Genomic DNA, 57,041 nt, shown 5'->3' with positions numbered 1-57,041 from the left:
ATGAAGGACTTTCACAGTATGAACCTGCGGTACGGGATCGAGTAAGATCTATAAATTGAGCTGATAGGAAATCGGCAGCCAGCGGTAGCCTCCATCCTTTTTCTCGACAAACCCAAGGGAAGGGAACGACGTGTGGTAGCCAGCGACGGGAAGCCGGTCAGTCGCAACCATATCGTAAATGCGCCGTCTGGTTTCCGCACCCTTCGCTTTATCCATATCAAAGAAGGCATGCCACTCGGGGTGCGCTAGCGATGCTACCTCGTGATGTGCGCAATCACCCCACACGAACAGCTGCTTGCCCTGGCTTTCAATGTGGAAGGCTAAGTGTCCTGGGGTGTGTCCGTAGGCTTCAACGGCGTGAATGCCGGGGGCAACCTCGTCACCTGGTTTGATAAAGCTTATACGTTCGGCCAAAGGAGCAACGTTCGTCGCGAAGAGTCTGGCCGACATATGTTCGTTGTCGTCGGGAGCTGCAGCGAGACGATCCTCGGACGACCAAAAATCGAACTCCGCATCTCCAATTACATATCGAGCATTGGGAAACAGCGGTTCTCCCCCCTCCATCAAGCCACCAATATGATCGGGGTGCGCATGGGTCAGGACCACGAGGTCGATCTGCTCGGCGGCAAACCCGGCTGAGTCCAGCAGGTTCGCAAGCCAGCCGCCATGCGGCCGCGGGACGAAGCCATCCGCACCGTTACCGGTATCAAAAAGAATGAGCCGTTTGCCGGTGTTCACGATCGTGGGAGTGAAGCCGGGCTGGAACTTACTTTCGGGAAGCAGGCTCTGGCGCATCAGCTCTTCGATTTCCGCCTGCGGTCGATCTTGCCCTACGATCGGCCAGGGTCCATCGATCACTGCGCCGGCATCGAGAATATTGGTTACTTCGAACTCGCCGAGTTTGAACCGATAGTGGGTGGGCATTGACGGACCAAGCGGCATTGCGGCGCCATGTGCTGCCGACGCGAACAGACCGAATATCGCCGGAGCTGCTGTCAACGTAGCAGCCGAGGCGATAACTTTTCGTCGAGATAAGGTCGAGCGAGGTAGAAGCATGTGCGGTATCCTCCGTAGCCACTGATCCCTGCTAGTGCGGTTCCACTTGCTGGCAAAGTGCCTGACCGTGCTGCCATTCTATTTCTGCACGGTTCGCTTACACTGCGTGCTGCGACCGGGATGAGGGCCCGGCGGTCGCAAGCAAAGGGAGGTTAGCTGTGCCTGCTCCAGATGGCTTGTACGAACGTGCTGCCGTAAGTCCAGCGCTCCGCCCCTTTTGGCATGTGGACGAAATGCGCACCTTTTTCGTAGGGCCGCTTGAATACAATAGGCTTCATCAGCATGGGGCGCCCGTTTACCTGGCCGGAATGTACAGCAAATTCGGGTTGCGAATCCACGGGGGTCGTTGGCATTGGTGCCGCACAGCCGTCATTCCCGCCGGAGTGCTTCACGAACTTGATCTCGCCGGTTATCCATTGGCGGTCTTTTATGTTGAGCCAAGTGTCGGTGGTGTCGACGCGCTCGTGCCACTATCCGGCGATAGTTGGGAAGTGGACGGCGTCCTTGTTGGCCGTAGCGGCGAGTTCTCCATCATGCGTGAGCTGTGGGAGGACAGTGCCAGCGCAAGATGGGCCGGCCAAGCACTAGACGACCTACTCGCCTATTCCAAACTGCGAGCCGCCAAGCGCATGGATCCGCGTGTTTCTGCGGCCGCTGATTACCTGCGAATGCACTCAGACGAGCTGACGCCCGTGATGAAGCTGGCAAGGAACGCGGGTTTATCCGCGTCCCAGTTTCAGCGAATGTTCACTCGGGAGGTGGGCGTGCCTTTCCGTCGCTACCGGGCTTGGAACCGAATGCGCGTAGCCATAAGCGAGATTGCGAACGGAAGCAATTTTACAACAGCCGCCCATGCAGCGGGCTTTGCGGACCAAGCCCATTTCACCAATGATTTCCGTCGGACTTTCGGTGCACCGCCATCAGTCAGTCTTCTCGGCCTCAGGAACACTGCGTACCATGAAGAAGGGGCCAACCTCCCAGTATTGGCATTGTAGCTTCTGCATCCTTGGTTCTATGATCGTGTCGAGTTGAGCACGCTAGAGCGCGGTACGCTTGGCCATCCCACACACCCTTCTCCAAGAGGCTATGTGCGCTCGGAAATCAGCTTAAGGCGCTGCTTAGCATCAAGCAAAGAGAGGCTTAGAACGCAGTAAAATGCTTCTGTCCCCGAGCAGCCGCGCCGAGCAGGACGTCGACGCGCTTCTTGTCGCGGAGCTTCGCGTTCATGGATATGCGCGCCAATTCGCCTATCCAATAGTGCGTGAGCGAGAATACCTATGAGAACAGTTGCGAGAATCCTGGTTGCCGTTGCGGTGTTAGCTATCGCAGGAGCCGGGGCGTTCGGCGGATTTGTCTGGCTCAATCGTTATGTTCCGCCCCAACAACAGCGTGCGCTCCCCCCAATTGAGGTGCAGCTTGCGGCGGATGACTTTTCGTGGGGTTCCTATGGCAGTGATCCCGGCCAAACGCGCCATTCCGGCATCCGACAGATTACGACCGAAAATGTCGGTCATCTGGAAGTCGCCTGGACTTACAGGACGGGCGAGCTCCAGCGCCGCGGTCGATGGGCTCAATACGGCAGGTTTCAGGCAACACCGATTCTCGCGGTCGGCAATCTGGTCTTCTGCACCCCTTTCAGCCGCGTGATCGCTCTCAACCCCGCCACTGGCGCCGAACGTTGGGCTTACGAACCTGATGTGCGGTTCCCCGAGGAAGTGCCCGGCGAAGACTTCAATTGCCGCGGGCTGGCGCAGTGGAGAGATGTCGAGGCCGACGAGGACGCCGCTTGCCGAGATCGGCTTTTTGTGGCGACGACGGACAGGCGCGTTATCGCGCTGGACGCCGCAAGCGGAGACCCATGCGCCAGCTTCGGCGAGCAAGGGCAGGTGCGGGTGGGTCTCGATCGACCGGAACTGCGGGAATGGGAGCTTCAATTCACGTCGGCACCCGCGGTCGTGGGAGACGTCGTTGTAGTGGGGTCGGCGAGCGGGGATAACGGGCGGACCTTCGGCCCTGAGGGCACGGTGCGGGCTTTCAATGCGCGCACGGGCGTTGAAGAATGGCAGTTCGACCCCATTCCACGCGGGTTCGATCCGGTCGCCAGCCCGACCTGGGAAGGCGATAGCGCCGCAACAACGGGGCAGGCGAATGTCTGGGGCTCCATCACCGTGGACACCGAGCGCGACCTCGTGTTCTTGCCGACCTCGAGCCCAAGCCCGGATTTCTATGGCGGGAAGCGCAGGGGCGCAAATCTCTATGCGAACAGCATGGTGGCCTTGCGGGGCAGCACCGGCGAAGTCGTGTGGCATTTCCAGACCGTCCACCATGACCTTTGGGACTATGATGTCCCTGCCGGGCCAAGCCTGATCACTTTCCGAAGGGACGGGCGCGCCGTTGCCGCGCTGGTCTTTGCGACTAAGACCGGGTTTCTCTTCGTCCTCGATCGCGAGACAGGTGAGCCGCTCACACCGGTCGAAGAGCGTCCGGTGCCGCGAAGCGATGTCGACGGCGAATGGGCGTCTCCGACACAGCCCTTCTCCATTGGTCAACCGATCCTCGTCCCTCACAGCGTCAATGAGGAAGACGCTTTCGGCCTGATGGTCTGGGACAAGATCGCGTGCCGCCGGGCAATCCGTTCGGCTTCCCGCAACGAGGGCATATTCACTCCGCCCAGCACGGACGGCGGCACGCTGCTGGTTCCGTTCGGCGGCGGTGGCGCAAACTGGGGCGGTGTCGCCGTCGAGCCGGATACAAACCGCATTTTCATAAACACCAGCCGCGCCATAAACCTGGTGACGCTGTTTCCCGCCGAGGAAGTGGAACGCCGTAGGGCCGCTGAGCCTGATATGGAGATTTCGCCCATGCGGGGCGCTCCCTACGGCATGAGGCGGGAACTTTTAACCTCTCCGCTTGACATGCTTTGCAACAGCCCACCTTGGGGAGCCTTGGCGGCCGTCGATTTAGAGGCGGGTGAAATGGCATGGGAAACAACACTCGGTAACACGAAGGAACTCGCGCCCTTCGGCATGGCGTTTCCATTCGGAACGCCGAATTTTGGAGGCCCGCTCGTCACCGCGGGTGGCCTCGTTTTCATCGGCGCGACGATGGACAACCTGTTGCGCGCCTTCGATGCCAGGACCGGCGAGGAATTATGGGCTGGGGATCTGCCCAACGGGGGTCAAGCCACCCCGATGACCTATGCAGTCGGCGGGCGACAGTACGTCGTCATCGCCGCAGGCGGGCATCCCTCCTTGGGTATTGAAATCGGCGAAACACTGGTCGCATTCGCCTTGCCTGAATAACGCGGCACCGCATGGCTGGCTGCACTTCGCCGAGATGGCCATATCCAAGACATCCGAAAACTCGGCTTGGCCGTGGTGCCAACGTCCGCTTCGGCGAAGCGTCAGGAAAGTCGACTCCTGTCCGCGACCCAGCCGTTCCGGCAGCCAGTTCGAATGGCAAAGTCCCACCCACTCGCGACGTTGAGCAGATACGCAAAAGCCCGCCAGCTTGCCGGAACAAGCCTACCTGCCGCTGTTGGACGTATGCGGCAACTGGCTCTTAGTTTGTCGTCACCTGAGATATCTGAACGGCGGTTATCACATCGTCTTCCATCTCGTAGGAGACCGTTCTTGTCAGATCGAGCTCATTCTTGTCCTTGGACGAGTTACAGAACGGCGGGTGTTTGCTGGTCGACTGCGACACCGTAGGCTGTATTTGGCACGTCCCGTGTGCTCGCGAGACCGGGCACGCCGAGGGAGAGGAGCATGTCGCGATGTGGCTCGGAGCAGTCCTTCTGCATCGCGCCTCCGTCAGCGGCCTCCGCGACGGGCAGGACCGTCTGGTCGCCTTCGCCCAGTTCGCCGGAAAGGAACCAGAGCCCGTCACCCTGGAACCTGGACACCCAACGGGAACGGATCGACGCGATCTTTCCGGTCGGAGAGGAGGAGCGATTACACCAGATGCGACAGCAGAGAGGCGAAAGAGGACATCCGCTCGGTGCCGGTGGGGCCAACAACCCTGGAGTGTCGTTGTGGCGCGGGACCAAAGCAGTGAACAAGGGAAAGCCTTGAAATGGAGCTTTTTAACGAGACAGTTCGCGGCTCGCCGGAGGCCGTCAGTATGATTTTGACCACCCTGTCTTTCGCCAGCTTGCGCCGTGGACAAGAGCCCAGCCACGAGTGCGGCAATGTCTTCATGATGGATGTCGATGTCGCGGCGTGCCAGTGGGCCGCTTCGGAGAGGCGGGCTGGACCTAGGCGCCGCATCTCCCCACCGCCACGGTGCTTGATTTCATGCAGGGAGGCCGGCGCGGACAGTCTCGAGCCAACGCATTGCGGTGACGCCGTCCTCAATCAGGGGGACTGCGCTACGTTCTCCACGGAAGGCGGCAACTGTCTTCGTCAGCAATTCATGGTATCCTTTAAAATCCTCGTTCGCCGCGGCCGTGAAATTCGGACGCCAGGTCAAAGTATCTTCCCCATCGAACAGGCTCGCCTCCGGGTTGTCGGACTTGAACGGTGGGTCGCGGTGGTATGAGACCCGGACGATGTTGTCGATCTCGATGCGGCGGTGATCCCCCATCACCTGCACGAATTCCATAGGCGTGCCGCGGGACTGGATCGTTCCCATCACCAGTGTTCCGATCGCCCCGTTATCGAATTCGATAGCGATGTGAAGTAGGATCTTGCCAGGCTCCCTTTCAATGACGCGCGGCTCCATCGCCGCGATGGGGCCGACGAGATGGGCCGGAAGGTCCATGTAGTGCACGCAGTGGTGCAGCAGGAATCCGGTGTAGTCGGCATTGCCCTCGAAATAGGTGGGCGCCGTCATGTACGAGCCGTAGAAACCGAGAGGGGAGCCGAAATCCCGCTCAATGACCCTCTTGGCGATCTTGTTGCCGACTGAAAAGCGTTTCATGAACCCGACCACGAGGGGTTTCCCGGCCTTCTGGGACATGTCCTGCAGGCGCAGCGCATCCTCGTGGGAAGCCCCGGGCGGCTTCTCCATAAAGACCGGCAGACCGCGCCCGAGCGCCGCCATGCCGATCTCGAGATGTGCGGCGGGACCGATGGCGAGACCTATGGCGTCGAGCCCGGGGTGGACGAGCAGGTCGTGCGCATTGGAAAAGATATCGCGCACCCCGTATTGCCGGGCGACTTCGGCAGTGCGGACGGAATTGACGTCGCAGACCGCGGCGATCCTGACATCTTCACGGACGAGTTGAGGCAAAAGCATTTGCGAGGCGTGGCGCCCGCAGCCAATCCAGCCGATATTCAGCGTCATCTACGATAGCGTCCCATTGTTATCGCACTCTTCAAGAAGGCGAGACTTGCGGAAAGTCTTTCGGTTTCGTCCTCGTGTGGCGGCCGCCACTGCGCGATTGGCACGGCAATGCGATCGTCGTTGCGGCGGAACGGCTCCAGCGAAATGGGGCCGTCATAACCGACGGCATGAAGCGCCCTGACGACGGCGATCCAGTCGGTCGCGCCGGTGCCGAGGAAGCCGCGATGGTTCTCGTTTGCCTGGAAATGCGCGATACGGGTGCCTGCTTCCAGGATGGCCTCGGGGATGCTCGCGTCCTCCATGTGCATATGGAACGTGTCGAGCATGAGCCTCACGGACGGTTCATCGACGAGATCGATGAGCGCGATTGCTTGCCGGGTGGTGCAGAGGATGTCGGTCTCGAAACGGTTGAGCGGTTCTACGGCGAGCCTCACACCCGCCTGCGTGGCAAGCGGAGCGATGGTCTTGAGGCCTTCGATGCACCAATTTTCCCGCGCAGAACGCAAATCCTCATCGACCGGCTGCGGCGCGCGTCCCGCAAACACCAGCGGATTGCCGTAGAGCGGACCGCCGACGATGCGCGCGCTGAGCTCATGCGCACATTCGATAGCGTATGTCAGGTAGTCTTTGCCTTGCCGACGACAGTTCGCATCACTGCTGGTCAGGTTGCGCTCCATATTGACGCGCGCGGCGAGTACAACGTCAAGGCCGGCATCGTCCAGCGCCCTGCGCAGATTTCCGAGTTCGACGTCCCCCGGCTCGGGCACGAGCAGTTCGATGAAATCGTAGCCCAGTTCCTTGAGCCGGCTCAGCCATGGAAAATAATCTTCGGTGAAGGGGCGGGCGATCTGCATCGAAATCAGCCCGACGGGATTGGTCATTGATGCCTTCTCCATGGTTTGGTCAACCTTTGACGGCGCCCTGCGTGAGGCCTGAAATCAGGCGTTTCTGAATAAGCAGGAAGAGCAGTGTGGCGGGCAACGCGCCGAGAACCCCGCCAGCCGTCAGCAGGCCCCACTCGATCTGGTATTCGCCGATGAGCGTCTGGATGGCGACGGTGATGGTGCGCACGTTGCGTCCGCCAAGCGTCAGCGCATAGAGGTATTCGTTCCAGGACGTGATGAAGATGTAGATCCCGGTGGCGATGATGCCTGGCAGGATGAGCGGCAGGATGACCTTCCGCAGTGCTCCGAGCCGCGAGCAGCCGTCGATCATGGCCGCCTCATCAAGGCTTCGGGGAATGGAGTTGATATAGCTCGTCATCATCCAGACCGAAAAGGGGATCGCCACGGTCGCGTTGGCGATGACCAGCGCCGCATGGGTGTCGATGAGGCCGAGCCGCCGCATGATCACGAACAAGGGAAGAATAAGAAGGACGACTGGAAACATGTTGATGACTAGAAACTTGATCATCAAAAGTCGTCGCCCGGGAAAACGGAAACGCGAGAACGCATAGGCCGCCGTGACGCTCAGGCTGAGCCCTAGGATCACGGTGCCAATCGCAACGATGAAGCTGTGGATCATGTTGATAGCAAAATCGGTGCGGCTCAGGAGGCGCTCGTAGTTGGCCGCGGTCCAGTTCTGCGGATCGAGGGCAACACCAGCCTGTAGGAGGTGATCCTGCGACGTAAAGGAGGTCAGCGCCATCCAGATATATGGACCGAGCGCGAAGACGACGATCGCCAGGACCGGCAGATGCGTGCCGAAGATCGAACGGAGGGCGGATTGGCGGCGTACCATCAGTCCAGGGTCCTGTTCACGCGGGAGAGATAGACGAGGACGAGCCCGGTCAGCATCATGGTGAAGATCACCGCAAGCGCGGAGCCATAGCCGAAGTTCAGGCTGGAACGGGCTTCGATGAAGGCGTAGAGCGGCAATGTGTGGGTGGCGTATCCTGGTCCTCCGCCAGTCATGACATAGATGACGTCGATCGAGTTCGCGACCCAGATCGTGCGCAGCAGGATCGCCGTGCCGAGGACGCCGGCGATGCCGGGGAGCGTGATGTTCCGGAATTGCTGCCAATTGCTGGCGCCGTCGATGGCCGCTGCCTCGTAATAGCTCGTGGGAATGGATTGCAGGCCCGCCAGGATCATTCCTGCGAAGAAGGGGAAGCCCTGCCAGGTGAGCGTGAGAATGATGGCGTAGAGTGCTGTGTCGGGATCAGCGAGCCACGGAAAGGAGGACTGCATGATCCCAAGCCGGAACAGGATGTCGTTGAGGACGCCGTAGTTGGCGTCATAGATCCAGCGCCACATCAGGGCGATGACGACACTCGGCAGGGCCCAGGGAATGATGATCAGCGCCCGCGCCAGCGGTCGCCAGAAGAAATCGCGATTGAGCAGGATAGCGGTGATGAGCCCAAGCAGAGCCTGTGCGGGAATGGTGATTCCGATCCATAGCAAGGTATTCCAGAAGGAGATCCAGAAGACGTCGTCCTGAAAGGCTGCGATGAAGTTGCCGAACCATATGAATGTGCGGTCCGCCGGGCGCCAGACGACATAGTCGTGCAGGCTCAGGAAAACCGCTTCCGCCATGGGCAGGAAGACAATCAGCAGGGTGACCAGAACCGCTGGCGTCAAGAGAGCGTAAGGAAAGATGGAGAAACCTTCCCGGGATCTCCTACAGCCGTGCGGTACTATGCTGGCAGTTGAGGACATGTCGGAATCAGTTCCGGGGAAATGGGCAGCCGGGCCGCGGCCCGGCTGCCAAATGGCTTTACTCGGATGCGTAGAGCTTCTCGATCTCACGCATCATATGCTCGGAGGTGATTTCGCCCAGAAGGGCCCGCTGCATGGCGCGTGGCCAGACATTGTCCACGAAATCCGACGTGGCGCCCGTGGCTGGAAGCGTCTCGGCGAAGGGCAGGGAGTCCATGGTCGCCTGAACAAAGCGCGCCTCGTGGTTCTGCCAGTTCTCCGAATCCGATTTGGTCACGGGCAACTGGCCGGTGGCTTCGTTGAAGAGCGCGTTGTTCTCGCTGGAGGACAGGAAGGAAATCCACTTCCAGGCCGCCTCCTTGTCTTCCGCCGAGGAGAACACCGCCAGCGACTCGTCGCCGAAGGCGGTCCAGCGCCCGCCGCCGCATTGAGGAACCGGTGCCGCGGAGACCTTTTCGCCGAGCGCCTCAGCCATGGCATTGGAGGAGCCGATATGGTGGATCGTCATCGCCGTACGGCCCTGCTGGAAGGCGGCGATGATTTCCTGGAACCCGTCATTTGGGGCCGAAGGCGGAAATACGCCGTGCTCGCGATGCAAGTCGATCACCCACTGGTTCGCGGCAATGGCCGTCTCGTTCGTCAGGCCCCCGTCTTCATCAAGCGAGACACCATCGTGGGATAGCACCAGGCTTGCCCAATGATCGTGACCGCCCTTGCCGCCGCGGAAGCCGAACCCGTAGACGTCGTTGTTGCCGTCCCCGTCCGTGTCCTGCGTCAGCGTCTGGGCCGCGGTGAGGAAGTCTTCACAGGTGGCGGGCGGTTCAAGACCGGCTTGCTCGAACATGTCCGCCCGGTAATAGAGGTAAAGCACCACATACTGCACCGGCAGGTAGTATTGGCTGCCGTCCGGGCCGGCATTGATGTCCAAAATGTTGTCGAGCAGGTCGTCCTTGCCTTTCCAATTGGCCAGCCAGTCGTCGATCGGCTCCAGCGCGCCCATTTCGACAAGACGCGGTTGGGCAAAGAGCTTAACCATGGCGGCATCCGGCGCGCCGCCGCCGACAATCGCCGTGTACAGGTTGTCGTAGTAGCTGTTCCACGGCACGTTCTCGGCTTCGATGGTGATCTCGGGGTTCTGCTCTTCGAACTTGGCGATGAGCTCGTCCATCGGATTGTCCGGGTTGTCGAAGTGGTACCAGAACCGAACGGTCGAATCGGCGTGGGCGAGACCCGCCATTGCCGATACCGACGCCGCCAGGGCCAGGATTTTTAAGGCTCTTCTCATCGTTACCTCCCTTAGTTGGATGAATATCCGGCTGCTTCGAGCCAGTCTGCCGCCAGAGCAAAGGCCGAGCGCGCCTCCTCAAGCGCTACAGTCATTTGCATAAAGCCGTGTACGACGCCGCGATGCAGGTGGCACGCGTCGTTGCGTCCCAAGTTTGTGAGGCGTTCGTGCAGGCCGAGCGTGTCGTCCCTCAGAGGGTCGAGTTCGGCTGCATTGAGATAGACGGGCGGAAGGGCCGCCAGCGCCTCGTCCGAAGCAGTGAGCGGAGTGGCGAAGGGATCGCCGCGCACTGCATGATCCGGCACATAGCGATCCCAATAGGCCTTCATGCGCTGCGGTGTCAGCCCGTAGGGTGGGTCCGGCATCCGGTAGGATGGTGTCGAAAAGTCCGCGCCATAGACGCCGTAGAACAGCAACGCGAAATCGGGCAAGGGAGCGCCAGTCTGTCGAGCGCGAAGCATGGTCGCCAAGGCGAGGTTGGCGCCGGCCGAGTCTCCTGAAATCCCGGCCGGACCTGGTTCAACGCCGTATTCTGGGCAGGCTGCTCGCGTGGCACGCCAAGCTGCCTCGCAGTCTTCCAGTCCGGCGGGAAACGATGCTTCGGGCGAGCGGCGATAGTGAGGCGCGATCACCGCCATTCGGCAGGACTTCGCGAGATACCGGATGGCCCGTTCATGAGTGTACGGCGAGCCGAACATCCAGCCACCGCCGTGGAGATAAAGGATGAAGCCGGGTCGGGGATGGAAAGGAACTCGCAGGGTGGCTTTTATCTCGCCAACGCCAGAGACGACCGGCAGCACGATCTCCTCGACCGCTGCCATCTCCGGCAGTTCGATGTTCCAGCGCTGGTTATTCCGCTCGAAGAGAGAGCGCGCCTGATCGAGCGGGAGCGTGAAAGGGTCGGGGAGCCCCGCGTCCTGTGCCGTGAGCCTCTTGATGAGTGCACGCATTTCGGGCGATAGCTCGGGAAGCCGCGCGTCCACTGGCTCGGCCGGCCCGGTCATGCGCTTTCCTCGCGGGAAGGCTGCTCGAACAAGGTCGGTCCGAAATCGACGATCGTCGCGACATGATGGCCGATGGCTCGCGCGGCGGCTGCCTCATCACGGGATTCGAGCGCCTCGATAATGGACTCGTGACGCCGTGCGGTGACGCTGAGATCACGCTGCTCGCCGCTGTGCAGGATCTTAAAGCGCTGGTTGTGCAGAATGCAGCGCGAAAGCAGTGGCTCGACCGCCGGCAAGCCGGCGGCCTGGAAAAGACACATATGAAAGCTGCGGTCGAACTTGGCGAGGGCGTATTCGTCCTTGGCGCGGGCAGCCTTGATCATCGCCGCGAGGTAGCAGCGCAGCTCTTCAAGCCCCTTGTCGTTGATCCGCCGGACGGCGCGGCAGATGCCGCGGGTCTCGATCCCGTGGCGCAGGCGGAACATCTCGACCGCTTCGTCCCGCGTGCAGTCGGACACGCGCGTGCCCCGGTGCCCCATGCGTACGACGAGGCCCTCGTCCTGGAGGTTGAGGAGCGCTTCGCGTACCGGGCCCTGGCTGCATCCGAAGTATTCGGCAAGCTCGAGCTCCAGGAGAGCCTCACCGGGCGCGATCTCGCCCAGCATGATCGCCCGCTTGATGCCTTCGAAGACTTCAGCGCTTTTCGACACCCGCGCGGGCGCCTCACGTCCCTTTTTGCCAATCATGGCAATTGTCATTTGGACCGCCTCTTGTCGCTTGCGTCCGTTTCCTTTATCATTATCAATAACGATAACGATAAAGCAAGTGCCAATAAGGGAATGCGGCGCGCATGGCCACGATTGAGCTGAAGGATGTGATCAAGAGTTACGGCGGCGTGGAGGTTATCCATGGCGTATCGCTTGAGATCGCCGACCATGAATTCATGGTGTTCGTAGGTCCCTCAGGCTGCGGCAAAAGCACGTTGCTGCGCATGGTTGCCGGGTTGGAAACGGTCACGGACGGGGATGTTCTGATCGGTGACAAGCAGGTGAACGCGCTCGAGCCGCGCTATCGGGATATCGCCATGGTCTTTCAAGACTATGCGCTCTACCCGCACATGACCGTGCGTGAGAACATGGCGTTCGGACTGAAAATGCGTAAGGCCTCTGACGCGGAGGTCAAAGAGAGGTTAGCCGAAGCGGCAGATATTCTGCAGATCACCCCGCTTCTCGATCGAAAACCGGGTCAGCTTTCCGGTGGGCAACGCCAGCGTGTGGCAATGGGGCGGGCGATCGTCCGACGGCCTTCAGCTTTTCTGTTCGACGAGCCGCTTTCCAATCTGGATGCGAAACTTCGCGTCGACATGCGCACGCAGATCAAACGACTGCATGCGCTTTTGAAGACCACCACGATCTATGTCACGCACGATCAGGTGGAAGCGATGACGCTGGCGGACCGGATCACAGTTTTGCGCAATGGCTATATCGAGCAGGTGGGAACGCCATTCGACCTTTACGAGCGTCCGGCCAATCTCTTCGTGGCCGAGTTCATTGGCTCGCCGGCCATGAACATGGTCAAGGCCCGTTATGTGGTCGAGGACGGCAAAGCCGAGGCCGTCATCCGTGATGACTTACGCATTACGCTGCCGCAATATCGGTTACAGAACGGCGTCGAAGTGGTCCTCGGCATTCGCCCCGAGCATCTCGAGCCATCCCAGTTTCGCGCGCATGGAGACGCGATCACGCTTCCCGCGATGACAAAAATCCTGGAACCATTGGGATCAGACGTGATTGCGCTTTGTGAACTTGGGGGTCTGGAGTTGACTGCGCGGCTTACACCCGGGCGCGTCTCCCGGGCGGGAGAAAGCATCGATCTCGTCTTCGACACCGCGCATATCCACCTTTTCGAAGCGCAGGGCGGCCGGCGGGTTCAAGCTCTTACGCACAATTCTGTGCAATAGGGATTGCGCTTGTCGCTCATGGTCGGAACTGAAAAGCTGGATGAGGTTCCAACTACGCTCGGCTGGGTGAGGGGCCATCCGACAGCGTTGGGAACGAACGAGCCGACGAGTTGGCGCTGACTGTGGGCGCCATGCGGCCCTCGGCAGTGTACGGTGTTCCGACCGTGAGCGACGAGCGCAACGTCCGCAGCCAGGGCGACCGCGAAGCCGGGGCACCGACTTCGCGCGCCAGCCGCTACCTTCTTAACGCAACGAGCCTCAGGCGGAACCGCCGACCATGCGGCTCATCAGGGGCGACTTGCTGAACGAGCGATGCCCGCAGCTGCAAATGACATGTCGCGGATTGCGCATCCTTGAGGGTGGATTTCTCGAGTTTGCTTTCCGGTTGGGTCGTTTCGCTCACTCTGCCGCCAGCGTGGCGCCGAAGGTGCGGGCCAGTTCGTCTGCCAGGTCTGTCTTTTCCCAGGAAAAGCCGCCGTCGCCGTCCGGCTGGCGCCCGAAATGACCGTAGGCCGCGGTGCGGGCATAGATGGGTTTGATAAGGTCCAGATGCTCGCGGATGCCGCGCGGGGTCAGGCGCACCATCTCGCGCAGGATCGACGACAGCTTGTCGTTGTCCACCCGTCCCGTGCCAAGCGTCTCGACATACAGCGCCACCAGCTCCGGCATGCCGATGGCGTAGGCAAGCTGGATCTGGCATTTGTCGGCGAGGCCCGCGGCCACGACGTTCTTGGCAAGATAGCGGGCGGCATAGGCCGCCGAACGGTCCACCTTGGTCGGATCCTTGCCCGAGAAGGCGCCGCCGCCATGGGGTGCGGCACCGCCATAGGTGTCGACGATGATCTTGCGGCCGGTCAGCCCGGCGTCGCCATCCGGCCCGCCGATGACGAAATTGCCGGTCGGGTTCACGATCAACCGGTCCTCGGGCACTGTCCAACCTTCGGGGAATACCGCCGCGACGTAGGGCCTGACGAGCTCGCGCACCTCATCCTGGCTGAGGCCCTCGGCATGCTGGGTCGAGACGACGACTGTGTCGAGCCCGACGGGCTTGCCATTGCGGTATTTGAGCGTCACCTGGCTCTTGGCGTCGGGGCCGAACTTGGGCTGACTACCCGTTTTCCGATCCTCAGCCATCAGCCGCAGGATGCGGTGTGAGAACTGGATAGGGGCCGGCATCAATTCGTCGGTTTCGTTGCAAGCATAGCCGAACATGATGCCCTGATCGCCGGCGCCTTCCTCGCCCTTGTCGCCTTCGTCGACGCCCATTGCGATGTCTGACGACTGCTCGTGCAGCAGGTTGTTGACGGCGCAGGTCTTCCAGGAGAAGCCCTTCTGCTCATAGCCGATGTCCTTGATCGCCCGGCGCGCGATCTCTTCGACGTGCTGGCGTACCTCGTCGGGGCCGCGCACTTCGCCGGCGATGGTCACGTGGTCTGTGGTGGCCAGCGTTTCGCAGGCAACGCGGCAGTTCGGATCAGCGGCCAGATAGGCGTCCAGCACAGCATCCGAGATTCTGTCGCAGACCTTGTCGGGATGCCCCTCGGATACCGATTCACTGGTGAAAAGCCAGGTCTTGTCGTTCATCTCGTTCCTCTCCTCTGCATTGAAATGGGGTGGTCGCGGTCACGCAGTCACGCGACCTTGTCCTCGGCTTCGACCCGCGCGGCATTGCGGTCGGGAACGTAGGCGAGGCTCGGCGCCAGCCAGCGTTCGACCTCGGCCAGATCCATACCTTTTCTCTGGGCATAATCGGCCACTTGGTCCGGGCCGATCCGGCCGACACCGAAATAGCGGGCGCCAGGATGGGCGAAGTAAAAGCCGGACACCGCCGCGGCCGGCCACATCGCACAGCTTTCGGTCAGTTCGATGCCGGTGTGATAAGGCGCCTCGAGCATCGAAAAGAGGGTGCGCTTGTCGGTATGGTCCGGGCAGGCCGGATAGCCGGGCGCGGGGCGGATGCCGCGATACCGCTCGGCGATCAGCGCCTCGTTGTTGAGCTCCTCGTCCGGAGCATAGCCCCACAGCGAGCGGCGCACGCGGGCATGCAAGGCCTCGGCGAAGGCCTCGGCAATGCGGTCGCCGAGCGCCTGGACCATGATCGAATCATAGTCGTTGCCCGCGGCCTTGAAACGGTTGGAAAATTCGTGAACCTCATGGCCCGCGGTCACGGCGAACGCCCCGATCCAGTCGTCGATGCCCTTCGGCGCCAGGAAGTCGGCCAGGCACATATTGGGTCTATCGGTCGACTTTCGACCCTGCTGGCGAAGCTGCGGCAGCCGCGCCATCTCGAACCTGCGGTCCTCGCCCGTCCACACGACCACGTCGTCGCCGTCGCGATTGGCGGGCCAGAGGCCGACCACACCGCGAGGCCTGAACCAGCCCTCGGACATGACCCGTTTGAGCATCGTCCTGGCGTTGTCGTAAAGCTCGCGCGCGGCAGCGCCCTTGTCGGGATCGTCGAGGATGGCGGGGAATTTGCCGCGCATCTCCCAGGTGTCGAAAAAGGGACTCCAGTCGATATAGCCGACCAGCGCTTCGAGCGGCATGTCGTCGATAACGGACAGGCCGGGCGTCTGCGGCGCTGGCGGGACGTAGCTGTCCCACTCGCCGTCGAAGGCATTCGCTCGCGCCTCGGCGATCGGTATCGTCGGCCTGTCGCCGCCGCGGCTTGCCGCAGCGCGAATCCGCTCCTGATCGGCCGCGATGCCGGCCAGGTAGTCCGCGCGGGCCGTCTTGGACAGAAGCCGCGAGACGACGCCGACCGCCTTCGAGGCGTCATCCACATGGATCACGCCGTGCGCGTATTCCGGGGCAACCTTCAGTGCGGTGTGCTTCTTCGATGTGGTCGCGCCGCCAATCAGCAATGGGAGGTCGAAATCCTGCCGCTTCATCTCGGCCGCGACTTCGACCATGCGGTCGAGCGAGGGAGTGATGAGGCCCGAAAGGCCGATGATATCGGCCTTCTCCTCGCGCGCCCTGGCAAGGATATCCTCGGTCGGAACCATCACGCCCAGATCGACCACGTCGTAGTTGTTGCACTGCAAGACGACGCCGACGATGTTCTTTCCGATGTCGTGAACATCACCCTTGACGGTGGCCATCAGCACCTTGCCCTTGGCGGAGGTGTCGCCGGCTTTCTTCTTCTCCTCTTCCATGAACGGCAGAAGATGGCCCACGGCGGTCTTCATGACGCGCGCCGACTTCACCACCTGCGGCAGGAACATCTTGCCGGCGCCGAAAAGGTCGCCGACGACGTTCATGCCATCCATGAGCGGTCCCTCGATCACGTCGAGCGGCTTGTCCGCTTTCTGGCGGCATTCCTCCGTGTCCTCGATGACGAAATCGGTGATGCCATGCACCAGTGCGTGCTCCAGCCGCTTTTCGACCGGCTGCTCGCGCCACTTGGGGTCTTCCTTCTTGGCCGCCTCGCCGGAGCCCTTGTACTTGTCGGCGATCTCCAACAGCCGCTCGGTCGCGTCGGCGCGGCGGTTTAAAAGCACGTCCTCGACCCGCTCGCGCAGCTCGTCGGGAATATCGTCGTAGACGGTGATCTGACCGGCGTTCACGATTGCCATGTCCAACCCCAGCGGGATCGCATGGTAGAGGAAAGCCGAGTGCATCGCCTCGCGCACCGCATTGTTGCCGCGGAAGCTGAACGAGACGTTCGACAGCCCGCCCGAAACGTGGCAGTGCGGCATCGCCTCTTTGATCATGCGGGTGGCCTCGAAGAAGGCCACGGCATAATCGTTATGCTCGTCGATCCCGGTCGCCACGGCGAAGATGTTGGGGTCGAAGATGATGTCCCAAGGATCGAAGCCCGCCTTCTCGGTCAGAAGGTCATGGCAGCGCTTGCATATATCGAACTTGTGCTGAGCGGTCTCAGCCTGGCCGTTCTCGTCGAAGGCCATGACGACCACGGCCGCGCCGTAGCGGCGCACGATCCGGGCCTGTTCAAGGAACGCTTTTTCGCCCTCCTTCAGCGAGATCGAGTTGACGACCGAGCGGCCCTGAACGCATTTCAGCCCGGCTTCAATCACCTCGAACTTCGAGCTATCGATCATCACCGGCACACGGGAGATGTCGGGCTCCGACGCAATGAGGTTGAGGAAGGTCTTCATCGCCTCGGCCGAGTCGAGCAGCCCCTCGTCCATATTCACGTCGATGATCTGTGCGCCGTTCTCGACCTGCTGGCGCGCGACGTCCAGCGCGCTAGCATAGTCGCCGGCCATGATCAGCTTCTTGAACTTCGCTGAGCCGGTGACGTTGGTCCGCTCGCCGATATTGATGAAATTCGCGATCCCGGTCATACGGCGCCCTCATGCGGCTGCTGGGCCTCGGCACCCGATACCTCGAACAGCTCAAGCCCGCTAAGCCGCATCCGCTTCACCTTCGATGGAACCGTGCGCGGCGGCTTGTTCTTCACCGCTTCGGCGATGGCCGCGATATGCGCAGGCGTGGTGCCGCAGCAGCCGCCGACGATGTTGACGAGACCGGAGTCGGCCCATTCGCCCAGATGACCAGCGGTGTCCTCTGGCGTTTCGTCATAGCCCCCCATCTCGTTGGGCAGGCCCGCATTGGGGTAGGCGCTGATGCGGGTATCGGCCACCTGCGACAGGGTGCGGACGTGCTGGCGCATCTCGCCGGCCCCCAGCGCGCAGTTGAGGCCGATGGAGAACGGGCGCGCATGGCTCATCGACGCCCAGAACGCTTCGGGTGTCTGGCCGGTCAACGTGCGGCCCGAGCGATCGGTGATGGTGCCCGAGATCATCAGCGGTGGCACCGCGAGACCCTCGTCGCGCAGCGTTTCGATGGCGTAGATCGCGGCCTTGGCGTTGAGCGTGTCGAAGATCGTCTCGATCAGGAGCAAATCCGCCCCAGCTTCGATCAGCGCCCGCGCCGCCTCACCATAGGCTCGGGCGAGGTCGTCAAAGGTCACGCCGCGAAAACCCGGATCGTTCACGTCGGGGCTGATCGAGGCTGTCTGGTTCGTCGGCCCGATCCCGCCGGCAACCCAGCGCGGCCGCTCTGGCGTGGCCACGGCATCGGCCGCCTCACGCGCCAGCCGCACGCTCTCCGCGTTCATCTCGGCCACCAGGTATTGCATGGAATAGTCGGCTTGACTGATCGCGTTGGCGCCGAAGGTGTTGGTGCACAGGATGTCAGCTCCGGCCTCAAGAAAGGCGGCATGGATGCCGCGGATCATGTCAGGCGCAGTCAGGCTGAGAAGCTCGTTATTGCCGGCGACGTCGACGGGATGATCCTTGAAGCGCTCGCCGCGATAGACGGCCTCGTTCGGCTTCTCCTGCTGGATCATCGTTCCCATCGCGCCATCGAGCACAAGGATGCGCTCTGCGGCATGGCGTTCGATGTCGGCTGTCATATCTTTTGTCCTCCTACGCGGCCAGTTCAGCGCTCATCCGCGCACGGGCAACGCGCGGCAGACCGAGAGACTCACATCCGGTTTGTTCAGGGTATAGATGTGATAGCCCACAACGCCTTCGGTCGCGAGGCGGCGGCACTGCTCGCTGGCAAGGCTTGCCGCTACCATCGCGCACATATCGGGCGCATCGTCCAGTCCGCTGAACATAGCCTCCATCCAGTCGGGAATCGAGACACCGCAGCCTTGTGAGAAACGTTTGAGGCTGCCGGCGGCACGGGCGCGGTCCATGAAGCCCCGTTCGCGGGAACCGCTTGAACGAGACGGCGATGGGGTGTTTCGGGAAAGGCCCGCCCATGCGGATTGCTCCGTGTTTTGTGTGACCTGGAAAGCGTCAAGGGACGGGCGGCGGGCGCCGCCCGTCCCCCCGAATCACGCAGGCTTGCGGAACAGTTGGATGCCCCAGGCCAGATGGCCGGCATCCGCCGCCTTCACCCAGTTCTCGAGCCCGACGAGCATCTTTTCAAGATACGCGGCGGAAGCGCCGCCTTCTCGCAGCTTGTCGTAGTTGGCGATCAGTTCTTCGCGCACCCGGTCGTAGTGGGTGCGGAGCTGATTGGTCATCTCCTCCTGGCGCAACACCTCGAAGCCGCGCGCCTCTGCCGCCTCGCGGTAGAAGCGGAACGAGCCGAGGCTGCTAAGCTGCAGCCGGTCATAGACGGGCTGCAGCACGCCTTCGGGTACGTCGTCGGCCTGGCAGGGATCGGTGAAGACGAAGTAGCCGCCCGGCTTCAGCACGCGCCAGACCTCTTCGAGCACCTTGTCGCGCTGGTCGGAGTGCAGGATCGCGTCCTGGCTCCACACCACGTCGTAGCTGTCCTTGGCCTCTGGAATATCCTCGAACACACCGTGGACGATGCCGATGTTCTTGGCGAGGCCGGCGTTGCGCGTCTTGGCGCGGTTATAGTCGTTCTGCGTCTCGGAGATGTTCAGGCACGTCGCCGTGCAGCCGTATTTTCGCACCACCCGGCGCATCGATCCACCGTAGCCCGCGCCGATATCGAGAATGCACGTCGACTGGTCGAGGCCCGGAACGAGGGTCGCCATGCGATCGACGGTTTCGTCGCTCGCGGCGCGGATGTCCTGGGTGCTCTCGTAGAGGCCAATATGCAGATCCTCGCCGCCCCAGATGGTGGAATAGAAGGTGTCGGCGTCGTTGCTGTCGTAATAGGTCTCGGCGATGTCACGTACATCCACCTCGCCGCTCTCATGCGCGCCACGGCCCCAGCGCACAAGGTGCAGCGTCGACTTCTCGGCGACATGGATGAAGAAGTCGGGATCGTTCTCCGCATAGGTTTCGTGAAAGTCGCCATAGGTGCGCACCCTCTGAAAACCAGCCTCGGACAGCAGACGGCGGACATAGTTCTTGCGGATCGGGTGGAGGTTCAGCGTGAATTGCGCCCCGTCGGGGAAGCTGTAGAGCATCCGAACGAGACCCTCGTCGATATGCTCGGGCTCCGCGCTGACCTTATCGCCGCAGTAGTAGTACTTGTGCTTTGAGGAAAAGCCCTCGTCGAGCATGGTGTCGTAGTTGCGCTGGTCGAGGATCAGGACGCCGTCATGCTTCAGCGCGGCGTAGAATTCGGCGAGCGCGCGGCGACGGTCCTGTTCCTCGTGCAGATGCGTAAACGAGTTGCCGAGGCAGATGATGGCGTCGTACTTGCCTTGAATGTCGCGGTTGAGCCAGCGCCAGTCAGCCTGCACGGTCTTGAGGATCAGGCCGCGTGCCTGACCGTTCTCGAACGCTTTGGCGAGCATCGCCGCCGAGCCGTCAGCGGAGGTCACGTTGAAGCCGGCCTCGGTCAGGCGGACCGAGTGGAAGCCGGTGCCGGTCGCCACATCAAGCACCGTTTCCTTGCCGCGGGCCCTCAACACATCGATGAAGAACTGGCCCTCGCTTTCGGCGCGCGCCCGCCAGTCGATCAGTTCGTCCCACTTCTCGACAAAGCTCATCACGTACTCGTTGCGATACTGGTTCGTCTCACGATCCTGAAGCGGATTGCCGCTATACAATTGGTCGGTCAGGGTGAGTTCCGTGTTCATCGCACTCGAATTGGACATGAAGTCTCCTCTCGTCGTTGACGTGTTCGCATACCCGGGTCGCACCGGCGCAGCTTGCGGCGAATGCAGGCGCACAATTTTAGATCGGCGGTGGCCGGGTAGGGCGTGGGGCAGAAGGCCCACGACATGGCCCGGGATGTTCAACCCCGGAAAAATACCGCCACCACATAGTTCGATTTGCTAAGCGTCTCGTTCTCAGACGCGGCCTAGTGAAGATCAATACAGGAAAGAGGCCCCAAATCTCAAGGCCTGTGGACGAAGAGTCTGAAAGTTATCTGTTTCGATCTCCGAAACAAGTCATTTGATGTAGTGGTCGATCGGCCCCCGCGGAGCCGGATCGGCTCGCACACAAGCCTTGTATGTTCCAGGTTTCTCGGGTGGTGCTCGTCAGATCCGAAGCCGGATGGGAGATGCGCGAGAACACGGTTTTCCGCCTGGCCTCTATCACCGCGGCTGACCTCCATTTGGGCGCCGATACATTGCCCGCCGGCAAACGGCACCCTGCTCTCGCGCAGGCCATTGACGGCGTTATCAACACTGACTTTGCGGCCGTACAGGGCGTGATTGAGGCGACCGGCGCAGCACCGCTGAGACTGGAATTCAGACGGCACGATCTCGACAATCGTCTCTCAGCCGGAACATGTTGAGGGGGAAGTCGCGACCTCGCCGATCATCTGGCCTATGGTAAGCAAGGATCCGATATACGGTGACGAGAAGCCATCTGCGCGCTCCTCTCAAACGTGCTTATCACCCGCGGAGCGTTCACCAGTTGCCTGTTTGACACTGGTTGCAGTGCCGCACCCGTGCCGCTCGAGCGCGCGACGGCAGCACGGCACAGGACACATGTCCGCACGCAGTTCGGTCAATAGGTGATGCTGGTCAAAACCACGTAGAGAAGCGTGGCGACCACGCCGCCGACCATCAGTATCAGGAGCCAGAGCGACGGCTCCGTCTTTATTAGATCAAGATATCTCATCGGATGCTGCCTTTTCGGGTAGGGCGCATGCACCTCAGATCAGCCTGTTGTCCTCAGCCTTCTGGTGGGCGCGGCGTCGGGTTCCGTCGGTGTCGGATTTCCGCTGCCCTTCTTTCGCAGCCTTGCGGATCTGCTCGAAGCGGTTCCCTTCGCTCTCATCGGGCGCAGGTTTGGGCTCGGCTTTCTTTACGAAAGTGATCATCAGTCGCATTCCTTGCTCAGATTGATCGGAAGCGCGCGCCCGGGGCGGGCGTCCTGGCGGTCGCCGTTTCAATTCTCGAGCTTTAGGCAGCGAGAGCGACCGCGCAGGCTTCTGCGCCGCGCCTGTCGGGAGAGGTCTGTCCAGGCATGGTTGTCCAGCCGCCCGCTTCCACGAACTGCCGCTTCTTAAAGCTGTTTGGTATGGCCTTGAACTCCGCGAGGCGCGCCGCCGCATCCGGTGCCGCGTTGAACCGTTCGACGCATATGGCGGACGCCAGTTCTCCGCGTGCCGTGTCACCGGCCGCTGCGGCTATGGTTCGCGACGTGCCACCTGTGACCCAGCCACCCCCAGCTGAACCCGACGACGACCGTGGCGATCACCGCCGCGATGCTGGCCCAGGCCAAAATGGACTTCGAAGGCTGGTAGTCTTCCCAACGTCGGGAGAGAGATAGTTTGGCCTTGTTATGAGTGGCCATGGAGATTTTCCTTCCAGGTTAGAGCGCGGGTGGCTTTGTCCGGCCGCGCTGGCCGGACGGTTCCGGCACCGTTCTCAGTATCCCATGCCGCCCATGCTGCCGTTGCCTGCAGCCAGGGCGGAATCCTTCGCGGGAATGTCCGCGATCATAGCCTCGGCCGTGATCAGCAGGGTGGCGATCGAGCCGGCATCCTGCAAGGCAGTCCGCACGACCTTGGCGGGGTCGACGATGCCGGTCTTGATCATGTCGACATAGGTTTCGGTCTGCGCATCAAAGCCCTGGTCGGCGTCCTTGAGATCAATGAGCCTTCCCACGACGATCGAGCCTTCGACGCCGGCATTCTCGGCAATCTGACGGATCGGGGCCTCGAGCGCCCTGAGCACGATGGAGATGCCGGCGGTCACGTCGGCATTGGTGCCTTTCAGCGAGGACAGGGCAACCCTGGCCCTCAGCAGCGCCACGCCGCCGCCAGGCACGATGCCTTCCTCTACCGCCGCGCGGGTGGCGTTGAGCGCATCGTCGATGCGATCCTTCTTCTCCTTGACCTCGGTCTCGGTCGCACCGCCAACGCGGATGACCGCGACGCCGCCGGCAAGCTTCGCCAGCCGCTCCTGCATCTTCTCCTTGTCGTAGTCCGAGGTGGACTCCTCGATCTGCGCCTTGATCTGGCTGATGCGCGCGGCGATGCCTGCCTTATCGCCGGAGCCGTCGATGATCGTGGTCGTGTCCTTCTCGATCAGCACGCGTTTGGCGCGGCCGAGCATGTTGAGCATCACGTTTTCAAGCTTGATGCCGAGGTCTTCCGAGATCATCTGGCCGGCCGTCAGCACGGCGATGTCTTCCAACATCGCCTTGCGGCGATCGCCAAAACCGGGCGCCTTGACCGCCGCGACCTTGAGGCCGCCGCGCAGTTTGTTGACGACCAGCGTGGCGAGCGCCTCGCCCTCGACATCCTCCGAGATGATCAGCAGCGGCTTGCCGCTCTGAACCACGGCTTCGAGGATTGGCAGCATGGCTTGCAGATTGCCCAGCTTCTTCTCGTGGATGAGGATGTAGGGGTCCTCCAGTTCCACGCGCATCTTCTCGGCATTGGTGACGAAGTAGGGTGAGAGATAGCCGCGGTCGAACTGCATGCCTTCCACGACATCGAGTTCTGTATCGGCGGTCTTTGCCTCTTCGACGGTGATGACGCCCTCATTGCCGACCTTGTCCATCGCTTTCGCGATCATCTCGCCGACTGTGGCGTCGCCATTGGCGGCAATGGTGCCGACCTGGGCGATCTCGGCCGAAGACTTCACCTTCTTGGCACGCGCCTGGATCTCCTTCACGATGGCAGCGACACCGAGGTCGATGCCGCGCTTCAAATCCATCGGGTTCATGCCGGCGGCCACGAGCTTTGCGCCCTCGCGCAGGATCGAAGCGGCGAGCACCGTCGCCGTGGTAGTGCCGTCGCCAGCAAGGTCGTTGGTCGTCGAGGCCACCTCGCGCACCATCTGCGCGCCCATGTTCTCGAACTTGTCGGCAAGCTCGATTTCCTTGGCGACGGTGACGCCGTCCTTGGTAATGCGCGGGGCGCCGTAAGCCTTGTCGATGACGACGTTGCGGCCCTTCGGTCCGAGCGTAACCTTGACGGCATTGTTCAGCAGTTCAACGCCGCGCAGCATTCGATCGCGGGCGTCGGTGCCAAATTTGATTTCCTTGGCAGACATGATGTTTCGTCCAGTTCAGGTTTGAGATCAGAGATTGGTCAGGCGGCTTTCTTGGTGGCCGCCTCGGTCTTTTCAACGATGCCCATGATGTCGGCCTCCTTCATGATCAGAAGGTCTTCGCCATCGATCTTGATCTCGGTCCCGGACCATTTGCCGAACAGGACTATATCGCCCGTCTTGACGTCCAGCGGGATCAGCTTCCCGCTCTCGTCACGCGAACCGGGGCCGACGGCGATCACTTCGCCTTCCTGAGGCTTTTCCTTGGCTGTGTCGGGAATGATGATCCCGCCCTTTGACTGCAAATCGCCTTCCGCGCGTCGGATGACGACACGGTCGTGGAGTGGACGGAATTTCATTGGGTTCTTTCTGAGGTCGGCGTGTAGGGCGACCACCTCGACAACATAACGCCTTTGGCACTTGAATGATAGGAGTGCTAAAAAATTTATTCTTGGCAGTCAAAAATAACGATTCCGGTAATATTCGATGCTTCCTCGTTTTTCTCCCGCAGATCGAGATTTTTTCTTGGAGGCTTCCTTTTTCGCACGTAATCATTGAAAACCTTTGGTCCCGGCCCGCAAATAAAACCAGAAAGACGCCTTGTTTGGAGCAAGTTTGAAGTGTATGTAAAAGATACGTTGATTTGGCCGATTTGGCTTCGCGGTGTCAGAGACTTCGACCCGCCATTCACCACCGAATTCTCGACAGCGAATGCATGGCGTCAATCCGGCGCGCATGCCGCCCGTTCGAACCTAGAATGAACCCCGGCGCTGACCACGGATGTACTGGCAGCCTGGGAATTCGTTCCGGTTCGGATGGGAATGATGCAGGAGGCGTTTCCGCGTGCTCCTGCGGAGACATCTAACCATGACAACACGCACTACGCAGACCGTCGTTCGCTTCTCGTCCGCTTTCCCGTTGCCCGGCATCGACGCGCTGCAGCCGGCGGGAAAATACCGCGTCGACCACGACGAGGAATTGATCGAGGGGATTTCCCGGCTGGCCTGGCGTCGTGTTGGTGCCTTCATCCACCTGCCGGCGATCGCCGTCCGCAGTTCGATGCAGCAGATGGTGCCGATCGACCCGGCGGACCTGGAAGCCGCACTTCAAAAGGATCTTGAACAATCATGACCGCAGCAAACATCCTGCAACGCAATGCCCGTCCGATCCGGCGCGACGCCGCAGCGCATCTCTTCACGGTCGGCCAGACTGTCCGGTTGAAGGGTAGCTTCGGAAGATCCGCCCTGCCCTCGGACATCTATCGCATCACCGGCACACTCCCGCCGCAGGGAGATTCGCCGCAGTATCGCATTCGCAGCGACGATGAACGTCATGAGCGGGTGACCACGCAGGACAGTCTCGAACCGGTCCGCACGCCGCAGGCCGGCAGCGGCGCAACTCTCATCGAAAGGACGTTCGGCCATGGCCAAGGGACAGAAACGAAGTAACCGCGAGATCCGAAAGCCGAAGCAGGCGAAGGCTCCGCCCAAACCTGAAAGCACGTTCGGCAACCAGATCAAGCTTGCCGCGAATGCCAACGCCCAGCGCAACAAGGGCAAGAGCTGACGACCGATGAAGATCGTGATCGAGTTCTACCGCACCAGGGATGCGGACGACGCACATGCCGTCGTCGGCCGCGAGACGAGGGAGGCGGTTGATCTCGATGACGCGATCGGAATCGCGCGTCTGTTGGCCCAGGCTCTCGACATGCCGCAGCGGCCCGACGCCATGATGATCACCGACGCGGAGGGCACAACGATCTACACCGGCGCTCTCGACGCCTAAGCGGTCGACGAAGGAAGGCTGTGATCATGAAGGCTCGCGACAACGAACAATATGGCCGCCGCATCGAAGTCGAAGCGGATCGGTCTTGGACTGTCTATCACATCTTCAGCGGCATTCCCGCGCATGCAGACGGTCAGACCATGACCGGCCTCAGCCGGCTGGACGCAACCGATGGCATGGTGTCCCTCAACCGCCGCAGGGACGGACGCCACAAGGATCGGGGCAGCCTCACACTACGCGCCTGGCTCGCGCGATCTGCGACAGAGGACTGCCTATCGTGACACTGGAGTTTCCCAACCGGAGCCGCAGCTTCGACGAAGCGCGCAACGCCGTCCACTTCATTGGCTATGACGGCATGTTCGAAGTGCCGTTCTTCGTCGAGGCGGCCGCACTGTCACGGCCGGGCAGGACGGAACTGACCGAAACGGATTTCCTCACGGCTTTCGATGCAGCGCGCAATTCCATCCACGCTGTCGCACGCGAAGCCTATTCTCATGGACGGCGCACGTCTTACACCTTGACCGCCGCCGATTTCCGTTAGGGGCGGTTCCGAATGCTGATTCGCTGCGGCTACGAGATAACGCTGACCTGCCAGCAGTCGGACAGCGTTGGCATGACTCCTTTCGGTCCACGGGAATCGCGCAGGCGACATCAGGGTTCAAAGGAGGTGAGGCCCGTGCGGCTCGGCCTTCCAACTGATCTGGTCGCCGGCGGCCCGAGCTGCGCACGGACGGTATTCGGGTCCAGTAAGGCAACGCACGCGGACGTTCGAAATGGGTCGGGCCTAGCGTCGGCTGCTGACTAAGAAAGCTGTCGGCTATGATCACCGGCATGCGGGGATGGATCGTTGCCATCAGCTCGTTTGCTTCGTAGGTGACGACAGCGAACGTGCGAATGACCGCATCGGTCTGACGATGCTTCCATTCCTCCCAGATCGCAGCGATATAGAACGGCTCGTCCGTCTTCATTGCAACGGCATAAGGGGATAGCTCCGACGCGAATCGCACGCCGGCACCACGAGGAAGAGCAGAACGAGCAACCGGATCCCCAGGTCGCCGGAAGCCAAAAGGATGAAAAACCCGACACGCGCGTGCTGGGAAAGCCTGACTACACAAGTCCGTGCAAATTCAGTAAGCGAGCGTCCGGGCTTCGCGCTCTGTTCAGTGGGGTGGCGTGCCACAGCGCGATCCTAGACTGCCCTGTGTTGGTCGATTGGGCAACGGTGACCGGGGATAAGGACCGCATCGGCTAACGAGAGACGCATTTTCCTGACCTGACAAAAGCCCAGACGTTGCTCCACTTGTTGAGGCGGGAGTCTGGAGCCATGCGCCAAGTCCTTCATACCATTACCGGCCTCAATGTCGGTGGAGCAGAAAGCATGCTTACGCGCTTCGTCGCCCAGATAGACGATGCCGGCTATCCCTCGACAGTTCTCTCGCTTCTTTCGCCGGGTGCTCTGGCGACGCAACTGCCGTGCAAGACGCAGTCGAACCTGCTCACGCTTGCAATGCAAAGGGCAATGCCGGGGCCTGGCAATCTGCTCGCCCTGCAGAGGTTGGTGCGCCAGAATAAGCCAAATCTCATCCACGGCTGGATGTATCATGGCAATCTGGCGGCCTTGATCGGTTCCGTTGCAAGTTTCATATTCGCACCGGTGATTTGGAGCGTTCATCACACGGTCGCCGATATTGCGCAAGAAGAGCCCAGGACGCGCCGTCTTCTCCGTTACTCAGCGGTTCTGTCACATCATGCTGCGGCGATTTGCTACTGCTCAAATGCGGCTGCGTACCAGCATGAGCGCCTCGGCTTCGATCCTCGCCGAAGCGTTGTCATTCCGAATGGAATAGACTGCCACATATTCTGTCCGACGTACGAGCGCCGGGTTCGATTGCGTTCAATGCTGGCGATTCCGCCAAAGCGTCGCATCATCGGTCATTTTGCCAGATACCATCCCATGAAGGATCAGCTCAGTCTCGTCAGGGCGGTCAGCATCATCTCACGCAACGGATATGACGTTCAGCTAGTCGTTGTTGGCGGGGGTCACCAGGACGGCCCAGTTCGAGAGGCGGCGTCGAAGCTGGGCATCGATGACCGCGTCACGACCTTGGGCATTCGTCACGATATAGCAGAGCTTCTGCCTGGGTTGGACGTCTTCGCTCTTTCTTCTGCATGGGGAGAAGCGTTCTCAGTGGCCGCCGGCGAAGCTATGGCGAGCGGCGTACCTGTTGTTGCAACGGACGTGGGTGACAGCAATTGGCTCGTCGGACCCACAGGGATGGTAGTGCCACCGTCCGACCCGAATGCGCTTGCCGCTGCACTAGCGGAAGTATTGGGTCTCTCTCGCGAAGATCGCGAGGCTCTCGGCGATGCCGCCAGGGAACGTATCGTCAGCAACTTCTCGCTTGAAATCTACGTCAATCGATACCTCGCGCTTTACGAACAAGTTCTGAAGGGCGGTTACCGGGCAAACCGAAACATCGCCTGAGGAGCCGTGCATGTGCAATGATGTCTGCGCCAGATCTGGTTTCGGAGAGGAGGTCGTAAGGACCGTTATGTCCTATATTGGCCGCCGCACACCGAATCGGGAAGGACCGGGGCTGTGATCGAGGTTGGCGCTGCGGCTGCCTTCGGCAAATTCCAAGACGACGAACGAAGAGTCGCCGAAAATGAAACTGCGCCGGGAAAAACCTGACCGGGACTGTTTCCGCATTTCGAGAACGCGGAGGCTGCTTTTTGATCGGACGTTCCGGTCTTTGTGCCCTGCGAAATGCTAATCCTTTGATTGCGTTATTGATATTTTGCTCGACGGTATGGCGCCCGATTTCTGCCGCGGTCAACGGCCGCTTTATGGGAGTGTTCCAAGGTGGGCAAACCACGTCTCGTCACGGCTGGAGAACCCAGGGTATTCTTGGTGATGCGCCGGAAACGGCCCCGAGCGGCAATATTCACCGACCTGCTGCGAAAGGATGTAAGTCGTGAAAGTGCTCTTAACAGGCATAGCCGGCTTTATCGGATTCCATACTGCATTGAGACTAGCAGCTCGCGGTGACGAGATAATCGGAGTCGATAATCTCAACGACTACTACCCAGTCTCACTCAAGCGCGCGCGATTAAACATTCTCGGCAAGCGCGCCCGCTTCAGGAAGATGGATATCGCCGACATCGAAGCGCTGAGTGCCCTGGTCGTAGCGGAACGTCCCGACGTGATTGTTCATCTGGCCGCTCAGGCCGGCGTTCGCTATTCACTCGAGAACCCTCTGGCTTATGCGAGATCCAACCTTATCGGGCACCTGTCCGTCCTCGAAGCGTGCCGGCGTTGGAAGGGACTGCGCCACCTCGTCTATGCTTCGTCGAGTTCGGTCTATGGGGACAACAAGAACGTGCCGTTTAGCGAAGCAGATCGCGTTGACAGTCCGAAATCCTTATATGCCGCGACAAAACGAAGCGACGAACTGATGAGTGAGGCCTATGCGAGCCTCTACGGCCTCAGGCAGATCGGGTTGCGATTCTTCACTGTGTACGGCGCTTGGGGGCGGCCGGACATGGCCTACTGGATCTTCACCAAATCGGTAATCGAGGGACATCCGATCCGGATGTTCAACAACGGCGACATGATGCGCGACTTCACTCACGTGGACGACATTGTGTCGGGAGTCGTTTCGACGGCCGTATCACCTGTCTTCCTTTCCGACGAGCACCCACATCGCGTCTACAATGTCGGAAACAACTGCCCGACGAAGCTTATCGAGCTGGTTAGACTCATCGAGCAGCATACGGGACGCTCTGCGACCATCCGCTACGAGTTGATGCAGCCAGGCGACGTCGTCTCAACCTATGCCGACATCGAAAGCATGCAGACCGACTATGGCTTCCATCCAACCACAAGCCTCTCGGATGGCATCAGGGAGTTCGTCGGCTGGTATCGCAACTACGCAGGTTATACCCGCCGCGAAGTCGAAGTCGTCGCTTGAAGCTTTTCGTTCACTCGGACTGAAATACCCACAGGCGAGCTACAACATAATTCCAGACGAAGACCATCGGCACGCTCACGATCTTTGCAGCCGGGGCGGGGATCAAGGTCGCCAAAAAAGTGATTAGAATCGTGGAGAGCAGAAGGCCGGCCAAGTTCGACACGCAGAATTTAATCGCCTGCGCAGAGCTCCTGTCGGCGCGAAAGGTCCATGAGCGGTTGAGGTGATAGCTCGCCAGGATACCGGCGGAGTAGGAAAAAACGTTAGCGAGTGCCGGCGCGAATGACATCAGCACCAAGCTCGTGAAAAGCACCACGTCCAACGTGGTGGTGATCGCACCCACAACGGTGAAACGCGCCGCCGTTACGATGCTGCGTTCGAGGCTCTCGATCCAGACGGCACTATACGGTCTAGGCATTGTATCTGCTCCAGTGCGGGCGATGCTGTCTCCACCATAAGGTCGGTCCTGTCGTTCAGCGTTGCCTCCACAATTGGCACAGGCCGCCGTTTCGACTGCATGAAAATCCGCCCGACATACTCGCCGACGATTCCCAGGAACATCGCATTGAGCGTGATGGAAAGCAGCAACAGCACGATGCTGGTGGCGAAACCGGCCGGCCAGTTCTGCCCGAATAGCAGCTTCCCGACCAAATAGCCGACGAGCAGCAGAAAAGTCGCCGTTCCGACGACGAGGCTTGCGATCGAGGCGAGCCTGAGCGGGATCAGTGAATGGTTGAGGATACCGTCGACGGCAAGCGACAACATGGCCTTGAGCGGGAACTTGCTTTCACCGGCCACACGGGCCTGCCGGTCATACTCGAATCCGACCTGCGAAAAGCCCATGGAACTGATAAGACCACGCAGGTAGGGCGAGGTGTCGTCGACGTGGCGTAACTCGTCTAGGATGCGCCGGTCGACGAGCCTGAACTCGCCGGCGTTCAGCGGCAGGTCATCTTCGCTGAGGGCATTGATGCAGCGGTAAAATAAGCGCCGCGTGAGCGCCTTCAGTCGATTGTCTGTGAGCGAACGCCGGATGCCGTAGACAACCTGGTGACCTTGCCGCCACAGAGTGAGCATATGGGGGATCAGGTGTGGCGGGTCCTGGAGATCGCAATCGATCTGGACCGAGCAAGCACCGCAAGCCACCTTGTAGGCGGCCAGCAGGGAGAGCTGGTATCCGACGTTGCGGCTGAAACGGATGACTCGGACACGCGGGTCGAGACTGCATATCTCCTTCAGGATTTCGAATGTGCCGTCCGTGGAATGGTTGTCGGTGAAGATGATTTCATAATCATGGCCCGGAAGCGTGCGGAAAGTGTCCACGATCGCCGCATAGGCCCGACGGACATTCGCCTCCTCGTTGAAAGCCGGCACCAAAACGGAGACAACTACCGCTCCAACCATCATGCCGCTCCCAACGTACGGTTCTCGAAGACCTGCGAGTCAGTTAACATGTGAGAGGACCGGTTGGCGGTGTCGCGATGCCAGGCAACCAGCCGCGAAATGCCTTCCGGGAGGGGGATACGCGCGCGCCAACTCAGAAGCTGCGCTGCGCGATCGGGCGAACCGCAAAGGTCCGGTGCGCCGTGTAGCGGATTGCCCTTACCATATGTGACGAGCCCTGGATCAGTGCCGGTCGCCTCGACAACCTGCTCTGCCAGTTCGCGCATTGTCAAAGCGAGGCCGGTTGCGATGTTGACGACGGCAGCCCCGGACAGGAGCACTCTTCCCATCCGCATCAGGGCTGCGACGGCGTCGTCAATATGGATCAGATCCCGGCGGTCTTGCGGACGGCGCACAGTGGAAGGTTCGCCGGCCAGGCAGCGGCGGATAAGCCAGGGTAGAAAGTAGTCTTTCGATTGCGTTGGGCCGTAGACAAGCGCCAAGCGCGCGGTGGCGACCGGGAACGGGAGCCTTGGCTGCAGTGCGGCGGCGAGATGAGTAGCGGCAACGAGCCCGGCGCCGTAAAGAGTAACTGGCTCTTCCCGCGCATCCTCACGATACGGGCGCGGCGCCAGTCCGTATTCCGCCAGTGATCCGGTCCTGATCACGGCCACGGGCGGGACGCGAGCTCGGGCGGCGGCGCACAAGAGACTGATCAGGATCTGCAGGTCCTCGCCGATATAGCGGCGGGCATCTGTGAACTGCGCATCTTCGGGACGTCGCGGAGATGCCGCCAGATGATAGATCACGTGGGGAGCGACATCTCGAATGCACCGCTTCAGTTCCTGATCGGACCGCAGATCAAAACGATGCAAAACGATCTCGCGTCCGAAGCGCCGCAGCCGGTCCTCACGTGAAGGCCCGCGGACCACGGCATGGACCTCCTGACCGTTCTGGAGACAGGCGCCTACCAGATGGGAGCCGACAAAACCGGCCCCGCCTGTGATCAGTATCCGCAGCCGTCGGCGCACACCTCCACCTCACATCCCGGAAATGGCTTGCGCCACGGGCTTTGAGCGAGTGCTTACCTTCTCCGGGATCAGGACCGGGGTTGGCAAGGGCACGAGAAATTGCCCGCCACGGGCAAGGAATGCGCTTTGTTGCTGTTGGATTTCGTCGAAGAAGTTCCAAGCGAGGACGAGGAGGATGTCGGGCCTGTCCTCTTCCAGGGTTTCTGGCGGGCGGATCGGGATCTTCATACCCGGCGAATAGAGCCCCTGCTTGAGCGGGTTACGATCGACGAGATAGTCGAGTGTCTCGGGTCCGATCTTAAAAAAGTTCAAGAGTGTATTGCCCTTTGCGGGGGCCCCATAGCCGGCGATCCTGAGTCCCTGATCCTTCATTTCGGCCAACCGGGTGGTCAGATCGTCCTGGATTTCCTCGATACGCGAGGAAAAGGCGCGATAGGTCTGCATTGAAAGCACTCCAGCATCGCGCTCCTCCGTCAGCATCTCCTTCACGATCCGCTTGATCGCTGTGGCGGCGGCGCTTCGCTTCAGGAAGACCCGCATCGACCCACCGTGTACGCCGAGGCGATGAACGTCCACGACCGTTAGATCGAAAAATGCACCGAGTTTGACCAGCGACAGCAGGCTGAATTCCGAGACATGCTCGTGATAGATCGTGTCGAACTCGTTCTTCTCCAGAAGATCTTTCGCCCACGGGACCTCAATGACGAAGACGCCGTCGGTGGCGAGCCAGCAGGCAATCCCATTCATGAAATCATGGAGGTCGCCGATATGATTGAATGTGTTTGTTGTCACTATGACCTTGGCAGGCCCGTGCGTGTCCGCCAGCCTATGCGCCGCGGCTTCCGAGAAATATCCGACCTCCACGTCGACGCCCCGCGATCGAGCGATCTCTGCCAGATTGGCGGCCGGGTCGACGCCGACTGTTGTGCAGCCGAGGCCGTTGCAGGTCGACAGCAACAGGCCGTCGTTGCAGCCGATGTCCACGATTAAACCGCTGCCGGCCTCCTGCTTCAGCACCTCGGCGAGATCTGCAAAGTGGCTGTGCATGCGGGTGGCACTGGAAGGCACGTAGAGATAATGCTCAAAAAAACCTTCGGGGACCTGATCGGCCACCTGGATCAGACCGCATTCCAGGCATATCTGTGAGTTGAGCGGATAAGCCGGCTGGTCTCCTTCGATCTCTTGAGGGCGTACGAAGCCGTTGGCTGGCGGGTGATCGCCCATTGGCAGGAAAAGATACGGGTCGCGGGCAAGGCACGCGCGGCAGCAGGTTAGCAAAGCCATCGTCACACTCCCATTTGAACCGACCGAACAGGTTTCACGCTTGTTGCCGGACGCGCGGTTGAAAAACGCTTCGCAAATTCGCGGAAGGAGCCATGGACATGATCCAGTTGTTCGGCGGTGAGGCCATGATGGCAGGCCAGAAGAATGCCCCCTCGCATGACATCGTCGGCCACGGGATGACCGCTTGCCTCTGTCCGGTATTCGACATTGGCCATGGCAGGCTGACGCAGGATGTTCCCGGTGAAGATCGGGCGTGTCTGGATGTTCCTCTGCTCGAGAAAGATCTGCATATCGCGACGGGAAAAAGGCGCGCCGCGCCTGACCGTCAGAGGGAAGGCGAGCCAGCCGGTGCGCGATCCAGACAGTTGCCGCGGAAGCACGAACCAGTCCTCATAGTCCTTGAAGAAGGCGTACTGAGCCGCGAAGTTATGCTCGCGCGCGGCGATGTTCTGCTCCAGCCGGTCGAGTTGGACCAGTCCGAATGCTGCGCCCAGTTCCGAGGGTTCGATGTTGAAGCCGAGTTCCTCAAAGACAAATTTGGCATCATACTCAAAACCATCGAGCTCGACATTAAAGCGGTTCTCTATCGTCTCGGATTCGACGAAAAGTGAGGAGGCCCGTCCCCACGAACGCAGAAGCAGCGCACGGCGGGCAAGTGCGTCGTCATTGACGCAAAGCATGCCGCCGTTGCCCGCGGCCGTAATAACATGCGAACCATAGAAACTGGTCGTGCTGATGTCCGAGCGGGTTCCCGTGCTCGTGCCGTTGAGCGTTGCGCCGAGCGTGTCTGCGCTGTCCTCAATGACGATGAGCTTGTGTGCTTCCGCAATGGTGCGGATGCGATCCCAATTGGGCAAGTTCCCGATGAGGGAGGGGATCATCATCGCTCGTGATCTGGGTGAGATAGCACGCTCGATCGCCGTGACATCAATATTGTAAGTGCCCTCGGCGGCATCCACAAAGACTGGAATCAGGCCCTTTCTGACGATCGGGGCGACGGTCGTCGCGAAGGTGAGGGCAGGTGTGATGACCTCGGCCCTGAGTGGCAGGTCGAGTATTTCGATAGCTAGGTAGTTCGCGGAAGAGCCGGAGTTCACCATGACCCCGTGCCGCTTGGCAAAAAGTGCAGCGACGCGCTCCTGCATCCGCCGCACTCGCTCGCCCATCTGCGTCGAGGATCGCAAGACCTCCAGGACGGCGGCGATTTCGGCTTCGCCGTGGACGGATTGGCCGTAATTCACGCGCATGAGGCGTCCCTCATTCCTTGTCCGTGCATGGGGGTGGCTTCATTGGTTGCGGCCCAACGCATGGCATATTCGCTGATCTGCTGGTCAGAGAACGCTCGCATCCGATGTGGTTCCCGGCAATATGCACGGTACCAGTCGATGGTCATCGCGACCGCTTCGTCCAGGCGCAACAGGGGCTTCCAACCCAGCTCCACGCGCGATTTTGTGCTATCGAGACGCAGCACAACCGATTCCGGCGGTTCACCCTCTTGGCGCTCCACCAAATAGTCGGGGCACTCCCCCCGCCACCTTGAGAGCGCCAAATCGGCAAGCGTGCCTACATTGACGTCGGCATCCGCGCTGGGGCCAAAATTCCACGCTCCCGCGAAGCTGCGACCATGATCGAGGAGACCGGCGCCCAGCATCAGATAGCCGCGGATCGGCTCGAGCACATGCTGCCAGGGGCGCACATTGCCCGGATTGCGAATCCGCGCCGGTGTACCGGTGCTAGCCGAACGAGCCAGATCGGCAACCAGCCGGTCGCTCCCCCAATCTCCCCCGCCAATGACATTGCCCGCGCGCACCGTTGCAAGCTGCGCGCCGCCGGCATCGCTAAAGAAAGAGGCTCGGTAGGCCGCCGCAACCAGTTCTGCGCAACCCTTCGACGAGCTGTAGGGATCCCGACCGCCCATCGGATCGTTTTCGCGGTAAGGCCAGACCCATTCCCCGTTCGCGTAGCACTTGTCGCTCGTGACGACGATTACGCCACGCAGCGACGGCATCCGGCGTGCCGCTTCCAGGACCACAGCCGTTCCCACGACATTGGTCATATATGTATCGACCGGCGCCTCATAGGACGTACGGACGATCGCTTGTGCGGCCAAGTGAATCACAAGGTCGAAATCAAGTTCGCCGATGGCCTCGCGCAAACCGCTTTCCGTACGGATGTCGCCGATGCGGCTGCCAATGAGGTTCTCGATGTCGACAGCTGTGCAGAAGGACGGCCTTGTTGGCGGCAGTGCGACGCCGACGACAGTGGCACCGAGGCGGCTTAGCCAAAGGGACAGCCATCCTCCCTTAAAGCCGGTGTGCCCAGTGACGAGCACGCGGCGGCCAGCGAATGTCCTTACGAGGGCGGTTTCATCCAGAGTTGCGCCCATGGCCTGCAATCTCGAACAGTGGTTTGGGAGTGCTACAGTGCGAGGCATCGCTTTGGTCGAACTGCAGCCATGGAGGCTCCTCGGTTTCGCACAGGCCATCCAGGACGTCGCGATCGCGAATGGTATCCATCGGATGCCAAAAGCCCCTGTGCTTATAGGCAAATAGCTGTCCGTCCAGAGCCAGATTCGTCAGCGGCGATTTCTCGAGCGGCTCGCTCGGACCGGGGATATAGTCCAGAACGCCAGGTTCGAAGACGAAGAAGCCGCCGTTGATCCAGGTCTCGTACTTCCGGACCTTCTCGGTGAATTCAACCACCTGATCGCACTCGATTTCCAGATTTCCGAAGCGCGCGGGCGGCTGAACAGCCGTCACTGTCGCCAGACGGCCGTGCGAGCGATGGAACGCCAGAAGCGCTTCCAGGTCGATGTTGCCCAGACCATCGGAATAGGTGACCATAAAGGTATCGCGGTCGAGCCAGTCGCGCAGGTTCAACAAGCGACCGCCGGTCATAGTCGAAACGCCTGTATCGACGACCGAAACGTTCCAGTCCAGCGGTCGGCTCGGCCGCAGAATCATGGAGCCGTTTCCGAGTGCCACCGTAAAGTCCGCGGTGGACAGGTGAAAATTGTGGAAGAAGCTCTTGATCGACATGCATTTGTAGCCGCCCGCGACAATGAAATCGCGGAAGCCCCAGTGGCTGTATACGTCCATCACATGCAGAATGATGGGACGGCCCCCAACCTCCACCATCGGTTTTGGAATCCGATGCGTCTCCTCGGCCAATCGAGAGCCGAGACCTCCTGCGAGAAGAACAACCTTCATTTCGGCCTCGCGTGTGTTTGCCTGAGTGGAAGATCAGGCGACAACTCGAAATGCCCTGGTTCAGGAGGGCGTGCCTAATACAAGGGTATCTAATGAAATTCTTTCCCTACTACTAGCTAAGTTTTATACACATCATAGAACATTGTAGATACATTGTTCCATACAATTCGTCATTAACTTGAAAGCGAAGTTAGTTATATTCATTGCGCTTGATTAAGCGTACGACATGTCGTGTAAATCCACAAGGAACGCTGTCGTCAGGTAAAGCCCTTTGCAAGAGTCAGGGTTAGCGCTGACTGGCTTTTTTGGCCCCATGCGGCTACTCGGGGGGCAGGTTGCTTATTGTGTAGCTGGCCTTCAATCAGCGGGCTGTGCCGGCATGGTACGGGCGTGGTTTGTGATGGTGGTTCGACAGGACCGCCCCTGGTGCAGGTGCCGTCCCTACCGGGGTTCGCGGGTTATAAAGGAACCGCCATGCACACGCTGATCAAACATCGAGAGGAGACAACATCGACCCTGATTGCCGGTGCGCTGGCTGTCGCTTCAGCTTATCTGGTCGTCTCTCTTGCCGTTCGGATCATGAACTATGATCTCCGGCGCGACGAAGCGCTTTATGTTCCGCCAATGCGTCTGCTGGACGAAAGCACGCTTTACAAGGATTTCTTCTATAACCACGTCCCGGGTTCCGCCTGGTGGTTTTATGGTGTTCGGCAACTCACCGGGTCCGACCACCTGCTGATGAACGGCCGCCTCGGTGTTCTGGCCGGGTGGTTCATTTTCGCCGCAGCGATCGGATTCATCAGCTTTGCGCTGACGCGCTCGCGCCTGGTCAGCTGGTGCATCGTCGTGCTATCCGTGCTCAACCCGCTGTTCCTCACCGAGACCGGAATGACGGCAACGAACAATCTTCTGCCGCTACCATTCTCGTTCCTGGGCATCGGTCTCTTCATTCTGGTGATGCGCAGCAGCCGCCGGCGGCTTGTTCTGACAGGCGCGGCGGGACTGTGCTTGTCGGTCGCAGTGGTGTTGAAAATCAGCGCCGTGGCGTTCGTTCCGCCGGTCGCCATCGCGGCTTTCTTCTTCCCGCGTGCATTGAGTTTTCCGGATCGCATCAAGCATATCGTCCTGCCCTTGGCCATAGGCGGGCTGGTCGGCGGCCTACCGATTCTGTTCTATCTCGTCTCGGATCCGGCACGCTTTCTCGCGCACGTGGTCGGTTACCACACTGGGCCGCATGCCCGCTATTGGCAGGGTGGAGGAGAAGGTGCCGCGGTATCGCTGGCGGAGAAGGTTCTGCTTGCCCGCGACATTTGGTTGTCCAACGCTGTTGCTGTCTCGCTTGTGGTTGTCGTAGCCATGGTCCTTACGGGCTCACAATTGGGGATAGCGCTTCGTCGCACCGACTGGCTGCTGTCTTCCGGCCCAGTGATTGTCGTTTTTGCGGCACTTGCATCCAGCGTTTTCCTGAGCTTCGTCCCCACGCCGGCCTTCCCTCAATATTTCGCGCCGCCGCTCATATGCTTGCCGTTGATATTGGCGTTGCTGTTTGCCGGGCTCGATAGCAATGCACGGAAACAGGTGTTGCCGGCGGTTGTGGCCGCGACGATCGTCGTGCTGGCGATCAGTATTCCGCGGCTTTCCCAGTTCATAGGTACAGCCGTTCATCCACAGCACTGGCTCGTAAGCCGTGTCCATGACGGCGGTATGGCCATTGCGCAGCTTCTTGAAAAAGCTAGAGTCCAGGGGAAAGTGGCCACGCTGGTGCCTATCTATCCGCTGGAAGGTGGCCTTGAGGTCTATCCCGAGCTTGCAACAGGACCGTTCGCCTATCGCACTGCCGACCTCACCCCGCCCGATCTCGCCCGCTTCTACCGCATGACCTCGCCCACGAGGGTTAGGCAGCTTCTCGATACTGACCCGCCGGCAGCGCTGCTTCTAGGCTTCGATGCCAGTCTTGAAGCGCCGTTGCTGGCCTATGCCGAGAGCAACGGCTACGTCCCGGTCGAGAACATTGGCATCACGAACAGGTACGGCACTGGCCTGCTGTATGTCCGCCCGGCGCAAGGGGAATGACTGAGCGGAACCGCGTTGCGCGAAAGATCACCTCATCCCACTGTGCAAGCACGGATGCTTTGGAATAGCGCGCAGAGACAGCAGGGCCAGCTTCCGCCAGTTTGCACCTGAGGGCTGCGTCCGCGACGAGGCGGCGCATCGCGTTGCCGAGCTGGACGACATCGCCGGGCGGGATGAGCAGCCCCACCTCGTTCTTGAGGATGTCCGAAGGCCCCCATGGGCAGTCGAATGCGACCGTGGGTATTCCGGCTGCCAGCGCCTCCAACAGGACGTTCGGAAATCCTTCGAAACGCGAACTCAGCACGAAGACATCTCCTTTGGAGATCCACTCGGCCGGGGAAGTGGTTACGCCCGGCATACTGACACGCTCGGTCAGCCCGAGATCCCGCGCCTGCCGCTCGAGTGCCTGCCGCTCCGGCCCCTCGCCGAAGATGGTCAGGGTGACGGTTGCAAGATCGTCCGCCACCGAACGGAACGCCTGAAGAAGGAGGTCGAATCCCTTCTGCTTGTCCAGCCGTCCCGCGGCGATGATCCGCATCTTTTCGTCAGGAATGGGGACGATTCCGTTCGGAAGGGTGACGGGATTGGGTATCACCATCGCCCGGGACCGCAGCGCCGCGGGAAGGGCGGCGCGAGCGTCTTCGGTCTGCATGACAAGACAGACGGCTTTGCGAGCGGCGATCGGGCTGATCAGGCGCCAGAGGGGGTTCTTCCTTTGCAAGAGAAAATTGTTGCGCTCGGACATGACGATGGGTGTCTTAAGCCCGAGAGTGGCCAATCCCACAAGTGCGTTGACCTTCGTTAAGAACGCGACCACAAGGTCGGGTTCAAGGGCCCGGAGCTTTCTGCGAAGCTGCAGCAACCGCAGGCTCGCCGTCGAAAGGGAGCTTGCTCGCCGTGCGCCCAGGGTTTCGATGCCAATGTGAGGCGCGTAAGGATAGTAGGATTGTGTGTCTGCGGCGTTGACGGCGAGGATGCTAACCGTATCACCCTGGTCGCTGCGGTGATGGGCGAGGAGGTTCACGATCTTTTCTGCGCCGCCGGCGGTGAGACCCGACAGGACGAATGCAATCTTCACGAAACCCTCATACTTTCCGCAGTGCCTCTGCTCGCCTGAAGCCGAAGGTCGCTGCCGGCGCGTGCTGTTGACCAGCTTAGGTGATGTTCATCCACCCATGCGTAATTGCGAAGCGGACGATCTGCGCGCGGGAGTGCAGCTTCAGCTTTTCGGCAGCGCGCGCCTTGTATGTCTCGATCGACTTGACGCTGACCTTCGTATGCCAGGCGATCTCTTTGTTCGAGAATCCCAGCGCCACCATGCGCAGGACTTCCTGTTCGCGCGCGGTAAGTCCCAGGTTGTTCCCTAATTTCGATAGCGCCGGATTATGCTCCGTCGACGATGTCATTTCACATGTGGTCGGAGGATCCAGGAACAGCCCTCCCAGCATGGCCGAACGGATTGCGAGGAGGAGGTTCTGTCCCGCCGATCGTTTCTGGACGAAACCCTTGACGCCCACACGAAGCGCCTGCTGCACATAGGTTCGCTCTTCATAAAGCGTCATCATGACGATGTGGGATCGGCAGCCATTTCGCAGAAGCTGCTCTGCGAGAACGAGACCGTTTATGTCGGGAAGAGACACGTCTAGGATGATGACATCCGGCTCGATCTCTTCGATAAGGGCGGCGGCTTCCTTTCCGGTGCTGGCTTCGCCGACGGAGACGATGTCGGGCGAGGCTTCGATCAGGGCGCGGACGCCGGCAAGAACGACCGGGTGGTCATCGACGAGAAAGGTGCGAATCGACTCCGTCGCCATCACCGGTTCCCCAATGCTTGGCTTGCGCCTTTCCGAAGAGGGATTGTGATGAGCACGCATGTGCCTTTTTGCCGAAGGCGGCGGATTTCCAGCTCTCCTCCAACCTCGGCGAGGCGCTCGCACATCCCTACGATGCCGTTGGGACCCCGCGGGCTGCGGCGTCCCAGCGCAGGCGCTGCGCATAGGCCCGGCCCGTCATCTTCGATACGCAATCGAAGTGACCAGACAGCCAGGCGAAGCCGGACCTTCACCCGAGACGCGCCCGGGGCGTGCTTGGCGACATTGGTCAGGGCCTCCTGAACCCCCCGGTAAACCACCTCCGCTATGGCATCGCTTGGTTCGATGCCAGTTTCTGCTCGGCATTCGAAAACGGTTGTGATGCCTGTGTTGCGCCCCCAGTCCCCGAGGAGCTTCTTGAGTGCAGGAACGAGCTCGTTGCCAGATGGCACCCCGCAGCATTTTCCTGCCGAAACGGCTTTGAGTTCTTCGCCGAACCGCACGATGATGGAGCAAAGTTCCCCAAGCGAAGAGCGCAGGCTCGGTTCTACAAAGCGATGCTCCAGAGCCGCCAACCGAAGCATGATCCCGACGAGGTGTTGTCCGACATGATCATGGATGTCACGTGCTATGCGATGGCGCTCCTGTTCGACGGCAAGCTGAACAACGTCATATGCAACGTGCTCGTGGCGAACTGGACTAGCGACCGTCGCGCTGGACACGAACCGACACGATTCGGCCGCATTCACGGGCAGGCCAGGGCTTGCGGAACCGGTGATGGAGTGATCATGCATCCGCGCGATCGATTGTCTCCCGCGCAGCGAACCCCGCCCTTTATTGCAAATCATGGAGCGGTGTCCGTAGCCGCTGGCCACGCGTTCGCCATTTGTCCACGGCCACGGTGTAGCGCCGGAATTATCCGCCGCATGTCCGCCGCCATATCGACGATCGGGTGGACCGGCCGTCTCCACAGCGACGGCAATTGCGAAATGACTTGAGCAGGTCCGACTTTTGCCTTCTGTTTGGTGCAATTGCCTGACGAGATCCTCGGAACCTGACTTGTGCAGGTGAAACTTGCCGGCGCGCTTTATAGGGGTAGGACGCATGGCTGCTGCCCCTTCGGTTCTGCCCCCTCCCATTCCCTCGTACCCTAGCGTCGGGAAGACTACTCCTGCTGCGTGGTGGTGGCTACTGACTTAAGGGGGCAGGTCGTAGGCAAAAAGAGCTATTGAAACTTATCGTTCCACGTCAATTTGAAGTGCATAATTCCTTAAATACTTTTGGTTGTCAGGTTTTTCCGAAGAAGTGATCTTCTTTTGCTGAATTAGCCGACGGTTTCAGCGCGTGCCTTCGGAATTTCCCGATTCGCGGGTGTTGTGGGCCATTTTTTGTGTTGCCGCTCGCTTTCGACCGATAACAAGCGGCGTCGGAGCAACTATGACACCCTGTCAGGTTACCGCCAGTCTCGTCAGGTTTTTAACGCTCCTAAGTGCCGGTGGCTCGGGCTATCTTTGCGGTGCAGTCTGCGTGCAGGCGAACGAAGACAGGCAACTGCTTCGGTGACGTAATCGTCCCCGCCTGTCCTCCTTTGTCGATGCACATCAAGGAGAGCCAGGGCGCTTCGCGAATGAAAATGCGCATCATCACGAATACCGGGGCGGAAGCGATGCTGTCAAGGCTGTTGCGTGTCTCGGCATGCGGAGAAGTCGCGCTGCGGTTGCAGGCCGACGGTGGGGGCGAGCTCGAGGCGTCGGTTCTCGGCCGCACTTCCGGTCGCGGAAGAGGCTGACAATGAGCGGAAACGGCCGTCCTATCTACTCGAAGATCCTGGCGGCAGTCGCCGGATTTGCCCTTCTTTCGGGCAGTGTCTTCTATTCGGTCGACCTCTCGACGGTCGGGCTGTCACAACTGACGGAGCGTTCCTTCGGCGCATTGACCGGCTCGAAGAACAGCGTGGCTCAACTTTCTCCCAGGTTGTCGGATGGCAGGCAGCGGGCTTTTCCATCGGCTGAAGGTTTCGGCGCCGCCGCCAAGGGAGGGCGCGGCGGCCGCGCCATCTTCGTCACCAGCCTCAAAGACAAGGGCGAGGGTACTCTCAGAGCCTGTATTGAAGCGCCAGGCCCGCGTACCTGCGTGTTCCGAGTCGACGGCACGATCACCCTGGAGGAGCAGTCGCTCGTCATCCGCAATCCGTATATTACCATTGCCGGCGAGAGTGCGCCCGGTGACGGGATCGCCATTCGCAACGGTCCGAAGCAACTGCGCCCCTCGCTGGAGATCCTTGCCCATAACGTCGTCATCAGACATTTGCGCCTGCGTCCGGGCCCGCATGCGGAAGAGGCATGTTGTTCAGGCGCCTTGGGGCTCTATGGCAAGGACGCAACCGACATCATACTCGACCACATCTCGGCAAGCTGGGGATCGGACGAGACCATCGATTCCGAGGGGGCTACCAATGTCACAATACAATGGAGTTTCATCTCCGAGCCGCTGCTGGACGGTGGCCCTGGCAAACGCAACCGCGCGCGCAACATGTATTTCGTCAAAGGCGGCAACATCTCCGTGCACCACAATCTGTTCGCGCTCGGCAAGTTTCGTAATCCACTGTTCCAGTTGAGCGATCCCGGCGCCGTGGCGGACGTGGTCAACAACATTCTATATTCGCCCAAGTGGCTCTACGTCATCAGCTTTAGCGATCGCTGGGCCGCGGTCCGCGCCAATGTGGTCGGCAACTACAAGATTGCGGGTTCGAACGAGCAAGACGACCATCTGGTCCACCTTTTCGAGGAGGGCGATGGCGAGTTTGCGCTGCATCTGCAAGGCAACATCGATGAAACCTACCGACCCGATACGTCCATGCCTGAGGATCGGGTGATCGACGAAGACATGCGTCGCTTCGTGGTTTCCAACCCATTCCCGACCGAGTATGTGCGCGCCGATTCGGCGCAGGAGGCCTATGACGAAGTGCTTGTCGGCGCCGGGGCGGTCCGACCGGCCCGTGATGCCGTCGATTTGAGAATAGTCGATGCGGTCCGTACCCGGTCCGGAGCCCTTTTGAGATCCAATCCAGAAAAGGTCGGTGGATGGCCCAAGCTCGTTTCGGCTTTGCCGCCGGCCGATGTCGACCGTGACGGGATGGCGGATGCATGGGAACGCTCGATCGGTTTGCGCCCTGACGATCCCAGCGATGGCCAGCGTGACCTCGACGGCGACGGCTGGACCAACCTAGAGGAGTATCTCCATGAGCTTGCAGGTGACAGTGTGGGGATGCGTTCGGCAAAGCTTAATGTTCGCCGACACGGTGACTAGCCTCGCACCGATGCCGGCCCTGCATAGGCCCTCAACGCCGTTTCCTTCCGGTTGGGGAATACTGCTGCCTTGGTCGTCCGAAGTTGAGAAAGGCGACAGACGGAGCGACCGACAGGAGCACCGGGATTGCCCAGAAACGGCCATAAACATGCGGGGCAGCGTTGATAAGTATGGCAAAAAGCGTGATGGCAGAGAAACCGCATATGGCCTCGTACCGGCCTTCACGCCGACGCCACGCCATCCACACTGTGATGGCTGCTCCCGACAGCATGATGATGAAACCGATCAATGCCGGCCCGCCCCCTTCGTTCCAGATGAGCAGGTAGACATTGTGGACCGGGCTGCCATAGTCGCTGATCTCCCGATACTGATCGGCACCGTAACCGAGCAGCAGAGCCTCTCCGCCGAGACGGATTGCCTCCTCGTTCAGCAGCATCCGGTCGGCGAACGTGCCGGCCCCACTCAGGTCTCCACTTACCAGACCGCTCAGGACTCGCTTCTTAAAAACGGCCGGCAGCATATCGCGAAAGGCCGGTGCACCGAGCAAGCTCCATATGGCGGCAAAGCCTATGGCGCCGATGAAAATGCGCTTTGGCGTCAGGGTGGAAAGGAGAAAGGTGCTCAAACCGAACAACATTCCGTAGAGCGCTGTGTTCGAGCCGGTCAACATGATGCCGTAGCCGAGAAGAATCAGAACGGGTATGGCGACGACGTTCTTCATCAGTCGCATCGCCGTCATCGACAGCACCATCGGAACAGTCAGGGCGAACAAAGCCCCGCACTCGTTTTCCCGTTCGACGAACCCCTGCAGACGACCGCTGCCGCTAACGAAAAGGGTGTTGGTTTCCCCGACGATGTTGACGACATAGATGCCGTGTATCGCCATGACCACCATGGACACCACGAACACCTTCATCAAAGTGATGGTCTCGTCCCACGGGCGCGCAAGGAAAACGATGGGCAGCAGAAAATAGGCAAACAGGTACTGCAGCGACAGGATCAGACCGCGGTCGACCACACCCACAAGCAGGCTACTGACCAGCAACGTGCCGACCATCATCACGAGACCAAAGATCCAGAAGGCTGTTCCGGGACCGAGCGGTTTCAACCGGATAGTTCCATTGAACGCCATGGTCGCCAGGCAGAGACAGGTGAATGCGTCGCTGGCTGTGAAGTAGAATGCCGGCAGTTTCAGAACATTCATGGGAGCGAGAAACACCACTGCGCAGGCGAGCGCAAATTCCAGCTTGCGGGCGGCCGCCAACGGGGCAGGCATCGCCCGGGGCACTGGCGTTCGCGGCCAAAGGTGGGTCTGCTCCATGATGGCGGCTCAAGATGCGTCAGAGCATGATGCATATCAATAAGTGAAATATAAGTCAAATTTGTTTATAAAAAACAAGCGTAGTCCCTTTATGGGCAAGTAGCTACAGCGCGGGCGTCAATATGAATGATCCAACCGTCAGGAACAAGTTGGCTATCGACATGGATATACTGGATCGCGATGATCCAGGTAAGACGTATGGCGTAATTGGTTTCCGTGATGCTCTACGCCTTGTAATGCGAAGGAAGTACTTCATACTCTCATTCGTTCTGGTGAGCTCTGTCCTGATTGGCGTCGCAGTCATGTCGATGGCCAACACATTTACCGCGACCGCAACCCTAGTGTTGGAACGCAATGACACGAGAATGCTGGAGGCTGTCACTCAATTGGAAAGCGAGGAGCGCGATCGCGCCGCAATCGAGACGGAGATGGATATCATTTCGTCCCGGGTGTTTGTCGGTCGCGTGGTGAACGCGGCCAATCTGATCGAGCACCCCTGGTTCAACACCTATCTGCGCGAGCAAAGCGGCGACGCGACGACCACGACATCGGAGCACATCGTGGGTGCGGTGAAGACGGTGCTCGCGAAACTGCTTCCCTCCGGCTATTTCGCAGAGGGAAGCGGGCTGCCCAGCGAATCCGCACAGCGCGATCGCGCGATTTCGATGCTGATTTCCCGTATGTCGGTGTCGAGAAGCGGCGAGAGTTTCGCCGTGACCGTACGCGTGAGTACTCCCGATCCGGAACTCTCGGCGATGCTCGCCAACACTGTCGCAAGTGTGTATGTGGAGTGGTCGCGCGATCTCAAAAAAGAGGCCATGGCCGACGCGGTGACATTTCTGCGCGAACGTGCCGAGAAGATCGCAACCCAGATTGCCGATAACGAACGCGCAATTGCCGAATTTAGCCGCATGAACGCGCTTTCCTCCGACGAACGGGACGATTTGCTGCGCAAGCGCATCGATGAAATGAGCACGCAGCTGACCGCTGCACGCGTCGAACTGGCGTCGGCCCGCGCACGCCAGGAGCAAGCACGCCGTGTGCTTACCGGCACGCAGCCGGCAGAGGGAACGGCTCTGGATTCGACTCTGCTTAGTACCTTGCGCAGCGAAAAGGCCATTCTGGTGCGCGAACGAGCGCAGCATGCGTCTAATCTCGGCGCCAACCATCCGCAGGTCATCGATACCGACGCTGAACTGGGCAGCGTCGACGCCATGATCGAGCAAGAACACCAGCGCATTCTGGACGATCTGTCGGGTGAGGAGAGGATCATCAACGATCGGGTCGGTCAGCTTGACGCGCAGATTTCGCAAATGCAGGAAACCGTCCGCAAACGCAGTCTGGCGGAAATTAGGTTGCGTGTCCTGGAACGGGAACTGATCGCTGACCAGAAGATGCATGATCTGGTTGTCGCACGCCTAGGCGATCTGGATCCATTTTCCGAGATCACGAAGCCGAGCGCCCGGGTCGTTTCGGTCGCCGAGGTGCCAACGAAGCCTTCTTTCCCGCAGAAGGACCGCATCTTGGTAGGCGGGATCGGTGGTGCGATGGTTTTGTCGCTCATTCTAGCGATGCTGCTTGAAGCGGGAGACACGCGGATCCGGTCGGGGGATCGCATCCGCCAGGTCGCGCGGCTTCCGAATCTGGCGAACGTGCCGAGGTCACGCGGCTGGTTCCACCGAAGGACGCGAACAACGCGCGCGCTTGTTGAGCGGCCGCGCTCCATCCAGGCGGAGGCGTTTCGATCTCTGTACCTGGTTTGTCGCGCCCAACTAACCATTGCCAAGCCCGTTGTTCTCGTGACGGCGCCGTTGCCGGGTGACGGCGTGAGTTCGGTCGCGCTGGGCCTCGCTTGCTCTGCAGCGCGCGATGGTCTGAAGACCGTTTACGTCGAATTGGATCCGCGCCTATCGGATTTGGCCCGTGCCGGGGCTGACGTGCCGGCCACACCGGAAGAAAATTACTGCCTGACCAACGCGACCTATCCGGTTGTGGAGGTTGATGGACTGGACCGGCTGGATGCCGCAGGGCTGGATTGCGGTAGAGCACTGAAACGGTCGAAAGACATGCGACTTCTGATCGAGGGGCTGCGCGCTTCTTACGATCTGATCGTGATCGACTGCGCGCCCGTTCTGGTGACTGAGGATGCCAATTGGATGACGTCGCTGGTCGACGCTGTGCTGCTGGTCACCCGGTTCGGTCACACCACCGAGCAGGAACTGGCGAGCGCGGTATCACGCCTGCGCCTAAACCGGGCACCGCTGCTCGGCACCGTGCTCAACGGCGTGGATCCGCGGCTGCAGACGGGCGAGGATTCCTTGGGAGCCATGAGCTATCCACGGCAGGCGAGGGCGTACCTTGGCACATAGCTTCGTTCAACGTCCGATGGATGGGAGAAAGTCGGAGCGGCTATGCGCCGGCATCGAGAAGTTCCATCTTCTCCAGCAGGAGACGGTTTACGATCCTTACGTCGAACCCCTCGCGCGCGATCTCCAAAGAGCGCCGACCCATTTGCCGGGCCAGGCGAGGGTCGTCGATGAAATGCTTCATCGCAGCGGCGAGTTCCACCGGGTCGCGCGGCGGCACGATAAAACCATTTTCGCCCTGCACGACCGTCTCCCGGCAGCCGGGCGTGTCGGCGGTGATGACGGCACGCCCTGTCGCCAATGCCTCGAGGGTGCTCCGCGGAATGCCCTCGCGATAGTAGGAGGGCAGAACGAACACGGTGCAGGCGGCCAGAAATGGCCGTACATCAGCCGCTTCTCCCAGATAGTCGACTACGCCCTCCGCCGCCCAGCGGTCGATCTCCTGTCGCGAGATGGCAAGCGGACCGGGGTCAAGGCGCCCCAGGATTTGAAAGCGGGCGTTCGGATGTTGCGCGCGCAACCGCCGTGCGGCTTCGACGAATTCGACAATCCCCTTGTTGCGGAGAAGCCTGGCTATCATCAGGAACACGGGATCACCGGCCGGCACCGCGACGGGGGGGAAGTGGTCGAAATCGACGCCGGATCCGGGTACGGACACGATGCGGGTGAGATCATCGACCATCCTGCCGGCAAGGATGTCGTCCGCATCCGCCTGGTTGTAGACGAACACCCGTCCGTGCCCGCGCAAGGCGAAGCGATAGAGCCTGATCGCGACAGCACGGATGAGCGACAGGCGCGAGCTTTTGGCGTCCTGGCTGAAAATGTAGCCAAGTCCTGTGACCAGCGCGTGGCGCTCCTGGATACCGGCCAGCCGCGCCGCAATGAGCCCGTAAATGATGGGTTTCATCGTGTAGCAAAGGACAACGTCCGGCGAAATCCTGCGAAGGCTCACCCAGAGCGCAGCCAGCGTTTTCATATCCTCTACGGGGTTGACGCCGGCCCGGGCCATGGGGATCGGCATGAAGGCGACGCCGATAGTAGCCAGGGCCTCGATCGTCGGGGCATGGCGTTCAGGGCCCAGCGCTACCACCTCATACCCATTGTCCACCATGGCTTGGAGGAGCTTGAACCGGAAATTGGCGAGCGAGACCGTATAGCTGCAGACGACTGCGATTTTACGCCGTTTTGCGGCCGCGTGGGAGGAGGCGAATCCGACAAACCGATCCATGAAATGTCCTCCAGGGCTGAAGTGATACCGGATAAGCCGCCCCTACAATTCCTTTACTGCCAGTATTTTCACCATGAGGAATATGTAAAGTCATATTTTAGTAGTAGTGTGTTCCGCTATGTTATCTTCGAGCAAAAAAATGAAAATGGAGATTGATATGAATATCTATAACAACTCCGGATTTTCTTGGTTGCGCCTTCTGCTCTTCAATATATTTACCATTTGGGCCGGCTTTTCGGTGGCAGACTCGCTCGATATGGTCGGCTATGCTCTTGCACCCGGAGACACGGTGAAGTTCGACATCCTGGATGATGAGAAGGATCCGATCGAGCTGCCGATCGCGCTGGATGGATCAATCCAGGCGCCCTATATCGGCGCGGTTCCGATAGCCGGGCTTGCCATTTCAGGGGCGCTAAAGGAGCTGAGCCGACGCTATTCCGATCAGCAGATCTTTGTCGCGCCGAAACTGGCGTTGTCCGTGGCGGCGTATCGACCGATCTATGTTATGGGCGATGTGCGCCAGCCGGGTGCTTATGATTTCAAGCCGCAGATCACGGTGGAAAAGGCTGTTGCGCTGGCCGGCGGCCAGGTGATCGCCGCGGCTGCCGACGATCCGGTTCTGGCCCGCGCACGCATCCGCGGCGAGCTTGAGGCGATTGAGGCCAAAATCGTTGGCGCGGCCTTGTCATTCGCCAGGTTGACGGCACAGCTTGCCGGCCGAGATGAACTTCTCGACGAGGACGTCCCCACGATAGCACGCCCCTACATCACTGGACCGGTCGCCGCTTCATTGCGTGGGGTCGAGTTGCGAATCCTTACAGCCGGCAATGAGAGCTTTGCCATGCAGGAAGGGGTCCTCATGGCGAATCTGGAAGATGCACAAGACGAGATCGCCTTGCTCGAGGAACTTGGGCGGAAGGTGGAAAGAGCCGTGGAACTGAGCCGTGCAGATCTGGAACGCGCGCGCGAACTCCAGCGGCGCGGCATTCAGACATTGACCGAGGTCTCCAATGTCGAGCGCCAAACGGCCATGGAAGAGATCCGACAGCTCCAGGTTCTGTCAGATCTCTCGGCAGCCAGAAGAAATGTCGGCACGCTGAAGAGCCGACTCGCGGAACTCGTGCAGCAGCGCCGTGTCGGCGCCTTGGTCGAACTGCAGATCCAGAACACCAATCTCGCCACCGCTATCGCCGCCCGCCGGGCGGCAGAGGAACAGCTCGCTCTTCTTTCCAGCATGACGGTGGAAGAATTGGCTAACAACAACGAGATCGTCCTTGACTTCACGATCCGACGGCAGACCGACGATGGCCTCGTAGAGCTCTCCGCAGCTGCGACCACGCCTGCTGCGCCGGGCGATGTAATCGTCGTGAGAATGATCGGGGGGAGCACAAGACCAACCGCGGCAACGCTGCCGCGGAATGACGGTGCTTCGCGCGAAGATGCAGGGGCGAGCATTTCTGCGGTCCGCTAGCCGAGCCGTGTAGGCAAATAGGAGCAGGACATGACGGCATTAGCCAGGATCGGCAAACGGACTACCGCCAACGTCTACAAGACGAGCACGGCGTGCATGCAGCGTGTTGCCGCATTGGCGGCGCTGGTGATCGTCGCGATACCAGCCACTATGACGGCGATTCTCATCTGGATTTCCGTTGGCCGGCCGCTGCTGTTTCGCCAAGTCAGGATCGGAGCCGGGGGGCATTTGTTCACCCTTGTCAAATTTCGCACTATGCACGACCTCCGCGGTCCCGACGGACAGCTTCTGCCCGACCGTCTGCGCGAAACCGCCGTGACACGTATCATTCGCTTTCTGCGCTTCGACGAGATTCCGCAACTGCTGGCGATCCTCAACGGCCACATGAATTTCATCGGTCCGCGTCCGCTACAGCCCTGGACGGTCGCCAAGTTCGGTCACCTGGGAACGGTGCGGAGCCAGGTCCGCCCCGGTCTGACCGGCTGGGCGCAGGTGAACGGCAACACGCGCCTTTCGGACGTCGACAAGCTGGCTCTCGACATCTGGTATATCGACAACCATTCGGCTGCGCTCGATACTTGGATAGTTCTTCTCACGGTCGTCACTCTGCTGCGCGGAGAACGCATTCGCGAAAAACCTTTGGCGCTGGCGCGAGAGCGGCTTGCCGGCCGGTCCACCATTGCCGTTCAAGGCGACGTGGTAGCCGACGGAGGAAATTCATGAAAACAGCGTTCATTGGAGCGGTCGAGGGGTCTGCTATCGCGCTGGAGGCGCTCGTGCGTGCTGGTCTGACGCCCAGGCTCGTCGTGACACTGCCGCCGGATGCAGCGCATCGGCATTCTGACTATGTCGATCTTGCCCCCCTGGCCAATGAGTTCGGCAGCACGCTTCTTTATACCACGGACGTGAATACACCGCCGGTGCTCGAGGTGCTGCGCACGTTGGAGACGGATCTGGCGCTGGTGATCGGCTGGTCGCAGATCTGTGGTCCGGCTTTCCGTTCCAGCGCGCGCATCGGTGCTGTGGGCTTTCACCCGGCCCCCTTACCACGCATGCGTGGGCGGGCGGTGATCCCTTGGACCATTCTTCTCGGGGAGACTACGACTGCGGCATCGCTGTTCTGGCTCGACGAGGGTGTCGACTCCGGCCCGCTTCTCCTTCAGGAAACGATTGATGTGGTGCAAGACGAAACGGCCCGGACGCTCTACCTCAAGCAGACCGGCGCCCTCGCACGCATGCTGCCCAAGGCCATGGAACTCGTTCGTTCCGGCAATGCACCGCGGATCGAGCAGGATCATGCGCGTGCCACCTATTGCGCAAAGCGGACCTCGGAGGATGGGCTGATCGACTGGCGCCAGCCCGCACAAGCCGCTCTCCGCCTCATCCGTGCAGTGGGCGATCCCTACCCCGGGGCCTTCACCGCCTATAAGGCGCACAAGCTTATCGTCGATGCTGCAGAGCCATTCGCCGATTCCCATCGCTTCATCGGTTTGCCCGGCCAGGTGGTAAGCGACACGCAGCGGGGCTTCGTCGTTCGCTGCGGTGACGGCGATTGCCTTCACATCACCTCCTGGAGGTTGGACGGGGAGGCTCGCAAGCCGCGCCTGCATTCCAAACTGGGGATGAAAGTTCCATGACCGATCCGTTGGCGTTCGGGCGGACCCTAGTGGTTGCGCCGCATCCTGACGACGAAATCCTCGGTGTCGGCGGCACGATCGCGAGGCTCGCCCGCGCCGGAGAAGACGTGTTCGTGGCAATCGTGACCTCCGGCCGCCCGCCCACGTTCTCGCCGAGTCAGATCGCGACGGTTCGCGGCGAAGCCGAGCACGCCCACGCGCTGCTTGGGGTGCGCAGGACATTCTGGCTCGATTTTCCGGCCGCGGGCCTGGCGGACACGCCCCATTCGGAGCTCAATTCCGCGCTGCAAAAGCTTGTCGTGCAGTTGCGCCCGGCAACCATGCTCCTGCCGTTCGTCGGCGACATGCATCTTGATCATCAGTTGAGCTTCGCTTCGGCGCTCGTGGCGGCGCGGCCGCACCAAGCCGACTATCCTGAACGGATCCTCGCTTACGAAACGCTGTCGGAGACCAATTGGAACGCGCCTTACCTGACGGCCGGATTTCATCCCAACCTCTTCGTCGAAATCGGCGAAACCCTTCCATTGAAGCTCGAGGCAATGGGCATCTTTGAGACGCAACTGAAGGCTTTCCCGCACGAGCGGTCCCTGGAAGCGCTGAAGGCGCTCGCGCTTCTGCGCGGTGCCACGGTGCATCTGCCCGCCGCCGAGGCCTTCGTGCTGGTTCGTCATGTCGTTCAACGCGCAAGAACGGAAGCTGCCGCAGGGGTTTAACTGACATGCGTCGGGCTTCGCGCGCCTTTGCACCGCTTCCACGTTACCTCAGGATGACCGTGCCGAGCCGGGAAGTCGGGTCGCCGTGCAAGCTACGCGCGGGGGCAGAGCCGTTGCCGAGGAAAGAGCCTGGATTTTCGGTCAGGGAGGAGCCGATAGTGGCGCCGCACGAAAAACTTATAGAGGACAGGCCGGAGGGCCCGTCCAACCGCAGCTTCGGTTTGACGGTGGGCGGTATCCTCCTTGTGTTCGTGGCCGTGCGGTGGTGGTTCGTGGGTCATCTCACTGCCATCACGGCTAGCCTGACTAGCATCGGCGCGCTTCTGATTTTGCTGGCTGCCGTGGAACCGGCCGTCCTGGAACGGCCGAACCGGCTCTGGACCGCGCTCGGGATGTTTCTTTTCCGGGTGATCAATCCGGTCATCATGCTGGCCATCTATGTCACGACCTTCGTCCCGATTGGGCTGATCCAGCGCTGGCGGGGGCACGACCCACTTGGCCGCAAGGACGGCAGATCGCGCGATAGCTACTGGATTGCGCGGCCGCGCGCCGATGCGTCGAAAATGCGCAATCAATTCTGAAGGAATGGCGGGCGGCGAGGCACGCCAATATGGGCTAATCGGTGAGAGAGGCTGGACAATGGAACTGGTTCGCGAACTGTGGTCATACATGTCCGATCGCAGGAAATTCTGGTTACTGCCGATTTTCGTGATGCTCGGCGTATTCGGCGGTCTGATCGTGCTGACACAGGGCACAGCCGTGGCGCCCTTCATCTACACCTTGTTCTGACGGGGCATGAAAACCGTGCGGATTCTGGGGATCTCGGCGTTCTACCATGACAGTGCGGCCGCCCTCATAGAAGACGGGCGGATCGTCGCTGCGGCACAGGAAGAGCGCTTCACGCGCCGAAAGCACGACCCGGGCTTCCCCGCCAATGCGGTGCGCTATTGCCTGGCGGAAGGCGCCTGTGCGATCGACGATATCGACCACGTCGTCTTCTACGACAAGCCCTTTCTCAAATTTGAACGACTGCTCGAGACCTATCTCGCGACGGTGCCGGGCGGCTTCCGGTCCTTCCGCGCCGCAATGCCGGTGTGGGTCAAGGAGAAGCTCTTCCAGAAAAAGGGACTGCGGCGGAAGCTCGGCGAAATCGCCGGCTCCAAGTCGTGGGACGGCTCTCTGCTGTTCAGCGAGCATCACGTGGCCCATGCCGCCAGCGCGTTCTTCGCTTCGCCCTTTCAGAACGCCGCCGTGCTCACCATGGATGGGGTAGGGGAGTGGTGCACCACATCGCTCGGCCATGGCAACGGCAAGCGTCTCGACCTGCTCAAGGAGATCCACTTTCCGCATTCCCTGGGGCTCCTTTACTCGGCTTTCACCTACTACACCGGGTTCAAGGTCAATTCCGGAGAATACAAGATCATGGGCCTGGCACCATATGGCCGGCCCCTATACGCCCAGGCCATTCTCGACCATCTGATCGATCTGAAGGCGGATGGCTCGTTCTGGCTCGACCAGCGCTATTTCGACTACTGCACGGGCCTGACCATGACGTCGTCCGCTTTTCACGAGCTCTTCGGCGGCGAACCGCGCAAGCCCGAGTCGCCCCTGACGCAGCGCGAAATGGATCTGGCGGCCTCGATTCAGGCGGTCACCGAGGAGGTCGTTCTAAGACTTGCGACGTTCGCGCGGCGCGAGACGGGCGAGCGCCAGCTCTGCCTTGCGGGGGGCGTTGCCTTGAACTGCGTTGCCAATGGCCGGGTTTTGAAAGAGGGTATATTCGACGACATCTGGATTCAGCCGGCTGCCGGAGATGCAGGCGGTGCGGTGGGGGCTGCTCTGGCCGTCTGGCACCAGTATCTCGACAAGGATCGGGCGCCCAACGGCTGCGATTTAATGGAAGGCGCCTATCTCGGCCCAACCTATTCGCAAGAGGAAATCGAGCAACGGCTCACCGCGGCCGGTGCCGTCTACGGTGTCCTGTCCGATTCCGAGCTGATATCGACGACCGTCAGTGCGCTTATGGAGGAGAAGGCTGTCGGCTGGATGCAGGGGCGGATGGAGTTCGGTCCGCGCGCACTGGGCAACCGGTCCATCCTGGGCGACCCACGCTCGCCGAGAATGCAGAAGACGCTTAATCTCAAGGTCAAGTACCGGGAAAGCTTCCGCCCCTTTGCCCCTTCCGTGAGGCGCGAGGACGTGGCCGAATGGTTCGGCCTGTCCACGGACAGCCCCTATATGCTGCTTGTCGCCGACGTTCGTGAGGAGAAGCGTGTGCGGCCCAATCTGGACGAGGAGGCGTTGTTCGGGATCGAGCGGCTGAACGTGCCGCGCTCCGACATTCCGGCGGTTACGCATGTGGACTATTCGGCACGGGTTCAAACCGTGCACCGGGAGACCAATCGACGCTATTGGGAGTTGCTAACGACCTTCAAAGAGCGGACGGGGTGCCCGGTGCTGGTCAATACGAGCTTCAACGTCCGCGGCGAGCCGATCGTGTGTTCACCGGAAGACGCCTATCGGTGCTTCATGGGAACCGAAATCGAGCGGCTCGTGATCGGCAATACCGTCCTGCGCAAGGAAGACCAACCCGCCGCGCTCATGAGGGATTACAAGGAAGAGTTCGAGTTGGATTGATGCCGCTGTCCGGCAGGTTTTCGGCTGAGCGGAGTCTTGGCCGATTCCATGAGAGCCGGCGGGCAGGGGAGCCAGGATGGTGAAGCGTATCCGTCTGCCGATGGCGCGGCGGCCCTTTTATCGCGAGGCGGATACACGTTCCGCGATGGTCAGCCCCCTTGAACTCTCCACCGAGACGGCTGTCGCCGGCACGAGGCATGACACCGGCTCTGCGGTCGAGACACCAACCGGGCGTGTCGGCCGCAAGGCGCGAGGCAGGGCCGCCGCAATAGCGGGAAATCTTCTGCTCCTGGGGCTCTCGATCGCCTTTGTGGTGGCTCTTTTCGAGACGTTTCTGGCGGCGTTTCCGCAGTTTCAGGTCCAGGCCAATGAAGGCAAATACCTGTTCTGTTCGCCACCTTATACGCGCCATGTGGAGCATCCCGTCTTCGGCTATACCGAGTCTCCCGGCGCGAGCTACTTCGAGCGAAATAGCCGGCTCGACCCCTGGTACTACGTGCGGGTGAACGAAGAAGGGTTTCGGGACAATCAAAGCCACGACGGCGAACGGGTGATTGTCCTTGGCGATTCCATGCTGCGGGGAACGCTGGTCAACGAGCACGAGACCTTTGCCAGCCTGATGAACCAATGGCATCCCGACATGGGATTTCACATCTACGGCGTCGGCGGCTATGGCCAGGCGAATACCCTCGAACTCTATCGGGACAAGGGAGCCACGCTGCCGCACCGGCTGGTGATCCAGCAGTTCACCTTGCCCAACGACCTCGACGACAATGTTGAACGCGCCAAGCGGGCAGGGGACGGCATCGAGGTTGATTTCGAGAAGATCACGGCCAAGACAACCGAGAGCACCATATTCCTTCTCGAGGTGCACAAATTTATCTGGCGAGTGAGCAGCCTCTACCGCATCGTCTACAACTTCTCCATTCGCTCACATTTCGAAAACTGGGATGCCCGTCGCGACATCGACAATGCGCTGGAGCTGACGAGGCGCCTGCTTGTGGCGCTGGCAGAAGCAGCGCGGGCGAACAATGCCGATCTGCTTTTGCTGGCAATCCCCGGCTGGCCGGAGATCGTCGGCAGGGACGACGGCATGGCCCCGGAACGTCAGCGGGAAATGCTGCGTGCCTTCGTCTCAGAGACGGCGAATGCACATCTCCTCGACGTCACGCCGCGGCTGGTGGAAGCGGATCCGTCCCGCACCTACGGTGTCATAGACAAACATTTAACTCCGTACGGTCACTTCCTCGTGGCGGAGGTTCTCGACCAATGGATGGAGGAAGGCTGGCACGGCGGGCCGGGCGGCATCGCGTCGGAGCGGGAGTTCGTTCAACAGCCGGCTATCTCGCCGGACTGTTCGCTGACGGATGACTATCTGGAGTGGGTGCAGCCGATCTAACCGGCCACCTCGCCCCAATCAACGCCCCGCCGAATCAGCCTCCGGATCCCGGGCGCGTATACTTCTCGGGGGATCGTGCCGCCGACTTGGCCGTCTCCCCGATCGTAAGCCGGGCACAGCGCTCACCGGATGAGGAACGGTGCGTGGCCAGAGATCGGAGGATCGTTTCGGCGGCCAGAACGGTGCCTTCCCGGCTGAAATGCGCGTCGGGGGCATACATGCGCGCCGGCTGCGGCTGCCGATGGAAGGCCGTATTCAGATCGATCACCGGGACCCGTTCGGCAGCCGCAGCGTCAAGCACGAGATCGAGCAGCTGGTCGAAGCCGGCATCAGACGGGAAGACGCCGACGAAACGGTCTACGCGCGG

The 57,041-nt window shown here is 60.6% G+C and carries 52 protein-coding genes and 2 pseudogenes (1 of these 54 only partly in view); 23 read left to right on the top strand and 31 right to left on the bottom strand.

Annotated features, from left to right (window positions below):
* Positions 1-48 precede the first annotated feature (48 nt).
* Positions 49-1,056, bottom strand: a complete 1,008-nt coding sequence (locus tag N5A92_RS18275; protein WP_425248603.1) for an MBL fold metallo-hydrolase — start codon at positions 1,054-1,056, stop codon at positions 49-51.
* A gap of 158 nt (positions 1,057-1,214) precedes the next feature.
* Between N5A92_RS18275 and N5A92_RS18270 the strand changes: the two genes are divergently transcribed.
* Together N5A92_RS18270 and N5A92_RS18265 are read left to right on the top strand one after the other, a co-directional pair.
* Positions 1,215-2,051, top strand: a complete 837-nt coding sequence (locus N5A92_RS18270; RefSeq protein WP_260905245.1) for a helix-turn-helix domain-containing protein — start codon at positions 1,215-1,217, stop codon at positions 2,049-2,051.
* A gap of 282 nt (positions 2,052-2,333) precedes the next feature.
* Positions 2,334-4,358, top strand: a complete 2,025-nt coding sequence (locus tag N5A92_RS18265) for a pyrroloquinoline quinone-dependent dehydrogenase (protein ID WP_260905242.1) — start codon at positions 2,334-2,336, stop codon at positions 4,356-4,358.
* A 365-nt stretch (positions 4,359-4,723) separates the two neighbouring features.
* Here the strand turns inward: N5A92_RS18265 and N5A92_RS18260 are convergent, their stop codons facing one another.
* The 8 genes from N5A92_RS18260 to N5A92_RS18225 all read right to left on the bottom strand — a co-directional run bounded on the left by N5A92_RS18260 (position 4,724) and on the right by N5A92_RS18225 (position 11,986).
* Positions 4,724-4,960 carry a hypothetical protein gene (locus N5A92_RS18260; protein WP_260905240.1) on the bottom strand — a complete coding sequence of 79 codons (237 nt, stop codon included), beginning with the start codon at positions 4,958-4,960 and terminating at the stop codon, positions 4,724-4,726.
* Between the two features lie 389 nt (positions 4,961-5,349).
* Complete coding sequence (locus tag N5A92_RS18255) at positions 5,350-6,342, bottom strand: Gfo/Idh/MocA family protein (protein WP_260905236.1); 993 nt, start codon at positions 6,340-6,342, stop codon at positions 5,350-5,352.
* Positions 6,339-7,223, bottom strand: a complete 885-nt coding sequence (locus N5A92_RS18250) for a sugar phosphate isomerase/epimerase family protein (RefSeq protein ID WP_260905235.1) — start codon at positions 7,221-7,223, stop codon at positions 6,339-6,341. Before N5A92_RS18250 ends, N5A92_RS18255 begins: the two co-directional genes overlap by 4 nt.
* Before the next feature lie 22 nt (positions 7,224-7,245).
* Positions 7,246-8,085, bottom strand: coding sequence for a carbohydrate ABC transporter permease (locus tag N5A92_RS18245; protein ID WP_313958434.1), 840 nt, complete (start codon positions 8,083-8,085; stop codon positions 7,246-7,248).
* Positions 8,082-8,921 carry a carbohydrate ABC transporter permease gene (locus N5A92_RS18240; protein ID WP_260905231.1) on the bottom strand — a complete coding sequence of 280 codons (840 nt, stop codon included), beginning with the start codon at positions 8,919-8,921 and terminating at the stop codon, positions 8,082-8,084. Before N5A92_RS18240 ends, N5A92_RS18245 begins: the two co-directional genes overlap by 4 nt.
* 136 nt (positions 8,922-9,057) lie before the next feature.
* Positions 9,058-10,284: an ABC transporter substrate-binding protein gene (locus N5A92_RS18235; protein ID WP_260905229.1), complete on the bottom strand. Its 1,227-nt coding sequence runs from the start codon at positions 10,282-10,284 to the stop codon at positions 9,058-9,060.
* A gap of 11 nt (positions 10,285-10,295) precedes the next feature.
* Entirely contained in the window at positions 10,296-11,288 is a 993-nt protein-coding gene (locus tag N5A92_RS18230; protein WP_260905228.1) for an alpha/beta hydrolase, read from the bottom strand.
* Complete coding sequence (locus N5A92_RS18225; RefSeq protein WP_260905227.1) at positions 11,285-11,986, bottom strand: GntR family transcriptional regulator; 702 nt, start codon at positions 11,984-11,986, stop codon at positions 11,285-11,287. The genes N5A92_RS18230 and N5A92_RS18225 overlap by 4 nt, the downstream gene beginning before the upstream one ends.
* Before the next feature lie 92 nt (positions 11,987-12,078).
* On the opposite strand from N5A92_RS18225, the gene N5A92_RS18220 reads away from it, so the two are divergent.
* Entirely contained in the window at positions 12,079-13,188 is a 1,110-nt protein-coding gene (locus N5A92_RS18220) for an ABC transporter ATP-binding protein (RefSeq protein ID WP_260905225.1), read from the top strand.
* A 399-nt stretch (positions 13,189-13,587) separates the two neighbouring features.
* Here N5A92_RS18220 and metK read toward each other — a convergent pair whose 3' ends face one another.
* From metK to N5A92_RS18200, 4 genes and pseudogenes are all read right to left on the bottom strand, one after another.
* Complete coding sequence (metK, locus tag N5A92_RS18215; RefSeq protein ID WP_260905224.1) at positions 13,588-14,772, bottom strand: methionine adenosyltransferase; 1,185 nt, start codon at positions 14,770-14,772, stop codon at positions 13,588-13,590.
* Positions 14,773-14,819: 47 nt separating this feature from the next.
* Positions 14,820-18,568: pseudogene (gene metH / locus N5A92_RS18210) on the bottom strand (methionine synthase).
* A gap of 33 nt (positions 18,569-18,601) precedes the next feature.
* Entirely contained in the window at positions 18,602-18,856 is a 255-nt protein-coding gene (locus tag N5A92_RS18205; protein WP_260905223.1) for a methylenetetrahydrofolate reductase, read from the bottom strand.
* A 141-nt stretch (positions 18,857-18,997) separates the two neighbouring features.
* Positions 18,998-20,686, bottom strand: coding sequence for a glycine/sarcosine N-methyltransferase (locus tag N5A92_RS18200; RefSeq protein WP_260905221.1), 1,689 nt, complete (start codon positions 20,684-20,686; stop codon positions 18,998-19,000).
* 410 nt (positions 20,687-21,096) lie between these two features.
* Here N5A92_RS18200 and N5A92_RS18195 point away from each other — a divergent pair, with 410 nt between their 5' ends.
* Complete coding sequence (locus N5A92_RS18195) at positions 21,097-21,333, top strand: PIN domain-containing protein (protein WP_260905219.1); 237 nt, start codon at positions 21,097-21,099, stop codon at positions 21,331-21,333.
* A 363-nt stretch (positions 21,334-21,696) separates the two neighbouring features.
* Here the strand turns inward: N5A92_RS18195 and N5A92_RS18190 are convergent, their stop codons facing one another.
* From N5A92_RS18190 to N5A92_RS18175, 4 genes and pseudogenes are all read right to left on the bottom strand, one after another.
* The gene (locus N5A92_RS18190; RefSeq protein ID WP_260905218.1) at positions 21,697-21,864 is read right to left on the bottom strand and encodes a hypothetical protein; all 168 of its coding nucleotides are present in this window, start codon (positions 21,862-21,864) and stop codon (positions 21,697-21,699) included.
* 82 nt (positions 21,865-21,946) lie between these two features.
* Positions 21,947-22,340 (bottom strand): annotated as a pseudogene (locus N5A92_RS18185) (hypothetical protein).
* A 74-nt stretch (positions 22,341-22,414) separates the two neighbouring features.
* A complete protein-coding gene (gene groL / locus N5A92_RS18180; RefSeq protein WP_260905217.1) occupies positions 22,415-24,049 on the bottom strand; it encodes a chaperonin GroEL in 1,635 nt (544 codons plus the stop codon).
* 38 nt (positions 24,050-24,087) lie between these two features.
* Positions 24,088-24,405 carry a co-chaperone GroES gene (locus tag N5A92_RS18175; RefSeq protein ID WP_260905216.1) on the bottom strand — a complete coding sequence of 106 codons (318 nt, stop codon included), beginning with the start codon at positions 24,403-24,405 and terminating at the stop codon, positions 24,088-24,090.
* A gap of 508 nt (positions 24,406-24,913) precedes the next feature.
* On the opposite strand from N5A92_RS18175, the gene N5A92_RS18170 reads away from it, so the two are divergent.
* From N5A92_RS18170 to N5A92_RS18145, 6 genes are read left to right on the top strand one after another with little or no spacing between them, the layout of a single operon-like run.
* Positions 24,914-25,177, top strand: a complete 264-nt coding sequence (locus N5A92_RS18170) for a hypothetical protein (protein WP_260905214.1) — start codon at positions 24,914-24,916, stop codon at positions 25,175-25,177.
* Positions 25,174-25,494: a hypothetical protein gene (locus N5A92_RS18165; protein WP_260905213.1), complete on the top strand. Its 321-nt coding sequence runs from the start codon at positions 25,174-25,176 to the stop codon at positions 25,492-25,494. Before N5A92_RS18170 ends, N5A92_RS18165 begins: the two co-directional genes overlap by 4 nt.
* Positions 25,469-25,612: a hypothetical protein gene (locus tag N5A92_RS18160; RefSeq protein WP_260905211.1), complete on the top strand. Its 144-nt coding sequence runs from the start codon at positions 25,469-25,471 to the stop codon at positions 25,610-25,612. Before N5A92_RS18165 ends, N5A92_RS18160 begins: the two co-directional genes overlap by 26 nt.
* Positions 25,613-25,618: 6 nt before the next feature.
* Positions 25,619-25,831: a hypothetical protein gene (locus N5A92_RS18155; protein WP_260905210.1), complete on the top strand. Its 213-nt coding sequence runs from the start codon at positions 25,619-25,621 to the stop codon at positions 25,829-25,831.
* Between the two features lie 26 nt (positions 25,832-25,857).
* Entirely contained in the window at positions 25,858-26,112 is a 255-nt protein-coding gene (locus N5A92_RS18150; RefSeq protein ID WP_260905205.1) for a hypothetical protein, read from the top strand.
* Positions 26,109-26,372, top strand: coding sequence for a DUF1488 family protein (locus tag N5A92_RS18145; protein WP_260905203.1), 264 nt, complete (start codon positions 26,109-26,111; stop codon positions 26,370-26,372). The genes N5A92_RS18150 and N5A92_RS18145 overlap by 4 nt, the downstream gene beginning before the upstream one ends.
* Here N5A92_RS18145 and N5A92_RS18140 read toward each other — a convergent pair.
* Complete coding sequence (locus tag N5A92_RS18140) at positions 26,266-26,838, bottom strand: SOS response-associated peptidase (protein WP_260905202.1); 573 nt, start codon at positions 26,836-26,838, stop codon at positions 26,266-26,268. The two genes, N5A92_RS18145 and N5A92_RS18140, sit on opposite strands and share 107 nt — an antisense overlap.
* A 317-nt stretch (positions 26,839-27,155) precedes the next feature.
* Between N5A92_RS18140 and N5A92_RS18135 the strand changes: the two genes are divergently transcribed.
* Both N5A92_RS18135 and N5A92_RS18130 read left to right on the top strand, forming a co-directional pair.
* The gene (locus N5A92_RS18135; RefSeq protein ID WP_260905200.1) at positions 27,156-28,316 is read left to right on the top strand and encodes a glycosyltransferase; all 1,161 of its coding nucleotides are present in this window, start codon (positions 27,156-27,158) and stop codon (positions 28,314-28,316) included.
* A 490-nt stretch (positions 28,317-28,806) separates the two neighbouring features.
* A complete protein-coding gene (locus N5A92_RS18130) occupies positions 28,807-29,802 on the top strand; it encodes an NAD-dependent epimerase/dehydratase family protein (RefSeq protein ID WP_260905199.1) in 996 nt (331 codons plus the stop codon).
* A gap of 10 nt (positions 29,803-29,812) precedes the next feature.
* Here the strand turns inward: N5A92_RS18130 and N5A92_RS18125 are convergent, their stop codons facing one another.
* Genes N5A92_RS18125 through rfbF form a run of 7 tightly spaced genes read right to left on the bottom strand, consistent with a single transcriptional unit; the run spans position 29,813 to position 36,709 of the window.
* Positions 29,813-30,220: a GtrA family protein gene (locus N5A92_RS18125; protein ID WP_260905198.1), complete on the bottom strand. Its 408-nt coding sequence runs from the start codon at positions 30,218-30,220 to the stop codon at positions 29,813-29,815.
* Positions 30,166-31,206, bottom strand: coding sequence for a glycosyltransferase family 2 protein (locus tag N5A92_RS18120; protein WP_260905197.1), 1,041 nt, complete (start codon positions 31,204-31,206; stop codon positions 30,166-30,168). Before N5A92_RS18120 ends, N5A92_RS18125 begins: the two co-directional genes overlap by 55 nt.
* Entirely contained in the window at positions 31,206-32,216 is a 1,011-nt protein-coding gene (locus tag N5A92_RS18115) for an NAD-dependent epimerase/dehydratase family protein (protein WP_260905196.1), read from the bottom strand. Before N5A92_RS18115 ends, N5A92_RS18120 begins: the two co-directional genes overlap by 1 nt.
* A 9-nt stretch (positions 32,217-32,225) precedes the next feature.
* Positions 32,226-33,500, bottom strand: coding sequence for a class I SAM-dependent methyltransferase (locus tag N5A92_RS18110; protein ID WP_260905195.1), 1,275 nt, complete (start codon positions 33,498-33,500; stop codon positions 32,226-32,228).
* 2 nt (positions 33,501-33,502) lie between these two features.
* Positions 33,503-34,747, bottom strand: coding sequence for a DegT/DnrJ/EryC1/StrS family aminotransferase (locus N5A92_RS18105; RefSeq protein ID WP_260905194.1), 1,245 nt, complete (start codon positions 34,745-34,747; stop codon positions 33,503-33,505).
* Positions 34,738-35,886 (bottom strand): CDP-glucose 4,6-dehydratase, encoded by a 1,149-nt coding sequence (gene rfbG / locus N5A92_RS18100; protein WP_260905193.1) that lies wholly within the window; start codon positions 35,884-35,886, stop codon positions 34,738-34,740. Before rfbG ends, N5A92_RS18105 begins: the two co-directional genes overlap by 10 nt.
* Positions 35,867-36,709: a glucose-1-phosphate cytidylyltransferase gene (rfbF, locus tag N5A92_RS18095; RefSeq protein WP_260905192.1), complete on the bottom strand. Its 843-nt coding sequence runs from the start codon at positions 36,707-36,709 to the stop codon at positions 35,867-35,869. Before rfbF ends, rfbG begins: the two co-directional genes overlap by 20 nt.
* Before the next feature lie 474 nt (positions 36,710-37,183).
* On the opposite strand from rfbF, the gene N5A92_RS18090 reads away from it, so the two are divergent.
* Positions 37,184-38,782 carry a hypothetical protein gene (locus N5A92_RS18090; RefSeq protein WP_260905191.1) on the top strand — a complete coding sequence of 533 codons (1,599 nt, stop codon included), beginning with the start codon at positions 37,184-37,186 and terminating at the stop codon, positions 38,780-38,782.
* Here N5A92_RS18090 and N5A92_RS18085 read toward each other — a convergent pair.
* The 3 genes from N5A92_RS18085 to N5A92_RS18075 all read right to left on the bottom strand — a co-directional run bounded on the left by N5A92_RS18085 (position 38,727) and on the right by N5A92_RS18075 (position 41,699).
* Positions 38,727-39,860 carry a glycosyltransferase family 4 protein gene (locus N5A92_RS18085; RefSeq protein ID WP_260905190.1) on the bottom strand — a complete coding sequence of 378 codons (1,134 nt, stop codon included), beginning with the start codon at positions 39,858-39,860 and terminating at the stop codon, positions 38,727-38,729. The genes N5A92_RS18090 and N5A92_RS18085 overlap by 56 nt on opposite strands.
* Before the next feature lie 76 nt (positions 39,861-39,936).
* Complete coding sequence (locus N5A92_RS18080; protein ID WP_260905189.1) at positions 39,937-40,596, bottom strand: response regulator; 660 nt, start codon at positions 40,594-40,596, stop codon at positions 39,937-39,939.
* On the bottom strand, positions 40,596-41,699 hold the full coding sequence (locus tag N5A92_RS18075) for a sensor histidine kinase (protein WP_260905188.1): 1,104 nt from the start codon (positions 41,697-41,699) through the stop codon (positions 40,596-40,598). Before N5A92_RS18075 ends, N5A92_RS18080 begins: the two co-directional genes overlap by 1 nt.
* A gap of 826 nt (positions 41,700-42,525) precedes the next feature.
* Between N5A92_RS18075 and N5A92_RS18070 the strand changes: the two genes are divergently transcribed.
* Entirely contained in the window at positions 42,526-43,902 is a 1,377-nt protein-coding gene (locus tag N5A92_RS18070; RefSeq protein ID WP_260905187.1) for a pectate lyase, read from the top strand.
* Positions 43,903-43,933: 31 nt separating this feature from the next.
* Here the strand turns inward: N5A92_RS18070 and N5A92_RS18065 are convergent, their stop codons facing one another.
* Entirely contained in the window at positions 43,934-45,223 is a 1,290-nt protein-coding gene (locus N5A92_RS18065) for an O-antigen ligase family protein (protein ID WP_260905185.1), read from the bottom strand.
* 122 nt (positions 45,224-45,345) lie between these two features.
* Between N5A92_RS18065 and N5A92_RS18060 the strand changes: the two genes are divergently transcribed.
* Positions 45,346-47,592 carry a GumC family protein gene (locus N5A92_RS18060; protein WP_260905184.1) on the top strand — a complete coding sequence of 749 codons (2,247 nt, stop codon included), beginning with the start codon at positions 45,346-45,348 and terminating at the stop codon, positions 47,590-47,592.
* Positions 47,593-47,632: 40 nt separating this feature from the next.
* Here the strand turns inward: N5A92_RS18060 and N5A92_RS18055 are convergent, their stop codons facing one another.
* On the bottom strand, positions 47,633-48,817 hold the full coding sequence (locus N5A92_RS18055) for a glycosyltransferase family 4 protein (protein WP_260905182.1): 1,185 nt from the start codon (positions 48,815-48,817) through the stop codon (positions 47,633-47,635).
* A 118-nt stretch (positions 48,818-48,935) separates the two neighbouring features.
* Between N5A92_RS18055 and N5A92_RS18050 the strand changes: the two genes are divergently transcribed.
* From N5A92_RS18050 to N5A92_RS18015, 8 genes are all read left to right on the top strand, one after another.
* Complete coding sequence (locus N5A92_RS18050) at positions 48,936-50,288, top strand: polysaccharide biosynthesis/export family protein (RefSeq protein ID WP_260905181.1); 1,353 nt, start codon at positions 48,936-48,938, stop codon at positions 50,286-50,288.
* A 30-nt stretch (positions 50,289-50,318) separates the two neighbouring features.
* Complete coding sequence (locus N5A92_RS18045) at positions 50,319-51,011, top strand: sugar transferase (protein ID WP_260905180.1); 693 nt, start codon at positions 50,319-50,321, stop codon at positions 51,009-51,011.
* Positions 51,008-51,925: a methionyl-tRNA formyltransferase gene (locus N5A92_RS18040; protein ID WP_260905179.1), complete on the top strand. Its 918-nt coding sequence runs from the start codon at positions 51,008-51,010 to the stop codon at positions 51,923-51,925. Before N5A92_RS18045 ends, N5A92_RS18040 begins: the two co-directional genes overlap by 4 nt.
* Positions 51,922-52,638, top strand: coding sequence for a PIG-L deacetylase family protein (locus tag N5A92_RS18035; protein ID WP_260905177.1), 717 nt, complete (start codon positions 51,922-51,924; stop codon positions 52,636-52,638). Before N5A92_RS18040 ends, N5A92_RS18035 begins: the two co-directional genes overlap by 4 nt.
* 158 nt (positions 52,639-52,796) lie before the next feature.
* Complete coding sequence (locus tag N5A92_RS18030; protein WP_260905175.1) at positions 52,797-53,219, top strand: hypothetical protein; 423 nt, start codon at positions 52,797-52,799, stop codon at positions 53,217-53,219.
* A 58-nt stretch (positions 53,220-53,277) separates the two neighbouring features.
* Complete coding sequence (locus N5A92_RS18025) at positions 53,278-53,427, top strand: DUF5989 family protein (protein WP_260905173.1); 150 nt, start codon at positions 53,278-53,280, stop codon at positions 53,425-53,427.
* A 15-nt stretch (positions 53,428-53,442) separates the two neighbouring features.
* Complete coding sequence (locus N5A92_RS18020) at positions 53,443-55,275, top strand: carbamoyltransferase family protein (RefSeq protein ID WP_260905280.1); 1,833 nt, start codon at positions 53,443-53,445, stop codon at positions 55,273-55,275.
* Between the two features lie 76 nt (positions 55,276-55,351).
* Positions 55,352-56,674, top strand: a complete 1,323-nt coding sequence (locus N5A92_RS18015) for a hypothetical protein (protein WP_260905172.1) — start codon at positions 55,352-55,354, stop codon at positions 56,672-56,674.
* A gap of 34 nt (positions 56,675-56,708) precedes the next feature.
* On the opposite strand, the gene N5A92_RS18010 is transcribed toward N5A92_RS18015, so the two are convergent.
* Positions 56,709-57,041, bottom strand: partial view of a GDSL-type esterase/lipase family protein gene (locus N5A92_RS18010; protein ID WP_260905170.1) — the end only. It continues 1,089 nt past the right edge of the window; only the last 333 of its 1,422 coding nucleotides appear in the window; its start codon lies off the right edge, out of view; its stop codon occupies positions 56,709-56,711.

It is taken from the genome of Chelativorans salis (genome assembly GCF_025336525.1).
GTDB classification, from domain to species: Bacteria; Pseudomonadota; Alphaproteobacteria; order Rhizobiales; family Rhizobiaceae; genus Chelativorans; species Chelativorans salis.
The sequence above is the reverse complement of the archived record's forward strand: the minus strand, read 5'-3'. Positions and strand labels throughout refer to the sequence as shown.

Excerpts from the sequence above, each read along its gene's own strand:
- N5A92_RS18060 (WP_260905184.1), top strand. The coding sequence starts at position 45,346 with ATGAATGATCCAACCGTCAGGAACAAGTTGGCTATCGACATGGATATA.
- N5A92_RS18015 (WP_260905172.1), top strand. The coding sequence starts at position 55,352 with ATGGTGAAGCGTATCCGTCTGCCGATGGCGCGGCGGCCCTTTTATCGC.
- N5A92_RS18150 (WP_260905205.1), top strand. The coding sequence starts at position 25,858 with ATGAAGGCTCGCGACAACGAACAATATGGCCGCCGCATCGAAGTCGAA.
- N5A92_RS18075 (WP_260905188.1), bottom strand. The coding sequence starts at position 41,699 with ATGCGTCCTACCCCTATAAAGCGCGCCGGCAAGTTTCACCTGCACAAG.
- N5A92_RS18110 (WP_260905195.1), bottom strand. The coding sequence starts at position 33,500 with ATGGCTTTGCTAACCTGCTGCCGCGCGTGCCTTGCCCGCGACCCGTAT.
- N5A92_RS18050 (WP_260905181.1), top strand. The coding sequence starts at position 48,936 with ATGTTATCTTCGAGCAAAAAAATGAAAATGGAGATTGATATGAATATC.
- N5A92_RS18035 (WP_260905177.1), top strand. The coding sequence starts at position 51,922 with ATGACCGATCCGTTGGCGTTCGGGCGGACCCTAGTGGTTGCGCCGCAT.
- N5A92_RS18255 (WP_260905236.1), bottom strand. The coding sequence starts at position 6,342 with ATGACGCTGAATATCGGCTGGATTGGCTGCGGGCGCCACGCCTCGCAA.
- N5A92_RS18155 (WP_260905210.1), top strand. The coding sequence starts at position 25,619 with ATGAAGATCGTGATCGAGTTCTACCGCACCAGGGATGCGGACGACGCA.
- N5A92_RS18230 (WP_260905228.1), bottom strand. The coding sequence starts at position 11,288 with ATGACCGGGCCGGCCGAGCCAGTGGACGCGCGGCTTCCCGAGCTATCG.
- N5A92_RS18265 (WP_260905242.1), top strand. The coding sequence starts at position 2,334 with ATGAGAACAGTTGCGAGAATCCTGGTTGCCGTTGCGGTGTTAGCTATC.
- N5A92_RS18165 (WP_260905213.1), top strand. The coding sequence starts at position 25,174 with ATGACCGCAGCAAACATCCTGCAACGCAATGCCCGTCCGATCCGGCGC.
- metK (WP_260905224.1), bottom strand. The coding sequence starts at position 14,772 with ATGAACGACAAGACCTGGCTTTTCACCAGTGAATCGGTATCCGAGGGG.
- N5A92_RS18190 (WP_260905218.1), bottom strand. The coding sequence starts at position 21,864 with ATGATCACTTTCGTAAAGAAAGCCGAGCCCAAACCTGCGCCCGATGAG.
- N5A92_RS18250 (WP_260905235.1), bottom strand. The coding sequence starts at position 7,223 with ATGACCAATCCCGTCGGGCTGATTTCGATGCAGATCGCCCGCCCCTTC.
- N5A92_RS18160 (WP_260905211.1), top strand. The coding sequence starts at position 25,469 with ATGGCCAAGGGACAGAAACGAAGTAACCGCGAGATCCGAAAGCCGAAG.
- N5A92_RS18025 (WP_260905173.1), top strand. The coding sequence starts at position 53,278 with ATGGAACTGGTTCGCGAACTGTGGTCATACATGTCCGATCGCAGGAAA.
- N5A92_RS18135 (WP_260905200.1), top strand. The coding sequence starts at position 27,156 with ATGCGCCAAGTCCTTCATACCATTACCGGCCTCAATGTCGGTGGAGCA.
- N5A92_RS18080 (WP_260905189.1), bottom strand. The coding sequence starts at position 40,596 with ATGGCGACGGAGTCGATTCGCACCTTTCTCGTCGATGACCACCCGGTC.
- rfbF (WP_260905192.1), bottom strand. The coding sequence starts at position 36,709 with ATGAAGGTTGTTCTTCTCGCAGGAGGTCTCGGCTCTCGATTGGCCGAG.
- N5A92_RS18055 (WP_260905182.1), bottom strand. The coding sequence starts at position 48,817 with ATGGATCGGTTTGTCGGATTCGCCTCCTCCCACGCGGCCGCAAAACGG.
- rfbG (WP_260905193.1), bottom strand. The coding sequence starts at position 35,886 with ATGGGCGCAACTCTGGATGAAACCGCCCTCGTAAGGACATTCGCTGGC.
- N5A92_RS18045 (WP_260905180.1), top strand. The coding sequence starts at position 50,319 with ATGACGGCATTAGCCAGGATCGGCAAACGGACTACCGCCAACGTCTAC.
- N5A92_RS18120 (WP_260905197.1), bottom strand. The coding sequence starts at position 31,206 with ATGGTTGGAGCGGTAGTTGTCTCCGTTTTGGTGCCGGCTTTCAACGAG.
- N5A92_RS18205 (WP_260905223.1), bottom strand. The coding sequence starts at position 18,856 with ATGGACCGCGCCCGTGCCGCCGGCAGCCTCAAACGTTTCTCACAAGGC.
- N5A92_RS18065 (WP_260905185.1), bottom strand. The coding sequence starts at position 45,223 with ATGGAGCAGACCCACCTTTGGCCGCGAACGCCAGTGCCCCGGGCGATG.
- N5A92_RS18195 (WP_260905219.1), top strand. The coding sequence starts at position 21,097 with ATGCGCGAGAACACGGTTTTCCGCCTGGCCTCTATCACCGCGGCTGAC.
- groL (WP_260905217.1), bottom strand. The coding sequence starts at position 24,049 with ATGTCTGCCAAGGAAATCAAATTTGGCACCGACGCCCGCGATCGAATG.
- N5A92_RS18090 (WP_260905191.1), top strand. The coding sequence starts at position 37,184 with ATGCACACGCTGATCAAACATCGAGAGGAGACAACATCGACCCTGATT.
- N5A92_RS18225 (WP_260905227.1), bottom strand. The coding sequence starts at position 11,986 with ATGACAATTGCCATGATTGGCAAAAAGGGACGTGAGGCGCCCGCGCGG.
- N5A92_RS18105 (WP_260905194.1), bottom strand. The coding sequence starts at position 34,747 with ATGCGCGTGAATTACGGCCAATCCGTCCACGGCGAAGCCGAAATCGCC.
- N5A92_RS18040 (WP_260905179.1), top strand. The coding sequence starts at position 51,008 with ATGAAAACAGCGTTCATTGGAGCGGTCGAGGGGTCTGCTATCGCGCTG.
- N5A92_RS18170 (WP_260905214.1), top strand. The coding sequence starts at position 24,914 with ATGACAACACGCACTACGCAGACCGTCGTTCGCTTCTCGTCCGCTTTC.
- N5A92_RS18175 (WP_260905216.1), bottom strand. The coding sequence starts at position 24,405 with ATGAAATTCCGTCCACTCCACGACCGTGTCGTCATCCGACGCGCGGAA.
- N5A92_RS18125 (WP_260905198.1), bottom strand. The coding sequence starts at position 30,220 with ATGCCTAGACCGTATAGTGCCGTCTGGATCGAGAGCCTCGAACGCAGC.
- N5A92_RS18235 (WP_260905229.1), bottom strand. The coding sequence starts at position 10,284 with ATGAGAAGAGCCTTAAAAATCCTGGCCCTGGCGGCGTCGGTATCGGCA.
- N5A92_RS18200 (WP_260905221.1), bottom strand. The coding sequence starts at position 20,686 with ATGTCCAATTCGAGTGCGATGAACACGGAACTCACCCTGACCGACCAA.
- N5A92_RS18275 (WP_425248603.1), bottom strand. The coding sequence starts at position 1,056 with ATGCTTCTACCTCGCTCGACCTTATCTCGACGAAAAGTTATCGCCTCG.
- N5A92_RS18220 (WP_260905225.1), top strand. The coding sequence starts at position 12,079 with ATGGCCACGATTGAGCTGAAGGATGTGATCAAGAGTTACGGCGGCGTG.